The sequence below is a fragment of the Arthrobacter koreensis genome (assembly GCF_009193255.1).
Lineage (GTDB): Bacteria > Actinomycetota > Actinomycetes > Actinomycetales > Micrococcaceae > Arthrobacter_B > Arthrobacter_B koreensis.
The window spans coordinates 516052-573722 of sequence record NZ_WACG01000002.1 but is presented as its reverse complement, the minus strand read 5'-3'; the positions used below and the strand labels follow the sequence as shown (position 1 = coordinate 573722).

Sequence of the window (57671 nt, the reverse complement as noted above, 5' to 3'; positions counted from 1 at the left end):
TAACACGGTGAGCCTGTAAATGTCCCTTGTTTTTCCGGTTTTACGTTTTGTCAGCCGGGGATCCGCCGGCGCCAGAACCAACAGCGAGCCGTCCTGGGCTAGGCTGGGGCCGTCGCACCGCTGGGGTGCGGGAGGCCATGGGGGACCGCCGTGAGAAGAATACCGTCAATAGGCATGATTGTGGGAGCCTCGCTCGTGGGTGGCTTTGTTCTCGGGATCGGCACCATGCCCGCATCCGATCAATCCGTGGTCCACTCAGTCCGGCAGGCAACTGCTGCCGTGCCGGCGTCGGCGCCTTCAGCGGTGGCGGACGATCCCGCGACGGCGGTGTACGAACCGTTTGTCGCATGCTCCGCCGATTACGTTGATGGTCCGGGTGCTGACCTGGACCGGAGCAACTTGATCGGCCCGGAGAACAGTGCGATGGTTTCCCCCGAACAGCTGATAGCCATGGGTATCCCTGCAGCCGACGTCGGGCTGCAGGCCCGGGCGTGGGAAGAGCTCAGCCCAGACCAGCGCGACGAACAGCTGTGCCGCGGCGCCCAGGAGACCCCGGCCGCCGTGGAGTCCCGCTGATCCACAATTCCGGATCTGTGCAGGAAGCCCCCCGATATATCTCGTCTCCGATCCCTCACTTCCTACGTATTGACCGGCGGGACGGCTGTGTAAGACTTCGCGGATGAACGGGCCCCGGAGGAACAGCGCAACGAAGACCTGGATACGGCAGCATCCATACCTGGCCGTGGTGCTGGGTTACGCGATCTTTCTCATGGTGGTCACAACCGTAGTGAGCCTTACTAATGGATCCCTGGACGTTGCCGAAATACTGTTCCAGGCGCTTATGTATTCCCTGGTCTACTGGCTCCCCGCATTCTTCCAATCGCGGACCGTTCGCAGGACCAAGGAGCGGCTCGATGCACACGGACAGTCAAAAGCGTATCTTCGCTACCCGGATGCGCGGCCGGGATCGCTCAGCGGAACATGGAACCAGGGAATTGCGACTCCCGCTGAGGGGTCCCTGCGCTTCCAGCCCGCCGTTTATGACAATTTGGAGCCATCCGGGCGCGCAACCGACTTTGTGGTCCAGGAAGTACTTCCCGAACGCCGGAAGGTCCGGCGCAATGAACGGAAGTATCTCTGGGACGTCGGGTATGAAGTGGTAACCCTGCTCACTGACAAGGGGAGGGTGCAGGTCGCCGCGAGTCCGGAAACTCTGGACAGTCTCGTCGAGCTCCTGGCATCCGGTCCCGGAACCCCGTCCTGAGCGTCTGGGATGCGGTAGCCGACACACTGATGGTCAAACACACTTTACGTACAGGTCGCTTGACAGTACAGTGTCCTTGACAGCTGGTTGGACCGAGGAAAGGCGAACAGATGAGCGTTGAAGACACCCGGAGCAAATGGGGCCGTGCGCGGTTCGGCGGCAGGACTTCCCATTTGATGGCCGCTTCGCTGGCCATTGCCGTCCTCGTGTCCGCCGCGCTGGGCTGGCTGTTCATGGTGCTGCGGAACGGAGACCGGCCGCTGCTGGCGTTCGGCATCATGGCAGTCTTTACCCTGCCCATCGCGGCGGTGCTGGCGTGGGTAGTGCTCGTGGACCGCTCGACCATCCCCGGTGCACTCAAGAAACCCGAAGACTCCGTCGAGTCCGTGTGGTATGACAAAGCCGCCAGCGGCGCGTTCACCGACATCCTCCTGGTGGGCGGACTGGGATGCGCAGCACTCACGTTCCTTGGCACCGAAGGTACGGCAGGCCTGGTTCTGGGCGGTGTGGTTGCCTTCGCCATGCTGGACTTCGGCGTGCGCTACCTTTGGCAGAAGAAAACCGCGGCCTGATGGAGAACTCACTGACCCTCCGCCGATCGGAGCGTGGCTGGTCACAGCAGCACCTCGCCGACGAACTTGGCGTCTCGCGGCAGACCATCATCTCCATCGAGAAGGGCCGTTACGACCCCTCGCTGCCGCTTGCCTTCAGGCTCGCCGCCGTCTTCGACTGCCGGATCGAGGACCTGTTCACCCCCGAGCAGGTTTACTCCGGCTGAGCCCGCGCAGCTCCCGCAAGGCCCCAATGGCCGAAAGACTCCCGACGTCCCGAAAGGCCCATCGATGCCTGACCCAATCCTTCCCTCCCGCCTGCCGATCGCCGCAGCACCCATGGCCGGCGGACCAACAACGACGGCGCTGGCCTCAGCCGTTGCTGACGCCGGCGGGTTTGCGTTCCTGGCCGGCGGCTACAAGACGCCCGCTGCCCTCGCAGCGGAAATCAGCGAACTCCGGGCCGGTGGATACCCATTCGGCGTGAACCTCTTCGTTCCGTCGCCGGACCCCGTAGATGAAGCTGCCTTTCGCGCTTATGCCCGGCGGCTGCAGCCCGAAGCGGACCGCTACGGGCTGACTCTTGGCGAGCAGCCGGTGGCCGATGACGACTTCTGGGAGGAAAAGCTTGAGCTGCTGATCCAGGATCCAGTCGACGTCGTCTCGCTGACCTTTGGACTGCCGGCAGCGGCGGACATCGCCGCGCTGCAGGGGGCCGGAACCACCGTCCTCGCTTCCGTGACCACCCCCGCGGAGGCACGCCAGGCACAGGATGCCGGTGTGGACGGGCTGATAGTCCAGGGGCCGCAGGCCGGGGGCCACAGCGCCACCTTCGACGCGGACCGCCAGATCAACGAGGTATCCACCGCAGACCTGGTCAGGGAAGTGCGGGCAGCAACCGGCCTGCCGGTCATCGCCGCCGGCGGTGTCGACGGTCCTCAAGCTGTCCAGGCCCTCCTGGCTGCCGGTGCGGACACTGTGGCCGTGGGAACCCTGCTGCTGCTGGCGGACGAAGCCGGGACCTCACCCACCCACCGCTCCGCACTGGCCGGCAGCGAGTTCTCCGAGACCGTGCTTACCCGCGCATTCACGGGCAGGCCGGCGCGGGCGCTGCGCAACGGATTCGCCGAACGTCACGGCGGTTCCGCCCCGACTGCCTATCCAGCCGTACACCACCTCACGCGGGAACTGCGCCAGGCGGCCGGCAAAGCGGGCGACGCCGACACCCTGCACCTGTGGGCCGGAACCGGCTGGCGGAACGCGCCGCAGCTTCCCGCAGGGCAGGTCATCGCCTGGCTCATGGAACACGGTAGCCAAACTCACGCGCCGGCGGAGGAGAGCCGGAATAGTCCGGACCGCCCTGGCACCCTAGGCTGAAAGAAGGATGCGGCCCGCCGCGCCTGCCCGTTGAACTTCTGAGAGGACCGTCTTGAGCAAGCTGCCCTGCGCCGAACTCCACCTGCACATTGAGGGAACCCTGGAACCGGAGCTGATCTTTGACCTGGCCGCCCGCAACGGCATCGAGCTGCCCTACGCGGACCTGGACGAGCTCCGTGCCCGCTACGAGTTCACCGACCTGCAGTCCTTCCTTCACCTCTACTACGCCAACATGAACGTCCTCCGCACCGAAGCGGACTTCGCGGACATGACCCGTGCCTACCTGGCCCGCGCTGCAGCGGCCGGAGTGAGGCACGTTGAAATGATGGTGGACCCGCAGGCGCACCTGGCCCGCGGCGTCGCACTTGAAACCTGCATCCAGGGCGTGGCCGCCGTGCTGGAGACCTCCGAGGCGGAATTCGGGATGTCCACGGCGCTGATCGCAGCATTCCTGCGCGACCGCCCGCAGGAAGAAGCCTCCAGGGTCCTTGCAGACCTGCTGGCCATGAACGCGCCTATCATCGGCATCGGCCTGGACTCTGCGGAGCTCGGCAACCCGCCGGAGAACTTCGTGCCGCTCTATGAGCAGGCGCGTGCCGCCGGCCTCAAGCTCGTGGCGCACGCGGGGGAGGAGGGCCCTTCCCACTACATCGAGCAGGCCCTGGACCTGCTGCTGGTAGACCGGATCGACCACGGAATCCGCTGCATGGAGGACCCGGAACTGGTGGCACGGCTGGAGCGCGAGCAGGTTCCGCTGACCATCTGCCCGCTGTCCAACGTGCGGCTGCAGGCAGTTGATTCGCTGGAGAGCCACCCGCTGCCGCTGCTGCTTGAACAGGGCCTGAACGTGTCGGTGAACTCCGATGACCCGGCGTACTTCGGCGGCTACGTCGATGACAACTTCGCCGTGCTCCGCAGGACCTTCGATCTCAACCCGGCACAGTTGGCCAGGCTCGCCGAGAACTCCGTCACGGCGTCGTTCGCTTCTGCGCAGCGCAAGGCCGAGCTCTTCGCGGAAATCGAGGCCTGGCTTCTGGCAGAAGGTATCGCCTAGGGGGCCGGCCGGCCCCTCCCGCCGGCATCGCCCCGGCCGCGGCGGAAGGTCAGCCGCACTATGGCACCGGCAGCAATCGCCATCAGGCCCAGCGAAATATCCAGCAGCGGAAGCGAAAGCGCCAGCAGCAGGGCTCCGGCGATGCCGAGCACGTTGAGCACCCGCGGCGTGTACCAGTGCCGCTTCCGCAGCGTAAACGCGATGACCGCCGTGCCGCCGGCGTACAGCAGGCCGGTGAACGCGGCGACTCCCAGCAGCGTGGTCAGCGGGAACGCCAGGACCAGGGCAACAACGACGGCGGCACCTGCGGTTATGCCGACCCACGGCACTGCGGGGCGGCCGCGCAGCAGCGCCCGCCGGCGGCCGAAGACCGGGGCCAGCTCGCCCTCCGCCGCCATGGCCGCGCCGATCCGTGCGCAGCCGGCGTTCAGGGCAGACAGCGCGCCCAGCCCGGCGGCAGCCGCAGCGATCAGCACTGCCCCGGTGCCCACGCCGCCGCTGAGCTCCGCCGCCGGAACCAGGATCGGAGCAGGCTCCGCCGCGAGCGACGCGGGCCCGAAGAAATCCAGCAGCGACTGGCCCAGCACCAGGTAGAGACCCAGGACGACGGCGATAGCGGCCGGCAGTGCGAGCGGAATGTTCCGCGCGGGCGAGCGGACATGCGGTCCCAGCGAAGCCAGATACCCGTAACCGATGAAGGCGAAGTAGAGCAGCGCGGAGGACTCAAGGAGTCCGGCAAACCCCGGCTCCGGCAGGGTCGCCAGCTTCGGGGTGCCGCCGGGAAGATCCGAGTTGAACGCCACCACGGCCACAAAGGCCAGCACCGCAACGACGAAGGCCACGACGAAGCGGGACACCCAGTCGCTGCGCGATGCGCCAAGCAGGTTGAGGACCGCAGTCAGGACGACGGCGGCAACGGCTACCGCCACGGCGTGACCAGGTGCCAGATAGGTTCCCAGCATCAGCGCCGCCACCGCTGCCGCCGCCAGCCGAGAACACAGGAACACCCAGCCGGTCACGAACGCCGCCGTGGGACCGAGGATCACCCGCGCAGCCCGGGTGCCGCCGTCGTCGTAATTAGCCTGTCCCTCATTCAGCGCGGAACTGATCTGGTAAATCGCCACCCCGCAGGCATAGGCGACGACGGCGGCAATCACCAGGGGCAGGGCGAGCGACCCGCCGTCCGCGCTCACCGCGGCCGGGAAAACAATGAACACGCCCGCGCCGATGATCGAACCGATGCCTGCCGTGGTCGCGTCGAACCCGCCCAGCGGGCGTGCAGTGGCGGCATTGCCGGACAAACGGGCCTCCAATCGGTCAGCCCTTGGCCGGGAAGCGCGGGGAACACCGGTAAACTCGAAGAAGATCTCTACTCACAATGGGCGGAAACAGGTGGTTTCCGCAACCAATCGAAGTTGAAAGGACTGCTGTGCTGCGCACACATGCCCTTGGTTCCCTGAGGGCCGAGCATATTGGACAGACTGTCACCCTGGCCGGCTGGGTTGCCCGCCGCCGGGACCACGGAGGCGTAGCCTTCCTTGACCTGCGTGATGCCTCCGGCGTTGCCCAGGTTGTTGTCCGTGAAGAGGACGTCTTCCACGGCCTGCGCAATGAGTACGTCCTGCAGATCACCGGCAAGGTCGAGCGCCGTCCCGAAGGCAACGAGAACCCCGCCCTCGCCACCGGCGAGATAGAGGTCATTGCGGACGACGTCGTCATCCTCAACACTTCCGACCCGCTGCCGTTCCAGATCGACGAGCACGTGGAGGTGGGCGAGGAAGCACGCCTGAAGCACCGCTACCTGGACCTGCGCCGTCCGGCTCCCGCCGCCGCCATGCGGCTTCGCTCCGAGGCCAACCGCGTGGCCCGTGAACTGCTCCACGACGAGGGCTTCGTGGAGATCGAAACCCCCACGCTGACGCGCTCCACTCCCGAGGGTGCCCGCGACTTCGTGGTCCCGGCACGGCTGGCCCCCGGCTCCTGGTACGCGCTCCCGCAGTCCCCGCAGCTGTTCAAGCAGCTGCTGCAGGTGGGCGGGTTCGAGAAGTACTACCAGATTGCCCGCTGCTACCGCGACGAAGACTTCCGTGCCGACCGCCAGCCGGAGTTCACGCAGCTGGATATCGAGGCGAGCTTCGTCGAAGAGGATGACATCATTGCCCTCGGCGAGCAGATCGTGAAGTCGCTCTGGAAGCTGATCGGCGTCGAGATCCAGACCCCGATCGCCCGGATGACCTACGCGGATGCCATGGCCCGCTACGGCTCCGACAAGCCGGACCTGCGCTTCGGCCTGGAACTGACTGAGCTCACCGAGTTCTTCAAGGACACCACGTTCCGCGTCTTCCAGGCGCCCTACGTCGGTGCCGTGGTGATGCCCGGCGGTGCCTCTCAGGCCCGGCGCACCCTCGATGCCTGGCAGGAATGGGCCAAGCAGCGCGGCGCCAAGGGCCTGGCCTACGTGCTGGTCCAGGAAGACGGCACCCTCACCGGTCCGGTCGCCAAGAACCTCACCGACTTCGAGCGTGAGAACCTGGCCGAAAAGGTCGGCGCCAAGCCCGGCGACTGCATCTTCTTCGCTGCCGGCCAGACTTCCGAAGCCCGTGCCCTGCTTGGCGCTGCCCGCGTTGAAATCGGCCACCGCACCGGCTTGATCGACCCGAAGGACTGGGCATTCGTCTGGATCGTTGACGCCCCGATGTTCGAGCCCGCCGCCGCAGCAGTGGCAGCCGGGGACGTAGCCGCCGGTGAAGGCGAGTGGACCGCAGTGCACCACGCCTTCACCTCCCCGAAGCCCGAGTTCCTGGACACCTTCGACACCGATCCCGGCTCCGCCCTGGCCTACGCCTACGACATCGTCTGCAACGGCAACGAAATTGGCGGCGGTTCAATCCGTATCCACCGCCGCGACGTGCAGGAACGTGTCTTCAAGGTCATGGGCATCTCCGAGGAGACCGCCCAGGAACAGTTCGGCTTCCTGCTTGAAGGTTTCAAGTACGGCGCTCCGCCGCACGGCGGCATCGCCTTCGGCTGGGACCGTGTGGTGGCGCTGCTGGCCGGCGCCGACTCGATCCGCGACGTCATCGCCTTCCCGAAGTCCGGCGGCGGCTACGATCCGCTGACCTCCGCTCCGGCTCCGATCAGCGCCCAGCAGCGCAAGGAAGCCGGCGTGGACTTCAAGCCGGAGAAGAAGCAGGACAAGCCAGCCTCCTAGCCTTATCCAGACAAATACCCGGCCGCCGATTCGGTGGCCGGGTATTTGTGTTTTCCGGTCCATGCTAAATGGGAAGCGTACTTTGTGTATTGGGCTAATGTGCCACTCAACGGACGTTTTTCGGTCTTTACTATTCCCGCGGCCCATCGTTCATTCGTAGTGTCCTCAAGGCGATAATTTTCTGTCCGCACCCGGCTACCTGCCGCATCGTCGAATTACCGCGGGCCAGCTAGGAATACGAATGAAGTCTCAACCTGCGCGAGAACGACATCGCACCGCACCAAAAACACATTCCCTGGGCAGCCGCCTGACCACGGCGTCGCTGAGCGCCGCCTTGGTCCTGGGCATCACCGGATTCGCCACGGAGATACCGCAAACCCCCGGGAAGGACACTGCAGCCACCGGCTCCACGGAATCGCAGCTCCCGCTCGACATAGCCGGTTTCTACGACACGACGGCGTCCGGAGCCCCGCGCGAGCTACGGAACGACCTCGCCGGCGTCCTCCGGGGCCAGGTCCAATTCGCCCAAAGCCATACGATCAACCCTGCCGGCAACACTGCGGCAAGAATGCCGTCACTGGTGACGGACCGGGCTGCATTGGTCCTCTTCTCTCCGGAGTCCGGGGCAGCGCGGGCCAGCGTCACGGCCACCGTGAACGGAGCCTTGCAGGGAACTATGGAACTGGCACCGCCGGCACAGATTCCCCGCTCGGACATGGACATCACGCAGAACAGGCCGGACGTCGCCTATTCCTCAACAGCCTGGACCGCCGAGCTGCCCTGGAACTGGATGAAGCCCGGACTTGAACTGACCTTCGAAACGGACAAGGGCAGCGGGGTGCTGGAACGTGCGGGCATCGAATTCGCGGCACCGGCGGAAATGGTGATCAGCTCCATTCAGCTCGGCATGCTCACCGATTATCCGGAATCCAGCGGGCATTACATGTTCAATGAGCCCGAGAAGTCGGGGTCTGACTACTTCCAGACAATTCCGGTATCAAAACTGACCATGGCCATTTACGAACCGGTACGCCTGGATAAGGTCATTGTGGCGTCCGGAACGGTCTACGAGGAAAAGAGCGCCGTCAATGGCGATGTCTATTCCGGGGACCTGCGGGAGAACGTTGGCAAGGCCCAGGTGAGCACGGGCATAAACCTTGCTAACTTCGGCACCACCAGCGGACCCATGGACCAGAGGCAGCCCGGCACGTTCAACCAGCGGATCATCCACCACTCCGCCGGAAACTACGCCAACGGGGTACACCGGCACGGACTCAGCGGCGGCAACGGCATGGCAACCCTGTATGACTCGGTGGGCAACGAGCTCAGCCACGAACTCGGCCATTCCTACGGGCTGGGGCACTACCCGGGGGTCGACACGTCCAAGCAGGGCGACGAACGGGTCATCAATGCGAGCCACCACAGCGAAAGCGGCTGGGGCTACATTGCCTACCGGGACCGGATGCGGTCCAACCTGTCCTCGAACACCGCTTTCACGGCCGAGGGATTCGACCTAAGCGCCGGAAAGTTCAGCCAAAACTACCAGGGGATCTACAACTACCACCGTGACACCATGTCCGGCGGCAGCAATTCCAGCACCCTTTCCCGCTACACCCATGTCACCGGTTACAGCACCGACATCACCCAGCGCTCCCTGCGCACCGTGGTTCCGGACCTCGCCTATCCCAGCGGCTACCGGGACTGGGACGCCGCCGCCGGTCAGTATGTCGATGCGAAGGTGAAGACACCGGCATTTTCGGCTCCCCGGCCTACAGCGGTAGGGGTTCCGGTCTACACCCTGCTGGGCGGGTACAACCCTGCGAAGCCGGAGCAAACAGTCCTCTACCCCGCGTTCCGCAGCAACTACGGCAACGTTTTCCGCCTTCCGCAGGCGGATACCGCAACCACGGATTCAACCCGCCGCTGCTGGCTTGAGGTCACCTTCGCCGACGGCCGGGTGGATAGGACCGCGCTGCAGGCCAGCGACGGTGTCAAGCAGTTCAACGTCAACCTGGCGCATTCCGACCAGCCGTCCGGGGCATCGATCTACTGCCGCATCAACGGGACAACCACCAAGCTGGGCAACTCGATTTCAATTGCGCCGAACCAGGAACCGCTGCGTCCCGCCGTGGTGATTGGGCAGGACGCCGGGTACGAAGCCCTGCGGGCCGTTGAGCTGCCGGAGCTTGAGGCGAAGCTGCAGGCCGTAGCAGGCCGCGCGGCGCCGGTGCTGGATACCGAGGGAACCGTGCTCCTGGCGAGCTGGAAGGACGATCTGCGGGGACTCAGTCCGGCCGCCCGGGACATCGCCGATTCTGTCCTGGCGCAGACGGAGACCGCCGCCTCGGTGGACGCTTTCATCCGGCTCAACCAGGAGCCGCTCGAGTCGGGGAATGCGGCCGTGACCGCTGAACTGTTCTCGCTGCTGGACACAGCCGGTTTCACCGAGAGCACCACCCGGGTGCTCCCTGCGGGTGGAAGCCTGCTGGTAGACGGCGGCCACTGCCTGGTGCTGGGAGAAGACCTCGGCGTCACCGTGCCCAAGGACAAAACGCTGTGCGCCGACACGGCCGCCCAGCGCTGGTTCCAGGATGCGCGCGGAGCCATTCACAGCGAACTGCGTCCTGACCTGTGCCTGGTGGCCGGAACGCCGGTCAGCACGTCCCCGTGTGCCCGGACGTCGGGAGCCCAGGTGTGGATCCAGGAAGCTGACGGACACCTCAAGAGCGCTGTCTCGAGCTATCTGGACTTCTACCGCAACCAGGGAATTGCGGGAATGTACGGGAGGACAAACGGCTCCAACCAGGTCTGGACCGGGCTGGCTGCGGCCGGCAGCCCCGGGACGGCCGTGCTGAGCGCGGCCAGTCTCGCTACTATCGCCGGCCTGGATTTCGCCGTTGCGTCAACGGACGCGTTTATCCGGGTGAACGGAGCAGGCCTTGAAGCCGGGGACCCGGCTGCCGCAGCAGAGCTCAAATCCCTCCTGGCCGCGAATGGATTCATGGAAAGCTCCGAGAAGTACCTGCCGGAGGGCAGCCGGTTGCAGGTCAACAACGGCCACTGCCTGGTGTTGGGGGAGGACCTCGGCGTCACCGTGCCCATCAGCAAGAACGCCTGCGCGGATACGGATGAGCAGCGCTGGTTCATGGACACCCGCGGCGCCATCCACAGCCAGGCCCGCCCCGACCTGTGCCTGGTGCCGGCAACTCCGGTAAAGGCAGCGCCGTGCGCACCGGCTGACGGATCCCAGGTATGGCTTCCGGAGGCTGACGGGCACATCAAGAGCGCCGTCTCGAGCTACCTCGACTTCTACCGGGACCGGGGATTCGCCGGCATGTACGCGAAGAACTCGGGCGCAAACCAAATCTGGACCGGACTCCAGGCAGCTGCGAATCCGGGACTGGCCGCACTGAATTCCGACAGTCTGGCTGTGCTGTTCCGGGTGGGACTTGATGCCTAGCTGAGCCCCCGGTGGTGCGCGTCCGGAGGCAGCGACGCACACCACCGGGCCGGCGCATCAGATCCTGATGGTCCCGGAGATGAGGGTCCTGGACTCGCCGCCCACCCAAATGTCCCCGCTGTCGGCTTCCACCTGGACGCGGCCGGTTCGGCCCAGGACCGTCCCCTGCGCGGCGGTGTACGTCGACGGCGCCCTTCCACTGCCAATCAGCCACTGAGCTGCACCGGCGTTGAAACTCCCCGTCACGGGGTCCTCACAGGGAAGCTCATCGGAGATGAAGGTGCGTACTTCAAACTCGCTCGCGGCGCCGCCGGGGTGCGGGCCGATGACGCCGACGGCCAGGCCGGCCATGGCCGGGTAGTCGGGCCGGATGGCCAGTACCTGAGCTGCCGATTCGAGCAGCACACCGATCCACTCTGGCCCGTTGACCAGCCAGGCAGCGTCCTTCAGCGCATCACGGGGAAGCCCCAGGCCGGCCGCCACACGGTCCAGGACGTCCCGGGCAACAGGCCCGAACCGTGTCAGTTCCGGAGCCGCGAAGGCCAGCAGGCCGGCGTCGTCCGCCTTGATCCGCACCAGGCCGGCGGCGGATTCCTGGACGAGGATGCCTTCATGCCGGGGTTTGCCTCCGGCTTCCAGCCAGGCATGGGCAGAGCCGAGGGTGGGATGCCCGGCGAACGGCAGCTCCTCGGTGGGCGTGAAGATCCGGACACGGTAGTCGGCCTGCGGATCCGTTGGCGGGAGGAGGAACGTGGTCTCGGCCAGGTTGGTCCAGTTCGCAAACTGCTGCATCCGGGCGGTGCTGAGCCCGGAGGATTCAAGGACGACGGCGAGCGGATTGCCGCCGAAGGCCTCGGAACTGAACACATCAATCTGGGCGAACGGGCGGTCGGACGCGGGAGTTTCGGGAGTCACTATCTGAGCTTAGTGAAGTGGGTGCCGGCTCAGGCAAATGCCGGAACCGCGAGATTCCGGAAGGCAGAGCCGTGGAAGACCAGCGGCTCATGTGCGCCGTCGTGGGTTGAGTAGCCGTGGACGCGGAGCAGGACGACGGCGTGATCCCCGGCAGGTATCTCGTTCTCGACTGACGTTTCGAGCCAGAGGGCGGCCTCGTCCAGGAACAGGACGCCCGTTTCGGCTTTGTGCAGGCTCAGCCCGGCAAAGCGGTCGCCGTCGCGGGAAGCGATCTGGCGGCAGACGCCGTCGTGCCCCGTGCCCAGGACAGACACGCCAATCCGTCCGGCAGTCCGCAGAACCGGCCAGGTGCGGGAAGTGTTCTGCACCGCGAACATGACCAGGGGCGGATCCATGGAGACGCCGACGGTGAAGGAGGAAGCCACGATTCCCTGCGGTGCGCCGTCGATTTCCGCGCAGAGGGCTGCAATGCCGGATGGGAAGCGTCCAAAGGCCTGGCGCAGTGCGTTGGGATGGAGATCGGTTTCAAGTGCCATCGAGATTCCTCTGCCTGACGCGCAGCCTCCTGCGTGAACCGCGGAAGGCCAGCGCTGTACTTGCCGGACCGGGAGATCCACCGGAACGGCCGAATCGTCACCTGGAGCACCCCGCTACGGCGAGAGGGTTGCCGTCCAGCCGGCCAGGGCCTGTGGCTGGAACTCTTGATTCTGGCTACCAATCTAGGAGCCAGAATGTCCCGGGGCAAACATCCGTCACATTACGGGCATGCCGGGCAACACTTCGTAACGGCACGTCTTCCCGCACTCCCGCAGACAGCCATTACAGTGTCCGCATGAGACAACGCTGGTTCAAACAGGTAGACGTCTTCGGCAGCAAGCCGTATCAGGGCAACCCGCTGGCCGTGGTCCTGGATGGAGAAGACCTCGACGACGAGGCGATGCTGCAGTTCGCCCGCTGGACGAACCTCTCCGAAACCACTTTTGTCCTTCCGGCTACGCAGGACGAGGCGGATTACCGGGTGCGGATCTTCACGCCCGGCGGGGAGATTCCGTTCGCCGGACATCCGACGCTGGGAACCTGCCACGCGTGGACCGAGGCCGGCAACACACCGATCAAGCCCGGGCTGGTGGTGCAGGAATGCGGAATCGGGCTGGTGCCCCTGCGCGTCAACGCGGGCCTGGCGGCGTTTGCGGCTCCCCGGCTGATCCGCACCGGGCCGGTGGAGGAAGGGACACTGGCGCGCGTGACGGCTGCACTGGGGCTTACTCCGGACCAGGTCCGCGGACACCAGTGGGTGGACAATGGTCCCGGCTGGCTGGGCCTGCTGCTCCCGGATGCGGAGACCGTACTTTCGCTGCGTCCGGACCACGCCGCCATCGGCGACCTTCGGGTGGGTGTGATTGGCCCGCAGCCGGAATCAGCCGAGACGGACTTCGAGGTCCGCGCGTTCGCGCCCGGCCTGGGCGTGTCCGAGGATCCGGTTACCGGAAGCCTCAACGCCGGACTGGCCCAGTGGCTGATCGGCGACGGAATCGCCGAGGAACGCTACACCGTCACCCAGGGCACCGCTGTCCACCGCTCCGGGCTGGTCAGGGTCTTCACCCGCGAGGGGCGCATCTGGATCGGCGGGGAGTCTGTCACCTGCATCGACGGCTCCGTTTCCCTCTAGTCCCATCCAGATGACAGAAACTGCACGTATGGAGCCCCATACGTGCAGTTTCTGTCATTTCGATTGCGGGACGGGCGGAAACGCGGGGGGAGAGGGCACGGGTAGCCTTGAAGCGTGAATGACTTGTTCAACAGCGGCGAGGACCAGGACCAGCAGGACTACGACGACGACGCCGCGGAGACAGACTCCCGGCAGCGCCCGCGCAGCCCGCTTGCGGTACGCATGCGCCCGCGCAGCCTCGATGAGGTTGTTGGCCAGCAGCACCTGCTGGCCCCCGGGTCACCGCTGCGCACCCTGGCCGAAGCCCCGCAGGGCGGCCCGGCAGGCCCGTCCTCGGTCATGCTCTGGGGGCCGCCCGGAACCGGCAAGACCACCCTTGCGCACGTCGTGGCGCGGGGACAGGGCCGGAAGTTCGTTGAACTCTCGGCAATCACGTCCGGCGTCAAGGACGTCCGCCGGGTCATGGACGACGCGCTCACCGCCCGGGACCTGCACGGCATCACCACCGTCCTGTTCCTGGACGAGATTCACCGCTTCAACAAGGCACAGCAGGATGCGCTGCTGCCGGGAGTGGAGAACAGATGGGTTGTCCTGATTGCGGCAACCACGGAGAATCCGTCCTTCTCCGTGGTGTCCCCGCTGCTTTCCCGTTCCCTGCTGCTGACTCTCAAGCCCCTGACCGAAGCGGACATTTCCGGGCTGCTGCAGCGCGCCGTCGAAGATGAGCGGGGGCTGGCCGGCCGGGTCAGTCTCAGTGATGAAGCCCTTGAGCACCTGGTGCGCCTGGCGGCGGGGGACGCCCGCCGCGGGCTGACCGCGCTGGAGGCCGCTGCCGGCGTCGCGTACTCTGAACGCGACCCGGACGTGACCGTGCCCACCGTGGAGCTGGCACACGCAGAACAGGCCCTGGACGTTGCAGCCCTGCGCTATGACCGGGCCGGGGACCAGCACTATGACGTCACCAGCGCCTTCATCAAGTCCCTGCGCGGTTCCGACGTCGATGCCGCCCTGCACTACCTGGCCAAAATGCTGGAGGCGGGGGAGGACCCGCGCTTCATCTCCCGCCGGCTCATGATCTCCGCGGCGGAAGACGTTGGCATGGCTGATCCGACGGCGCTGCAGACAGCGGTAGCGGCGGCCCAGGCCGTGCAGATGATTGGCATGCCCGAGGGCAGGCTGATCCTGGCCGAGGCCGTGGTGCACATTGCCACCGCTCCAAAGTCCAACGCGTCCTACAAGGCGATTGGCGCCGCTACTGCGGACGTGCGGGCCGGATACGGGATTGGCGTGCCGGCGCATTTGCGCGACGCTCACTATCCGGGCGCGAAGCAGCTGGGCCACGGCAAGGGCTACATCTATTCCCATGACGCGCCGCATGGCATCGCCAAGCAGCAGTACGCGCCGGACGACCTGGTGGGCAAGGACTACTACAAGCCCACCGCCAACGGAGCGGAACGGGATATCTCGGCCCGGCTGGAACGGCTCCGCGGAATCATCCGCGGACAATAGGCGGAAACGTCCGCCGGGGCGGCGCCGGCACCCCCGCTCGGAGGGCCCGGTGCGTGCTAGCATTGTTGGTTGACTGGCAAGCGCACTGCCGGACCATCCCACTAACCAGCCGGATTTACTTCCGGATGCGGTGGAACTGTGTCCCGTAACTGCGTTGCAGCAGAAGGCAGCGGTTGGCCGGAGCTCTCCCTAATGGAGGCCAGTGACTACGTATTAGCCGTGCACGGCGGGTTCTCCCGGCGCGTACGGCAAAACCGCCAAAACAGTGAAAGGTGAACGTGGCTAATTCAACACGTGCACGCCGTCAGGCTCGCGCTTCGCGCGCCCTCGGCATTGCTTTGACCCCCAAGGCAGCAAAGTACTTCGAGCGCCGGCCTTACCCCCCGGGTGAGCACGGCCGCGCACGCCGCAAGCAGGACAGCGACTACGCAGTCCGCCTGCGCGAAAAGCAGCGCCTGCGCGCACAGTACGGCATCCGCGAAGCACAGATGACCCGTGTCTTCGAAGAAGCCCGCCGCACCGCCGGTCTGACCGGTGAAAACCTGATCGAGCTTCTCGAGATGCGTCTTGACGCCCTCGTGCTGCGTGCCGGCTTCGCCCGGACGATCGCCCAGGCCCGCCAGCTGGTTGTGCACCGCCACATCATGGTTGACGGCGCCCGCGTGGACCGCCCGTCGTTCCGCGTGTCCGAAGGCCAGCTCATCCATGTGCACCAGCGCAGCGAGACCATGACGCCGTTCCAGGTTGCCGCTGCCGGCGCCCACCGCGACGTCCTGCCCGCTGTTCCGGGTTACCTGGATGTCTCCCTGGAGAAGCTGCAGGCCCGCCTGGTTCGCCGCCCGAAGCGCTCGGAAATCCCCGTGACCTGCGAAGAGCAGCTCGTGGTGGAATACTACGCACGCTAATTCGACTGCGCTCCCGCCTGCGGGAGCCAAGGCGAAACTGAAGCAGCCCGTGGCCTTTGCGCCGCGGGCTGTTTCGTTTCCCGGCCGTGTCCGCGCACGGACCGCCCGGGAACGCGCCGCCGCCAAGTAAGTGTCCGGTCCCGTCAATGGGTAAGGTACATAGCGGAAACTCTTAGAAAACAACCCAAGGAGAACCATGTCAGGTGGAGATATTGCCGGTCTGATCGCAGCCGGGGTTTTTGCCGTGCTGGTTGCGCTGCTGGCCGTCCCCATCCTCAAGCTTGGGAAAGTGTTCGACGAGCTTCGCGGATCGATCAAGACCCTCAGCGATGAGACCACGCCGCTGATCGACGAGGTTACCAACACGGTGTCAACCACCAACCTGCAGCTGCAGAAGGTGGACGGCATTTCCTCGAACGTCTCCGACGCTTCCGCCAACGTCTCCGCACTCACGTCCCTGGTGGCCGCGACCGTCGGCTCCCCGCTGATCAAGGTTTCGGCCTTCACCTACGGCGTCCGCACCGCACTGACTTCCCGCCGCCCCGCCGGGCGCGGCCGGCGCAGCCGCTAGGACCTCCCGCCATGCAGTCCACCACAGGAGCAGCACATGATTAAGCGTGTCTTTTGGATGTCGATCGGCATCACTATCGGCGTGATTGCGGTCCGGCGCATTTCCGATGCCAAAGAGAGCCTCGGGCCGGCCGGCCTCAACCGCGCAGTCGGCACCGCCGCCGACGCCCTGCACGATTTCACTGACGCCTTCCGTGACGCCATGACCCAGCGCGAAGGCGAACTGCGCTCCGCACTCGGCATGGACACCACCGACACGGTTGCCCAGACCATGTCCTCAGCCCGCCGCTGACTTTCCCCACCCCCGCTGCCCACCGGCGCGGAATTGATTTACCAGAAGGGTAAGAAACACCATGAAGTCCCACGAGATCGCACGCCGCTGGCTGGATTTCTTCAGCAGGAAGGGCCACACGGTCGTTCCCTCCGCGTCGCTCGTCAGCAACGACCCCTCGCTGCTGTTCACCGTTGCGGGCATGGTGCCCTTCATTCCGTACCTCACTGCGCGTGAGACCCCGCCGTACAGCCGGGCCACCAGCGTGCAGAAGTGCATCCGCACCGCTGACATCGAAGAGGTCGGCAAGACCGCACGCCACGGCACCTTCTTCCAGATGGCGGGCAACTTTTCCTTCGGCGACTACTTCAAGGAAGACGCCATCACCTTCGCCTGGGAGCTGCTCACCAGCCCGGTAGAAGACGGCGGCTACGGCCTTGATCCCGAGCGCCTCTGGGTCACCGTTTACGAGGACGGCGACGAGCGCGACGACGAGGCCCGTGCCATCTGGCGGGACAAGGTGGGCGTGCCCAACGAGCGCATCATCGGCACCGGCAAGGCAGACAACTACTGGAACACCGGCCAGGCCGGCCCCGGCGGCCCCTGCTCCGAGATCTACTATGACCGCGGCCCGGCGTACGGACTCGAAGGCGGCCCCGCCGTGGACGAGACCCGCTACATCGAGATCTGGAACCTGGTCTTCATGCAGTACCAGCTCTCCGAAGTGCGTTCCAAGACGGACTTCGACGTCGCCGGCGAGCTGCCGCAGAAGAACATCGACACAGGCCTCGGCCTCGAGCGCCTTGCCATGATCCTGCAGGGCGTGGAGAACATGTATGAGACGGACCAGGTCCGTCCCGTCCTGGACAAGGCAGCCGAACTCTCCGGCAAGTCCTACACCTCCGCCGAAGATCCGTCGGATCCGCACCACGCCGACGACGTGAAGATGCGCGTCGTGGCAGACCACATCCGTTCGGCCCTCATGCTGATCTCCGACGGCGTCACCCCCTCCAATGAAGGCCGCGGCTACGTGCTGCGCCGCCTGATCCGCCGTGCCGTGCGGGCCATGCGCCTGCTCGGCGTCGAAACCGCGGTGCTGCCCGAGCTGCTGCCCGTTTCCCGGGACGCCATGAAGGGCACCTACCCGGAGGTCGAGACGGACTTCGCCCGGATCTCCCGGATCGCCTACGCCGAGGAAAAGGCGTTCCTGCGCACTATCGCCTCCGGCACCGAGCGTCTCGAAGTTGCCGTGCAGGAATCCAAGGCTGCCGGCCGTCCGCTCTCCGGTGCCGACGCCTTCGCCCTGCATGACACCTACGGGTTCCCGATTGACCTCACCCTGGAAATGGCCGAGGAAGCCGGACTGAAGGTGGATGAAGCCGGGTTCCGCTCCCTGATGCAGGAGCAGCGCAAGCGCGCCCAGGCCGACGCCCGCGGCAAGAAGCACGGCCACTCGGACATGTCCGTGTTCAACGAACTGCTCAAGGCCGGCAACACCGTGTTCACCGGCTATGACGAACTGCTGACCGAATCGTCGGTACGCGGCATCGTGTCCAACGGCCAGTCCGTGTCCTACGCAGGCCAGGGAACCGAGATTGAACTCGTGCTGGACGAAACCCCGTTCTACGCGGAAGCGGGCGGCCAGGCCGCCGACGTCGGCCTCATCACCGGCGACGGCTTCGTCGTCGAGGTCACCGACGTGCAGCGCCCGGTCAAGGGACTGACCGTCCACAAGGCCGTAGTCCGCGAAGGCGAGATCTCTGCCGGTGCCCTTGCCCAGGCCGCAGTCGACGCCGAGCAGCGCCACGCAGCCGAACAGGCGCACTCCGGCACGCACATTGTGCACGCCGCCCTGCACCAGATCCTCGGCCCGGAAGCGCTCCAGCGCGGCTCCTTCAACAAGGCCGGCTACCTGCGGTTCGACTTCTCCTGGGGCGAAGGCCTCTCCGCTGCGGCCAAGTCCGAGATCGAAGAGGTCTCCAACCTTGCCATCCGCAGCAACCACAAGGTCGAAACCAAGATTATGTCCCTCGCAGACGCCAAGGCACTCGGTGCCACGGCGCTGTTCGGCGAAGCCTACGGGGACCAGGTGCGCGTAGTGGAGATCGACGGCGAATGGTCCCGCGAACTCTGCGGCGGCACGCACGTGGACTCCACGTCCCGCATTGGGTCCCTGACCCTGCTGGGCGAACAGTCGGTCGGTTCAGGCAACCGCCGCGTCGAAGCCTTCGTGGGCATGGATGCCTTCCGCCACCTGGCCGCCGAGCGCGCCCTCGTGAACGAGCTGTCCGAACTGCTCAAGGTTCCCTCCGTCCAGGTGCCGGAGCGCGTCGCAGCAACCCTCGCCAAACTGAAGCAGGTTGAGAAGGAACTCGAGCGCCTGCGCCGCGAACAGCTCGCAGCATCCGCGGCAGCACTGCTCGGCTCCGCCGTGGACATCGACGGTGTCCGCCTGCTGGCCCACGACGCCGGTACCGTCTCCGGCGCCGATGACCTGCGGACCCTGGCGCTGGACCTGCGGTCCCGGCTGGGAAGCGAAGCGGCAGTCGTTGCCGTAGCTGGTGCAGCCAACGGCCGCCCGGTAGTCATCGTCGCCACCAACGAGGCAGCCCGCGAGGCCAAGGTCAAGGCCGGTGCGCTGGTCAAGACCGCCGCCGGTGTCCTCGGCGGCGGAGGCGGAGGCAAGGACGACGTCGCCCAGGGCGGCGGCACCGATGCAGCCAAGATTTCCGAGGCGCTGGATGCCATCCGCGCAGCGGTGGCGAACCGGGGCTAGCGCCACAGTGTCCGGCTATCCGCGCGGAACCAAAATCGGCGTCGACGTTGGACTCGCACGCGTCGGGGTCGCTTCCTGCGACCCCGACGGCCTGCTGGCCACTCCCGTCCGCACGCTGAAACGCGATGCCAAAAAGAACAGCGACATCCAGGTCCTGGTCCGCGAAGCCGGCGAGCGGGAGGCGGTCGAGTTCTTCGTCGGCCTGCCGCAGAGCATGAAGGGCACTGAAACCGCGTCCACGGCGATGGCCAGGGACTACGCGCAGGCCTTGGTGCAGGCGCTGGACAAAGCAGGACTCGACGTACCGGTCCGGCTGATCGACGAGCGGCTGAGCACAGTCAGTGCCCACCGCTCCCTGCGTGAAGCTGGCTTGGAGACACGAAATCACCGTAGAGTGGTAGACCAAGTGGCCGCTGTGGGTATATTGCAGCAGGCCATTGACATGCAGCGTTCCCTGGGACGCGATGTGGGGGTGCAGGTCACACTACGCCGGAGCACGCATTCCGCTGCTGCGGCCCCGAACGAGGAGCCAACTATTTTCGAGGAACGCCGCCCCGAAAGCGACAAGTCGTCGTGAGCCACAGGTACCCCGACCCCTACGGAACGGGAGAGCGCCCGGACCATGAACCGGCCGCTGACGGCTATGCCGGTGGGGAACATGCGGACACCCGGTATCCGGAGCCGCATTTCGACGACGCCCGGTACGAAGATGACAGCTACGTGGACGCCCGGCACGCCGATGCCCACACAGGTGCCCGCACCGGGGGAGAGCACCAGGAAGCCGCTCCCGCCGTCCAGCACTTCTTTGGCGAAGAGGAGCCCGCTCCGAGCAGGCGCAGCCGCCGGCCTTCCCGGGAAAAGCAGCGCCGCCGTCGCCGCCGCACCATTGTCATGGTGGTGGTCCTGGCGGTCTTTGCCGGTGCCGTCTTTGGCCTGACAGTGTTCCTGCGGGACCTGCTTGGCATGAACGAGGTTGAGGACTATCCCGGTCCGGGTGAGGGAACCGTCTCCTTTGTGGTGCAGCCGGGCGACGGCCCGCTGGTGATCGGCAACAACCTCGCCAGCGAGGATATTGTTGCCAGCTCCAAGAAGTTTGTGGAAGTCTTCCAGCAGGAATCCCAGGGCCGTGAAATCCAGCCCGGAACCTTTGAAATGCGCCTGCAGATGAGCGCATCAGGTGCGCTGGGCGCACTGCTGGGCGACGGCGGAACTGCCGTCCACTATGCGGCGATTCCCCGTGACCAGCGCCAAAACGAGACGTTCGATGAGCTGGTGGCGTCAACCGGCATCCCGCTGGAGGAGTTCACCGCCCTGGCCCAGGATCCCCAGGCGTTTGGGCTGCCGGAACAGGCCGTGAGCCTGGAAGGCTACCTGTTCCCCGGTGAGTACCGCTTCCCGGTGGACATGACGGCGGAGGAGATCATCACCGAGATGGTCCAGAATGCCTTCAACGCACTGGAAGAAGCCGGCGTCACCGACCCGGCCGAGCAGTACCGCGTCCTCACCAAGGCAAGCATCATCCAGGCCGAGGCCGGCGAAGCCGACTACGCCACCGTTGCCGGTGCCATCGAGAACCGGCTGCGCGCTGACAACACGGAAACCAACGGCCTGATCCAGTCGGATGCGACCGTCACGTACGGCCTCGGGCGGAAGAGCTACAACCTCACCCCGGAAGAGAAAGCGGACACTTCCAACCGCTGGAACACGTACGCCAACCCGGGACTGCCCGTGGGGCCGATCGGCTCACCGAGCGTGGAGGCGATCGACGCCGCTGCGAACCCTGCAGACGTTCCCTACTTCTACTGGGTCACGGTCAACCTGGATTCGGGGGAGACGAAGTTCTCCTCCACCCTGGCTGAGCATGGGCGTTACGTGGCCGAATACCAGCAGTGGTGCAGCACCCAGGAAGCCGGAAGGTGCGACTAGTTGTCCGGCCGCAAACGGGCGGCGGTATTGGGACACCCGATCGGGCACTCCCGTTCGCCCCAGCTTCACCGCGCCGCCTATGACTACCTGGGTTTCGACTGCAGCTACGACGCAATTGACGTAACGGAGGAGGCAGCGGCGGGTTTCGCCGATGCCCTCCGGGCCCAGCCGGAGTGGAACGGCCTGTCCGTCACCATGCCCCTCAAGGCCGTACTGGCAGCAGCCGTTGACCGGCTGGATCCCCTCGCCGAAGCCCTCGGAGTGCTCAATACCGTGACCTTTGAGCACAGGTCCGGGGGAGCCGTGCTCACGGGCTGGAACACTGACGTGACCGGCCTGGTCAACGCGCTGCGGCATGCCGGCGCAGGAGAAGCCCCTCGCGGTGTCATCCTCGGCGCCGGGGGAACGGCCTGTGCGGCCGTCGCAGCCCTTGCCCGCATGGGCTGCACCAGCGTGGACGTCCATGCCCGCAGTTTCCGCGGCTCGGGTGGAACGGGCGGCCAGGCGGACGTCGCGCACGTCGGTGAACGGCTGGGCGTGCAGGTAAACCTGCGGCCCTGGGACGAAGCCGCCGCAGCCTGCGCAGCAGCCGACGTCGTTCTTTGCACCCTGCCGCCCCGCGGCGCTGACGCACTGGCGCGCGAATTCAGTGCCCTCCGTGCCCACCGCGCAGGCGCGGTGCTCCTGGATGCCGCCTACGATCCCTGGCCGAGCGCCATTGCCGCAGCGTGGGAACAGGCTGGCGGCACCATCGTGCCAGGCCTCGAAATGCTCCTCTACCAGGCAGTGGAACAGGTGCGTCTGTTTACCGGCAGCGCGTTCCGCGACGAGCCCGCCGTCATAAACGTGATGTGTGACGCAGTGGGACTGCCCCGGCGCTGAAGGCCCCTTCCGAACGTGGCAGTATTGAAGCCATGTTGCGTTGGTTGACCGCCGGTGAGTCCCATGGGCCTGCACTCGTCGGAATTATTGAGGGCGTCCCTGCGGGCGTCGAAGTAAGCACCCCGTCCATCCAGGAAGCGCTGGCACGCCGGCGCCTCGGCTATGGCCGCGGTGCCCGCATGAAGTTCGAACAGGACGAGGTGCGCATCCTGGGCGGAGTCCGGCACGGACTGACCCAGGGCGGCCCCGTGGCCATCGAGGTGGGCAACACCGAGTGGCCCAAGTGGGAACAGATCATGGCCTCCGATCCCGTCCCGGCGGAAATCCTCGAAGGCCAGGCGCGCAACGCCCCCCTGACCCGGCCGCGTCCGGGCCACGCTGATTTCACCGGCATGCAGAAATACGGCTTCAGCGAGGCCCGTCCGGTGCTCGAGCGCGCCAGCGCACGCGAGACGGCAGCCCGGGTGGCGCTTGGCGCAGTGGCCTCGGCGTTCCTGAAGCAGCTTGGCGTTGAGCTCGTCAGCCACACGGTTGGCATTGCCGGCGTCGCATCGCCCGAGGGAGCGGCACTGCCGCTGCCCTCCGACGTCGCTGCGCTCGATGAAAACCCGATGCGCTGCTTTGACCCGGCCGTCACCGACGCCATGGTTGCCGAGGTAGACGCCGCCCACAAGGAAGGCGAGACCCTCGGCGGGGTCGTGGAAGTGCTCGCCTACGGCCTGCCGCCGGGACTGGGCAGCTACGTTCACTGGGACCGCCGCCTCGACGCACGCCTGGCCGGAGCCCTGATGGGCATCCAGGCCATCAAGGGCGTCGAAGTGGGGGACGGATTCCTCACCGCTTCCCGCCGCGGTTCCGCCGCGCACGACGAAATCCTGCAGGACGGGTCCGGGCGGGTTATCCGTTCCGGCAACCGCGCCGGCGGCATCGAAGGCGGCATGAGCATTGGCGAAGTGCTGCGTGTGCGCGCTGCCATGAAGCCCATCGCCACCGTGCCGCGTGCCCTTAAGACGGTGGACGTTTCCACCGGCGAACCTGCACGCGCCCACCACCAGCGCTCGGACGTCTGTGCCGTGCCTGCCGCCGGCGTCGTCGCCGAAGCCATGGTGGCACTGGTCCTCGCCGAGGCAATGACCGAGAAGTTCGGCGGCGATTCGGTGGCGGAAACGGCACGGAACCTGCGCACGTACCTGGAGAGCATCCCGGACTCGCTGTCCTCGACCGGTACCGGCACAGGTGTCTAGCCGGCACCTGGTCCTGATCGGCCTGATGGCGGCCGGCAAGTCCGTTGTCGGCCGGCAGCTGGCCGCAAGGCACAACCTGCCCTACGTGGACACGGACCAGCTGGTGGTGGAGGAACACGGGCCCATTCCGGAGATCTTCGCCCGGCACAGCGAACGGTTTTTCCGCGAAGCCGAGGCGCGGGCAGTGGCCGGGGCGCTGGACTCACCGGTGCGCTCGGTGATCTCCCTCGGCGGTGGGGCGGTCCTGGACACCGGAACCCAGCAGCTGCTCAAGCACGCTACGGTGGTATTTCTGGATACGGACCTCGCCACTGTGCTGCCGCGCATATCCCGCACCGCCAACCGCCCACTGCTGGCCGGGGACCCGGCGCTGCGCTGGAGCGCTCTGGCAGAGGCCCGCAGGCCAATTTACGAATCGCTGGCAGACATAGTCATAGATACCAGGGGACTGGCAATCGCCGAGGTGGTGGAACGCATCACCGCCGCCCTGGACGAAGGAGAGAACTAAATGCCCGCTGAAGCCACCGTCATCGAAGTGACCGGTGAGAAGCCCGCAGAGAACTACGACGTCGTCATCGGCAACGGCCTGCTCGGCCGCCTTCCGGCGATGCTGGGGGAGCGGGTGCGCCGCGTCCTGGTGATCCACCCCCGCGCCCTGCGCACCACGGGTGACACCGTCCGCGACGAGCTCGCCGAAGCCGGCCTCACTGCGCTCACCGCGGAAATTCCCGACGCCGAGGAGGGCAAGCACATCCAGGTTGCCTCCTTCTGCTGGCAGGTCCTGGGACAGAACGACTTCACGCGCTCGGACGCCATTGTGGCCGTGGGTGGCGGAGCGGTCACCGACGTCGCCGGTTTCGTGGCAGCCACCTGGCTGCGCGGCATCAAGGTGGTGCACATCCCCACCAGCCTGCTGGGCATGGTGGACGCGGCAGTGGGCGGCAAAACCGGCATCAACACCGCCGAGGGCAAGAACCTGGTAGGTGCCTTCCACCCGCCTGCAGGAGTCCTGGCGGACCTGGATGCCCTCGGTTCACTTCCGACGAACGAACTGCTCAGCGGCATGGCGGAGGTCGTCAAGTGCGGCTTCATCGCGGATCCGGCCATACTTGACCTGATCGAAGCGAATCCGGAGGCTGTTGCCGACGGCGGCTCCGACGTCGTCCGTGAACTGGTGGAACGCGCGGTCCGGGTCAAGGCGGAGGTTGTGTCCGCAGACCTGCGGGAAGCCGGCCGCCGGGAGTTCCTGAACTACGGCCACACCCTGGGCCACTCCATTGAACTGGCCGAGCGTTACCAGTGGCGCCACGGCGCGGCGGTTTCCGTGGGCATGGTCTTCGCCGCGGAACTTGGCCGCATGGTGGGCCGGCTGGACGACGCCACCGCTGACCGGCACAAGGAGATCCTGACCTCCCTTGGCCTTCCGGTGACCTACCGCCGTGACCGCTGGAGCGCGCTGCTGGACGGCATGCGCCGGGACAAGAAGTCCCGCGGCGACCTGCTGCGGTTCGTGCTCCTGGACGGGCTGGCCAGGCCGTCCATCCTGGAGGTCCCGGATACGTCCCTGCTCTTCGCTGCCTACCAGGAGATCGCGTCCGAACCGGAGACCGGGATTCGCCTCAGCCTGTAGGTATTCACCGAACAGGTAGAATGGTCGACGGACAAGACTCGAAGCAGAAGCGAAACGACGAAAGAGAAACTGTGGCAACGACCAACGACATCAAGAACGGCACCGTGCTGAAGCTTGAAGGCAACCTCTGGAGCATCATTGAGTTCCAGCACGTAAAGCCGGGCAAGGGTGGTGCGTTCGTCCGTACCAAGATGCGCAATGTCCGCTCCGGCAAGGTTGTCGACAAGACGTTCAACGCGGGCATCAAGATCGAAACCGCCACGGTTGACCGCCGCGATTACCAGTACCTGTACAAGGACGGCGAAGACTACGTCTTCATGGATACCTCGGACTATGACCAGCTCACGGTCCCGGGCTCGATCGTCGGCGACTACGCCAACTTCATGCTTGAGTCCATGATGGTCACCATCGCCATGCACGAAGGTGCCCCGCTGTACATCGAACTGCCGGCTTCCGTGGTCCTGGAGATCACCTACACCGAGCCGGGCCTGCAGGGCGACCGTTCCACCGGCGGCACCAAGCCGGCCACCGTTGAAACCGGTTACGAAATCCAGGTCCCGCTGTTCCTGGAAACCGGCACCAAGGTGAAGGTCGATACCCGCACCGGAGACTACCTGGGACGCGTTAACGAGTGAGTGCACGCAGTAAAGCAAGAACACGGGCACTTGAGGTGCTCTTCGAAGCGGAGCAGCGATCCATGTCTCCGCTCGAATCCCTGCGTTCCCGCCGGGAAAAGACGGACCAGGTTATCAATCCCTACACCATGGACCTGGTGGAAGGCGTGATCGCCAAGCAGGAGCAGATCGACGAGTTCCTGGGCACGTATTCCCAGGGCTGGCCGCTGGAGCGGATGCCTGCGGTTGACCGCATCATCCTGCGCCTTGGCAGCTGGGAACTGCTGTATAACGACGACGTGCCGGACAAGGTTGCCATCAGCGAAGCCGTTGAGCTGGCCAAGTCGCTCTCCACGGATGAATCACCTGCGTTCATCAACGGACTGCTGAGCCGCCTGCATGAGCTCAAGGATTCACTGCTGGCCTAGCCCGGCAGAACCCTGCGCGTAAGGCCCGGCGGGATTACCCGCCGGGCCTTCGCATGTCCGGGCTGCCCCTGCGGGAGGGGGAAATCCCTACCAGCGCCGTCCGGCTGCCGCGACACCCAGAAGCTGGGTGCGGGTGCGTGTCAGCTCCGTCAGCAGCCGGTGTTCCCGTGCCGTGTTCTTGTCCGGATCCCGGCCGTTCACCAGCTGCTGCCGGGTCAGGGCAAGGTTCGTAGCCTCGCGGATGAACGAGCGCATATAGGTCTTGGCACCGAAGGCTCCTGCCCAGTTCAGGGCCTGCCGGCGGCCTCCCGGAGTGGAGAGCAGGTCCACCTCCGCGGGGGTGAACCAGCCGCCGGCCGCGTATTCTCCGAGCCGCTGCCCGGTGAGCCGCCGCTCCTGCCGCCGAAGCCACGTCACCCCGCCCACCGCGAGGGCGAAGAGCGGTACCTGCAGCAGGAAGTAGAAGACGAAGAAGTCATCCGCCACCAGCGCCATCCCGCCGTTCCAGAACATGTGGCCGGCCACCGCCGCGGCGAGCCCGGCGGCGAATCCTCCCACGATGCGCCCGGCACCGGGCCGAGCGACGGCGATGCCGAGGCCCAGCCCAATGGCGGCCGTGAAGAGCACGTGCGCGAAGGGCGACAGGAGCCCGCGCAGCACAAAGACGAAACCCAGCTGCAGCCCCACTCCGCCGGCTTCGAACAGCGCAGCACTGAAGTACAGGATGTTCTCCGTGAACGCGAAGCCGGCGCCGACGACGCCGGCATAGACAATCCCGTCCAGGGGACCGTCAAAGTGGCTGCGGCGCACGAACACCAGCATCAGGACTCCGAGCCCTTTGGCGGTTTCTTCCACCAGCGGGGCCTGGATCACCGTGGTCAGCACGTCTGCGGGCGTCAGCGGCAGCAGCATGACGAGGACCTCGTTGACCGTGCTGCCCAGCAGGAGGGTAATGGCCACAGAAACGCCGGCGCCCCACAGGAAAGCAAAGATGAGGGCTCCGCGGGGCTCGGGCTCCCACCGGTCAATCCAGTGCAGGCCCAGCAGGCAGATGCCCAGGGGGATCAGCGCCAGGATCCCGCACAGGATGAACGCCTCGCTTCCCAGGGCCGCGAAGAGGAACAGTCCCACCAGGACCAGCACTATCCCGGCTGCCGCGATCAGCAGGATGTTCAGCACTCCGGAACCGCCGCGCCCCGCGGCGGGAACGCTGAGTCCGGGCAGCGGTTCGGAGGGCTGCCCGGGCGGAGTGGCAGGACCGTTGCCGGGCATCAGGGTCATGGGCGGGTGCCTGTCATGGACCCAAGAATATACGCGTGAGCTGCTGTGATAGTTTTGAGAAGCATTCAACCTTTAAGTCCGTCCTGTGAGGCGGGGAAGGAGGAAGCAGAATATGGATCTTCGTGATTCCCGGCAGGCGCAGCTGCCTGCCCGCACCGTTCTGACTTCAGCTGATATTGACCGTGTACTGACACGCATCGCCTACGAGATCCTTGAGGCAAACAAGGGCGGCACCGACCTGGTGCTGATGGGCATTCCCCGCCGCGGTTATCCACTGGCCCGCCGGCTCGCCGCCAAGATTGCGGCCGCGGATCCCACCGTCCACGCAGAGGCCATCACCGGACAGCTTGACGTCACTATGTTCCGTGACGACCTGGCACACCAGCCCACCCGGCCCCCGTATCCCACGCAGCTTCCGCCCAGCGGGATTGACGGCAAAGTGGTGGTCCTGGTGGACGACGTCCTCTACTCCGGCCGTACCATCCGTGCAGCACTCGACGCTCTGATCGACCTCGGCCGTCCCCGCGCCGTCCGCCTGGCCGTCCTCGTGGACCGCGGACACCGCGAGCTGCCCATCCGCGCGGACCACGTTGGCAAGAACCTGCCCACCGCCGCCGTGGAAAAGGTCCGGGTGAGGCTGGCAGAGACCGACTCGCCGGCACTGGACGAAGTCGTGATCGAAGGCACTGCATGAAACACCTGCTCTCCACCCTGGACCTCTCCTACCAGGACGCCATCTCCATCCTGGACACTGCGGAGGCCATGGCGGCTGTGGGGGAGCGGGAAGTCAAGAAGCTTCCCGCCCTTCGCGGCCGCACAGTGGTCAACCTCTTCTTCGAGGACTCAACCCGCACCCGCATCTCCTTCGAAGCCGCCGCCAAACGGCTCTCCGCGGACGTCATCAACTTCTCCGCCAAGGGATCATCGGTCTCCAAGGGCGAGTCACTGAAGGACACCGCCCAGACGCTGGCGGCCATCGGTGCCGATGCCGTGGTGATCCGCCACGGAGCCTCGGGCGCCCCGGCGCGCCTGGCCAACTCGGGCTGGATCGACGCGGCTGTCCTCAACGCCGGCGACGGCACCCATGAGCATCCCACCCAGGCGCTGCTGGACGCGTTCACCATGCGGCGGCACTGGGCTCAGCTGCACGGGGTTCCTTCCGCCGGTACGGACCTCAAGGGCATGCACGTGGCGATCGTGGGAGACATCCTGCACTCCCGTGTGGCCCGCTCCGACCTCTGGCTGCTGAAGACCCTCGGCGCGGAAGTAACGCTGGTGGCACCGCCCACGCTGCTGCCCTTCGGCGTCGAATCCTGGCCCTGCAAGGTCAGCTATTCCCTGGATGAAACGCTGGAAACCAAGCCGGACGCCGTCATGATGCTCCGTGTCCAGGCAGAACGCATGCATTCCGCGTTCTTTCCCACGGTGCGGGAATACTCACGCCGCTACGGGTTCGACGACGTCCGGCTGGACCGCCTGGACACCCTTGGCATGGACAACACGATCCTGCTGCACCCCGGCCCGATGAACCGCGGCCTCGAAATCTCCTCTCGGGCCGCCGACTCGCCGCGCGCCACCGTCCTGGCCCAGGTCAGCAACGGTGTCTCCGTCCGCATGGCCGCCCTCTACCTGCTGCTCTCCGGTGAAAGCAGCTCCCAGCGCACACCACAGGAAGTATCTGCCCAGTGACTACAGCAATCCCCGCCAAGCCCGCCCCCGCGGATTCCCCGAAGCTTTCTTCCACCGGAACGTACCTGCTCCGCGGCGCCTCGCTGCTGGGCAAGGAACAGGCCGACCTGCTGATCCGGGACGGCGTCATCGCCGCCGTGGGCCAGGGACTCGACGCGCCCGAAGGCGCACTGACCATCGACGCCCACGGCCTGGTGGCGCTGCCCGGCATGGTGGACCTGCACACCCACCTCCGCGAACCCGGACGGGAGGACGCCGAGACGGTAGAGACCGGAACCCGGGCAGCGGCCCTGGGGGGTTTCACCGCCGTCCACGCCATGGCCAACTCCAATCCGGTGGCGGACACCGCCGGCGTCGTGGAACAGGTCTACAGCCTGGGCCTGAAGTCCGGCTGGGTGGACGTGCGCCCGGTGGGCGCCGTCACCGTGGGCCTGCAGGGCGAGCGGCTGGCCGAGCTTGGTGCCATGGCCGACTCGCGTGCCCGTGTCCGGGTGTTCTCCGACGACGGCATGTGCGTCCATGACCCGGTGCTGATGCGCCGCGCGCTCGAATACGTCAAGGCGTTCGACGGCGTCGTGGCCCAGCACGCACAGGAACCCCGTATGACCGACGGGGCGCAGATGCACGAGGGTGAAGTCAGCGCAGTCCTGGGCCTGCCCGGATGGCCCGCCGTGGCCGAGGAATCAATCATTGCCCGCGACGTGCTCTTGGCCCAGCACACCGGCTCACGGCTGCATGTGTGCCACGTGTCTACCGCCGGGTCCGTGGAGATTATCCGATGGGCCAAGGAGCGCGGCATCAACGTGACCGCCGAGGTCACCCCGCACCACCTGCTGCTCACCGACGAGGCCGTCCGCAGCTACGACCCCGTGTACAAGGTGAACCCGCCGCTGCGCACGGAATCCGACGTCGAGGCCCTGCGCCGCGGGCTTGCCGACGGCACCATCGACATCGTCGGCACCGACCACGCACCGCACCCCAGCGAGCACAAGGAATGCGAGTGGGCGCAGGCTGCGATGGGCATGACCGGACTTGAAACGGCGCTGTCCGTGGTGCAGGCAACCATGATCGAAACCGGACTGATGGACTGGGAAGGCTTCGCACGGGTGACTTCTGCCACTCCGGCCAGGATCGGACGCGTAGCAACACAGGGAAGGCCGCTGGAAACCGGTGAACCGGCAAACGTCATATTGGTAGACCCGGCTGCGCGGCGCACCGTGGACCCCCATAAGATGGCAACCATGGGCAAGAACAGTCCTTATGCAGGGCTGGAACTGCCCGGAATGGTCCGTGCCGCTTTCTTCGCCGGCCACCCCACCGTCCTGGACGGAGCACTAAACGGCCCCCGTGCCGCAGCAGCAGAGGAGACTCCATGGATTGGCTGATCTTCCTCGTCGCGGTCCTGGCCGCCGCCGCCATTGTGCTCACCCTGTTCGCCGTCGGCTGGCGGGGACGCCGCCAGCGCCAGGCGGACATTCCCCGGCCCCGGCCGCTTCCCGAAGACCTGGAGCTGCCCCGGTTCGAGGCTGACGGACAATACGTCGCCACCACTACCGCCGGCGACTGGCTGGACCGCCTTGCGGTCTACGGCATGGGCGTCAAGTCAGTGGCGACCGCCGCGGTCTTCGACGAAGGCCTGCTGTTCGCACGCAAGGGCGCACCGGATGTCTGGATCCCGCGGGAAGACCTGCGCGATGTGCGCCTGGAACGCGGGATGGCAGGAAAATTCGTGGAGAAGGAGGGCCTGGTCATGGTGACCTGGCAGCTCGGACCCAAGCGGGTCGACACCGGGTTCCGCACCCGGGCGGCCGACCACAAGAACCCCCTGGTTTCGGCGATCAAGGCGCTGGGCCCGGAATCAGCAACATCTAGCGAGGAACAACTGTGACAGTGAACCAAACCCCCGCCCCGAGAACAGCTGTCCTCATGCTGGAGGACGGCCGCAGTTTCCGCGGCCGCAGCTACGGAGCCACCGGCACCGCACTGGGAGAGGCTGTCTTCGCCACCGGCATGACCGGCTACCAGGAGACCATTACTGACCCCTCCTACGCCCGGCAGCTGGTTGTCCAGACGGCACCGCACATCGGCAACACCGGCGTGAATACCGACGACGCCGAGTCCCGGCGCATCTGGGTTGCCGGCTACATTGTCCGCGACGCCGCCCGGAAGCCCTCGAACTGGCGCTCCGAGCGGACCCTGGACGAGGACCTCGCAGCCCAGGGCGTGGTTGGCATCTCCGGAGTCGACACCCGTGCCATCACCCGCCACCTGCGCGAGCGAGGTGCCATGAAGGCCGGCATCTTCTCCGGTGAGGCTGCCCTGCGCAGCGACGCCGAGCTGCTCGCTGAAGTCCGCGCGCAGGAGTCAATGGCCGGTTCCCGCCTTGCCGAGGAAGTGAGCATCGAGGCAAGCTACGTCGTCGAGCCCTCCGCGCACGGCTGGGACGGCGAGCCGCTCTTCACCGTGGCCGCCCTGGACCTTGGGATTAAGTCCATGACCCCGGTGCGCTTCGCCGAACGCGGGGTCCGCGTGCACGTGCTGCCCGCCTCGGCCACGCTGGAAGACGTGCGGGCCCTGAACCCTGACGGCGTCTTCATGTCCAACGGCCCCGGCGACCCCGCCACCGCCGACAACCAGGTGAAGCTGCTGCGTGACGTGCTGGACACCGGCACCCCGTTCTTCGGTATCTGCTTCGGCAACCAGATCCTGGGCCGCGCCCTCGGGTTCGGCACCTACAAGCTGCCCTACGGCCACCGCGGCATCAACCAGCCGGTCCTGGACCGCCGCACCGGCAAGGTTGAAATCACCTCCCAGAACCATGGCTTCGCCGTCGACGCACCGCTGGACGGTCCCGTCACCGCTCCCGAAGCGCGCTTCGGCACGGTGGAAGTGAGCCACATCAGCCTCAACGACAACGTGGTGGAAGGCCTCGCCTGCCTGGACATCCCCGCATTCTCGGTCCAGTACCACCCCGAAGCCGCTGCCGGCCCCCACGACTCCGCCTACCTCTTCGACCGCTTCGTCGACCTGATGGCCTCCAGCAAGAACAAGGAATCCCGCTAATGCCCCGCAGAACCGATCTCAAGTCCGTCCTGGTGATCGGCTCCGGCCCGATCGTCATCGGCCAGGCCGCCGAATTCGACTACTCCGGCACGCAGGCACTGCGCGTGCTGAAGGAGGAAGGCCTCCGGGTCATCCTGGTCAACTCCAACCCGGCAACGATCATGACCGACCCGGAGTTCGCCGACGCCACATACGTCGAGCCGATCACTCCGGAGGTGGTCGAGAAGATCATCGCCAAGGAACGCCCCGACGCCGTGCTGCCGACCCTGGGCGGCCAGACCGCGCTGAACACGGCGATCGCCCTGGACAAGAACGGCGTACTGGAGAAGTACAACGTCGAGCTGATCGGCGCCAACATCGAAGCCATCGAGCTCGGCGAAGACCGCGAGAAGTTCAAGGGCGTCGTCGAACGCTGCGGCGCCGAGTCCGCGAAGTCCATCATCGTGCACAGCATGGACGAGGCCTTCGCCGCTGCCGAGGAGCTCGGCTACCCGATGGTGGTCCGCCCGTCCTTCACCATGGGCGGGCTCGGTTCCGGCCTGGCCTACAACGCCGAGGACCTGCGCCGCATCGCTGGCGCGGGCATCCAGTACAGCCCCACCTCCGAGGTACTGCTCGAAGAGAGCATCCTGGGGTGGAAGGAATACGAACTTGAAATGATGCGGGACAAGAACGACAACGTGGTTGTTGTCTGTTCCATCGAGAACTTCGATCCCGTAGGCGTCCACACCGGCGACTCGATCACCGTGGCCCCGGCGATGACCCTGACGGACCGTGAGTACCAGAAGCTGCGGGACATCGCCATCGCCGTCATCCGCGAGGTTGGCGTTGACACCGGCGGCTGCAACATCCAGTTCGCCATTGAACCGGACACCGGCCGCGTCGTCGTCATTGAAATGAACCCGCGCGTCTCCCGCTCTTCGGCGCTGGCCTCCAAGGCAACCGGATTCGCGATCGCCAAGATCGCCACCAAGCTCTCCCTGGGCTACACGCTGGATGAGATCCCGAACGACATCACCAAGAAGACCCCGGCGTCCTTCGAGCCGACCCTGGACTACGTGGTGGTGAAGGTTCCCCGCTTCGCCTTCGAGAAGTTCCCGGCAGCGGATCCCACCCTGACCACCACCATGAAGTCCGTCGGCGAGGCCATGGCCATTGGCCGCAACTTCACCGAGGCGCTGCAGAAGGCCCTGCGCTCCCTGGAACAGAAGGGCTCGCAGCTCAGCTTCGACCCGGTGGATCCCGCGGATGTTCCGGCTCTCATCGAAGCCGCCAAACGGCCCACCACGGACCGCCTGGCCCAGGTGCAGCAGGCACTGCTGGGCGGCGCTACCGCCGAGCAGCTCTTCGAGGCCACCGGAATCGACCCCTGGTACCTGGACCAGCTCGAACTGATCAACGAGGTTGCCGAGGAAATCCGCGGCGCCGCCCAGATCAATGAGGACGTCCTGCGCCTGGCCAAGCGCCACGGCTTCTCCGACGCGCAGATCGGCCGGCTCACCAACCAGCCGGAGTCAGTGGTCCGCGGCGTGCGCCACGTCCTGGGTATCCGCCCGGTCTACAAGACGGTGGACACCTGCGCCGCGGAGTTCGCTGCGTACACCCCCTACCACTACTCCTCCTACGACGAGGAAGACGAGGTGGCGCAGCACGCCAAGCCGTCCGTGATCATCCTCGGCTCCGGGCCGAACCGCATCGGCCAGGGCATCGAGTTCGACTACTCCTGCGTGCACGCCACCATGGCGCTGCGCGAAGCCGGGCACGAGACCGTGATGATCAACTGCAACCCGGAGACCGTGTCCACTGACTACGACATCTCCGACCGCCTCTACTTCGAGCCGCTCACGCTCGAGGACGTGCTGGAAGTCATCCACGCCGAACAGCGCACCGGCGGTGTCCTGGGTGTCTTCGTCCAGCTCGGCGGCCAGACCCCGCTGAAGCTGGCACAGGAACTGGCCGACGCCGGCATTCCGATCCTGGGCACCTCGCCCGAGGCGATCGACCTGGCCGAGCACCGCGGCGCCTTCCAGCGCGTGCTGGACGAGGGCGGGCTGGTGGCCCCCAAGAACGGCACCGCCGTGTCCTTCGAGGACGCCAAGAAGATCGCCGACGAGATCGGCTACCCGGTCCTGGTCCGCCCCTCCTACGTGCTGGGCGGCCGCGGCATGGAAATCGTCTACGACGAGGCGAACCTGTCCCGCTACATCGCCAACGCCACGGAAATTACCCCGGACCACCCCGTCCTGGTTGACCGGTTCCTGGAAGACGCCATTGAAATCGACGTCGACGCGCTCTTCGACGGCACCGACCTGTACGTGGGCGGCATCATGGAGCACATCGAGGAGGCCGGCATCCACTCCGGCGACTCCGCCTGCGTGTTGCCTCCCATCACGCTGGGCACGGACGTCATTGGCCGCGTGGTCGAAGCGACCCGTGCCATCGCCTCCGGCGTGGGCGTGCGCGGCCTGATCAACATCCAGTTCGCCCTCGCCTCGGACGTGCTCTACGTGATCGAAGCCAACCCGCGTGCCTCCCGCACCGTACCGTTCGTTTCCAAGGCAACCGGCGTCCAGCTGGCCAAGGCCGCGGCGCTGATCGGCACCGGCACCACCATTGCCGAACTGCGTGCGGCCGGAAAGCTCAAGGCAGCCGGAGACGGCTCCTCGCTTCCGCTGGATGCGCCGGTGGCCGTGAAGGAAGCCGTGCTGCCGTTCAGCCGCTTCCGCACGCCCGAGGGCACCGTGGTGGATTCGCTCCTCGGCCCGGAAATGCGTTCCACCGGCGAAGTCATGGGCATCGACAAGTACTTCGACACCGCCTTTGCCAAGTCGCAGGCTGCCGCCAACTCGGCGCTGCCCACGGCCGGCAAGATCTTCGTCTCCGTCGCCAACCGGGACAAGCGCTCGATCATCATGCCGGTGAAGCTCATGAGCGACCTCGGCTTCGAGATCCTCTCCACCGGCGGCACGGCAGATGTCCTGCGCCGCAACGGCATCCAGGCCACCACCGTCCGCAAGGTCGCCGAAGGCACCGGACCCGACGGCGAAGGCACCGTGGTGGACCTGATCACCGCCGGTGACATCAACATGGTCATCAACACGCCCTCCGGTGGACAGGCCCGGGGCGACGGCTACGAAATCCGTGCTGCTGCCACCTCGATCGGCTGCCCGGTCATCACCACGGTGTCCGAGTTCACCGCCGCGGTACAGGCCATCGAAGCGATGCGCTCCTACGAATGGGACGTGTGCTCCCTCCAGGAGTACGCCGCGAAGCTCCAGGCTTCCAGCCTTGCCTGAGCACGGCACCGACGCTGCCCGCAGGCACGCACCCTTTGGTGCGCGCCTGCGGGCAGCGATGGACACGCGCGGCCCGCTGTGCGCCGGCATCGACCCCCATCCCGGCCTGCTGGCCGCCTGGGGACTGAACGACGACGCCGCCGGGCTCGAACGCTTCTCGCTGACCGTCCTGGAGGCGGTGGGGGAGCAGGCTGCTGCCGTCAAGCCGCAGGTGGCGCTCTTTGAACGCCACGGCTCCGCCGGCATGGCCGTGCTTGAACGGCTGCTGGCCGCCTGCACCGAGGCGGGCGTCCTCTCCATCGCTGATGCCAAGCGGGGAGACATCGGCTCCACCATGGCCGCCTATGCCGACGCCTGGCTGCGGGACGGATCGCCGCTGGCAGCGGACTCAGTCACCCTGAGCCCCTACCTGGGATATGAATCGCTGCGGCCCGCCCTGGACCTCGCTGCCGCGACCGGAAGGGGAGTCTTCGTCCTGGGACTGACCTCCAACCCGGAAGGCGCGTCGGTGCAGCACGTCGGCTCGGACCGCTCGGTGGCAGCCCGGATTGTCGATGCCGCTGCCGCCGAAAATGCAGGGGCGCGGACGCTGGGCTCCACCGGACTGGTAATCGGAGCAACTGTCGGTTCCGCCCTGGCTGACCTGCGCATCGACCTGGCCGCAGCCAACGCGCCCATCCTTGCCCCGGGCCTCGGGGCGCAGGGCGCAACGGGCGAAGACCTGCGGATCACCTTCGGTGCGGCCTACGCGAACGTACTGGCCACCTCCAGCCGGGACATCCTCAAGGCGGGCCCGGACCGCAGCGCACTGCGCGAAGCCGCCGCCCGCACGCTGGACGGCCTTCCGCAGCCATAGTGGAAACCGGTACGTCTTACGTACCGGTTTCCATTGCATTGCCCGCACAGTGCGGATAGGTTCGGACCCTAGCCCAAGAAACCGCAAAGCCGCCGGTCACAACCAGTTTGACGGGCGGTCAGTCTTCGCCCGGGAGAGCCAATTGAACCTCAAACCACTGACTGAAGCCGAGCGCACCAGGGCGCGGGAAAAGGCCACCGCCGCCCGCACGGTGCGGGCGGAGATCAAGTCCAAGATCAAATCCGGTGAACTCTCGGTCGAGGAGGTCATCGTCTCCCGCGCTTCCGAGGAAGCAGTGGGCCGGCTGAAGGTCGTAGACCTGCTGCGCGCACTGCCTGGTGTGGGGGAACGTCGCGCAGCTGGAATAATGGCTACCGTGGGCATTGCCCCCACCCGCCGGGTGAGGGGCCTTGGTGTCCACCAGCGCAAGGCGCTGATCGAATTACTGGAGTCCGACTAAGCCGGCCGCCCCAAGCGGCTGCGGCGGCGTCGGACCTGTTCCCTAAACAAGTGAGGTCTACGTGTCGCAACCGCGGCTGACAGTTCTGGCAGGTCCCACCGCCGTTGGTAAAGGCACGGTGTCCACCTACATCCGGGATAACTATCCCGAGGTCTGGCTCTCGGTGTCCGCCACCACCCGCGCCCCGCGCCCGGGCGAGGAAAACGGCGTGCACTACTTCTTCGTGACGGCCGAGGAGTTCGACGACCTGGTCTCCGAAGGCCAAATGCTCGAGTGGGCCGTGGTGCACGGACACAACCGGTACGGGACGCTGCGCCGCACAGTTGAGGCCGCCATGGCGGAAGGCCGGTCGGTCCTGCTGGAGATTGACCTGCAGGGCGCGCGGCAGGTCAAGGAATCAATGCCGGAAGCGAATTTCGTCTTCCTGGCACCGCCGTCCTGGGACGAAATGGTCCGCCGCCTGGTGGGCCGGGGCACGGAAACACCAGAAGAGCAGCAGCGGCGCCTGGAAACCGCTAAACTGGAACTTGCTGCCGAGCCCGAGTTCGATCACACTGTCATCAATGATGACGTTCAGCGGGCTGCAGCAGAGCTCGTTTCACTCATGGGGATCAGCCCTCGCCAACGCTGAGCTGCTGTTCTTGATCCGCACGAAAACTTTGGAGATCTTTTGTCTACCCAGCCTGAAGGCATCATCAACCCGCCGATCGACGACCTGCTGACGGCCGCTGATTCCAAGTACGCCCTGGTCATCTACGGCGCCAAGCGCGCCCGCCAGATCAACGCCTACTACTCCCAGCTGCACGAAGGCCTGTTCGAGTACGTTGGCCCGCTGGTGGAAACCAAGCTCAACGAAAAGCCGCTGTCCATCGCTCTGCGCGAGATCAACGACGGCATGCTGGTAGTCCGCGCCAACGAAACCGCCGAGTAAGGCACTGATCCACGGCTAGGAGGTAGGACAGGCGTGCGCATTGTCCTGGGGGTGGGCGGCGGTATTGCTGCCTACAAGGCAGCCTTGCTGCTGCGCCTGTTCACCGAAGCCGGCCACAGCGTCCAGGTGGTGCCCACCGAGGCTTCCACCCGGTTCGTGGGCATCGCCACCTGGGAAGCACTTTCCGGGCATCCCGTCAGCACCACGGTGTTCGACGCCGTGGATACCGTCAACCACGTCCGGCTCGGCCATGAAGCCGACCTGATCGTGGTGGCACCGGCCACCGCGGACCTGCTGGCCAGGGCCGCGGCCGGCCTGGCCTCCGACCTGCTCACCAACACGCTGCTGATGGCACGCGGACCGGTGTTCTTCGCCCCGGCCATGCATACCGAGATGTGGAACCATGCGGCCACGCAGGCCAACGTCGCCACCCTTCGCTCCCGCGGCGCCGTTGTCATGGACCCCGCTTCCGGCCGCCTGACCGGCAAGGACTCGGGCCCGGGACGGCTTCCGGAGCCGGAAGATATTTTTGCCGCCGCGCTGGCAGCGGCGGGACAAGCTCCCACCGGATCCGCGCCGGCAGCGGGCCTGCTCGCGGGCCGCCGGGTCACCGTCACCGCGGGAGGCACCCGGGAACCCCTGGATCCCGTTCGTTTCCTGGGCAACAGGTCATCCGGAAAGCAGGGTGCAGCCATCGCCGCCGCCGCCCTTGCCGAAGGGGCCCAGGTGCGGTTCATCGCGGCCCACCTTGAGGTTCCCCCGCCCCAGGGCGTTGACCTGGTGCAGGTTGAAACCGCCCTGGAACTTCGCGACGCCGTCCACGAGGCGGCGAAGTCCACGGATGTCCTGGTCATGTCCGCCGCCGTGGCGGATTTCCGGCCGGGAGAGAACGCAGACACCAAAATCAAGAAGCGCGACGACGGCGCGGATCCGGTAATCACGCTGGTGCGCAACCCGGACATCCTGGCTGAGACCGTGCAGAACCGCTCCGCTTCCGGATCCGGGCCCTCCCTGATTGTCGGTTTCGCCGCCGAAACAGGCGATGACAGCGGATCCGTCCTCGAATACGGCCGCCGCAAACTCGAGCGGAAGGGCTCCGACCTGCTGGTCCTCAACCAGGTGGGCCGTGCGCTGGTGTTTGGGCAGGACAGCACCGAGGTGAGGATTCTCTCACCGAAGGATGACCCGGCCGCCGAACCGCCTGCCCTCACCGGGAGCAAGGCAGAGATCGCCCGGCATCTCGTCCAGCGGATCGCCGCTGAACTGGCCGGCTCCCCGGCCCTGCACGCCACGTCCTGACCCAGGCGGGGACTGTCCCCGGAACGAAGTAGAGTAAACCCGTGACTTCCAGCAATACGACTGCCCCTGCCGAACCAAGTGCCCTGCGGCTGTTCACCTCCGAGTCGGTGACCGAAGGCCATCCGGACAAGATCTGTGACCAGATCAGTGACGCGATCCTCGACGGCCTGCTCAAGGCGGACCCCGAATCCCGCGTTGCCGTGGAGACGCTTGTGACCACCGGCCTGGTCCACGTTGCCGGCGAGGTTACCACCGAAGGCTATGTGGAAATCCCGCAGCTGGTCCGGGACACCATCCTGGACATCGGCTACGACTCCTCGGCCAACGGCTTCGACGGCGCACGCTGCGGTGTCTCCGTCTCGATCGGCCAGCAGTCACCGGAGATCGCTTCCCGCGTCTTCAACTCGGTGGAGAACCGTTCCGGCGATGCCGTGGACCCCTTGGACGCCCAGGGCGCCGGCGACCAGGGCATCATGTTCGGTTTCGCCAGCGATGAGACCAGTGTCCTGATGCCCACGCCCATCTGGCTGGCGCACCGGCTCTCTGAACGCCTGACCCAGGTGCGCAAGGACGGCACGCTGCCGTACCTGCGTCCGGACGGCAAGACCCAGGTCACCATTGGCTACGACGGCGACCGGCCGGTCTCCGTGGACTCCGTCGTCGTCTCCACCCAGCACGCTGCGGACCTGGACCAGGGCCAGCTGCACCGCGACATGGTTGAGTTCGTGGTCAATCCCGTGCTCGCCGGAGCCGAACTGGACACCTCCGGGGTGCGCCACATCATCAACCCGGGCGGTCCGTTTGTCATTGGCGGTCCCGTGGGCGATGCCGGCCTCACCGGCCGCAAGATCATTGTGGACACCTACGGCGGGTTCTCCCGCCACGGCGGGGGCGCCTTCTCCGGCAAGGACCCGAGCAAGGTGGACCGGTCCGCTGCCTACGCCATGCGCTGGGTTGCGAAGAACGTGGTGGCTGCCGGACTCGCACGCCGGGCCGAAATCCAGATTGCCTACGCCATTGGCATGGCCCGCCCGGTTGGCATCTACGTCGAGACGTTCGGCACGGAGACCGTAGACCCGATGCGCATCTCCCAGGCCATCAACGAGGTCTTCGACCTGCGTCCGCTGGGCATTATCAACGCACTGGACCTCAAGCGGCCCATCTACCAGAAGACTGCCGCCCACGGGCACTTCGGCCGCGAGGACGAAGGCTTTACCTGGGAACGCCTCGATAAGGTCGAGGAACTGCGCCGCTGGTTTAACGCCTAGCGCCATGGGGGAGCATCCGCCGCAGCGTGCGCCCCGGGAAGGGCACGCTCCAGCGGAGGAAGCCGTGCAGCTCTCCCTGCTGCACGGCTTTAGTCCGCCCGCAGCGCCGGTCGGGAAGTCCCAGCCGGCACCGGAGCTGCCCATCGCCCGGGTGCTGCTCGACTCCCCGCTGCCGCACCTGGACCGTCCCTTTGATTACCTGGTGCCAGCGGAGCTCAGCGATGCAGCGTCTCCGGGCGTGCGCGTCAAGGTCCGCTTCGGCGGGCAGGAACTCGCCGGTTTCCTGATTGAGCGGCTTGCATCGACGGATACGACCGCCCGGCTGGTGAACCTGGGCAAGGTGGTTTCACCGGTCCCCGTGCTTAGCCCCGAAGTCCTCGGCTTGGCCCAGTCAGTTGCGGCACGCTATGCCGGATCCGTCCACGACGTGCTGAGGGTGGCCGTTCCGCCGCGGGTAGCGCGCGTTGAAAAAGAGTTCGCAGGCCGGGTTCCCGGCGCCGGAGCCGGAACGGGATCCGCAGAAAAACCGGCAGACCGCTCCGGGACGTCCGAGGCTGTTCCCGAACCCACGCAATCGGAGCAAAACCCGTTCCGGCGGTACGCGCACGGCCCGCGTTTCCTGAGCCACCTCGCAGCCGGCCACAGTCCGCGGGCCGTGCTGAGTTCCCTCCGCGGCTACGGTCCCGACGCCTGGCCGCGTGAAATAGCTGCCGCAGTGGAGGCCACCGTGCTCTCCGGCCGTGGCGCCGTCGTAGTTGTACCGGACCAGAAGGACCTGGCGCGTGTGATGGACGCGTTGCAGGAGAGGGTGCCCGCGGACACCGCGGTGCGCCTGACCGGGGAGGACGGTCCCACCCCCAGGTACCGCAGTTTCCTGCAGCTGCTTTACGGCGACGCGTCCGTGGCGGTGGGCACCCGTTCCGCCGCCTACGCGCCGGTGGCAAACCTGGGCCTTGTCTGCATCTGGGATGACGCCGACGACCTGCATGCCGAGCAGCGCGCGCCGTACCAGCATGCCCGCGACGTCCTGCTGCTCCGGGCCGAGGCCGCGGGCGCGGGAATGCTCGTTGCTTCCCATACCCGAAGCACCGAAGCGCAGCGGCTGATCGAGTCCGGCTGGGCGGCTGCCCTGGATGCTGAGCGGGCCCTGGTGCGTGCCTCAACGGCACGGGTGATGAGTACGGGGGACACCTTCAACCTGGAGCGGGACCCGCTGGCCGCCCGGGCCAGGATTCCGCATGCGGCCTGGAAGGCCGCCCAGGACGGACTCAAGCGCGGCCCGGTGCTGGTGCAGGTGGCCCGGACGGGTTTCTCCCCGGCCCTGTCCTGCCAGGACTGCAGGGAGCCGGCCCGCTGCCGGCAGTGCCAGGGGCCGCTGGCGCAGTCCGGACGCAACTCGCCGCCCGCCTGCCGGTGGTGTGCCCGGCCGGAGCCGAGGTGGCACTGTCCGCACTGCGGAAGTTTCCGGCTGCGGGCGTCCACCGCAGGAGCGGGACGGACCGCCGAGGAGCTCGGCCGCGCCTTCCCGTCCGTGACAGTGGTGTCCTCGGCGGGAGACCATATCCGCGCAGAGGTGCCCGATGCACCCGCACTGGTAGTCGCCACTCCGGGCGCGGAACCCGTGGCGCCGTCGGGCTATGCCGCCGCGCTGCTGCTGGATGGGACCGCCATGCTCTCGCGGCAGTCACTGCGGGCACAGGAAGAAACCCTGCGCCGCTGGCTTACTGCAGCGGCCCTGGTCCGCCCGGCATCGGACGGGGGAGTGGTTGTGGTGACCGCTGACGACACCGCCACCGTGGGCCACCTGCTGCGCTGGGACCCGGCGGGAGCAGCCGAACGCGAACTCGCCCTCCGCCGGGAACTGGGGCTGCCGCCCGCCGTGCGCTACGCGGAGCTGACCGGTTCCCGCGACGGGCTGGACAGTTTCGTGTCCCGGCTCGGCCTGCCCGAAAGCGCCCGGATCGTGGGCCCTGCCCCGGTGGAAGAACCACCAGCTCACGGCGGAGAAACCACCCCGCGCTGGCGTACCCTCTGCTTCTTCCCCTACGGGGATGCGAACGTGATCACGCCGGCGATGCGGTCCGCCAAGGCGGCGCTTTCCGCACGGCGGACGGGTGATCCGGTGTACATTCGGGTTGACGCGCCGGACGGGCTGTAGTTCCGGTTAGGCCGCTTTTCCGGTGCCGGGGGAGTGTTCCACGGGTACCGTGCGCCGGCCGCTGCCGGGCCTGAGCGGCAGGTGCAGGCTCAGGACTCCGTTGGCGTAGTGCGGCGAGACTCCTGACGGATCAACGCTCCCACCCACCGCAATGCGGCGGAAAATAAGTCCGTCTTCCCTCTCACGCACGCTCCAGAGCGTTCCGCTGTCCATCCCGCGCAGGCTGCGGTGGGCCCGGATGAGAAGGAAGTCGCCGTCGAGCTCCACGGAGAGCGATCCGGGGTCTATCCCCGGGAGGTCTGCATTGAGGACAAGGAAACCGCCGTTCCGGTAGAGGTCTGCGGCGGTGCCGCCGCGCGCCTGGCTGCGGGCTTCCAATGCTGCTCTTTGCCGTTCGTGGTCCTGGGGCGGAACCCCCATGGGCATGATGATCATCTCCTGGCAGAAACACATTCCCGTGCTGCAATTCTAGAAGTGGTGCGCCCGGCATTCCGAATCCTCTACAGTGTGGCAATGGCCATAACCCCTGACACCAAGAACTGGACCTGGGTCCTGGACCGGACGTGCCCCGAGTGCGGTTTCACCGCCTCGGAAACCGAGTACGCGGACATTCCGCAGATGCTGCTGGAAAACGCGGAGGCCTGGCAGGACGTCCTGGACCGTTCGGACGCAGCGGTGCGGCCGGATGAGAGCACCTGGTCGCCGCTTGAATACGCGGCTCACGTCCGGGACTTGTGCAACGTGTACCGAATGCGCCTGCTCCTGATGGTGGATACCGACGGCGCGGAGTTCCCGGACTGGGACCAGGACGCCACTGCCGTCGCTGAACGTTACGGCGAGCAGGACCCGTCCCGGGTTGCCGCAGACCTCCTTGATGAAGCCCAGGCGACGGCGGACGCCTTTGCCGCCGTCGAGGACCAGGACCGCACACGCCGCGGTCTCCGCTCGGACGGCAGTACCTTCACCGTTGAGTCGCTGGCCCGGTACTTCATGCACGACGCCGCCCACCACCTGTGGGACGTCCGGCCCAGATAAGGCCCGGCCCGGATTAGGCGCCGCACTGCGTTCAGGCAGGCATGATAGACAGGTTGCTGATGTTTTGTCTGCGCCCTGCCACCGCGGGGCGCCCGAAAGGAGATCCATGTCGTATCCAGCAGCAAGCCGTGAAATCCAGCTGGCAAGCCGTCCCGAGGGGTGGCCTGCGGAAGAGAACTTCCGGCTCGCAGAAGCCGGTGTTCCCGCACTGGAGGATGGACAGGTCCTGGTGCGCAACACCCTCATGTCGGTGGATCCCTACATGCGCGGGCGAATGAATGACGCGAAGTCCTACGTTCCCCCGTTCCAGGTGGACGCCCCGCTCGAAGGCGGTGCGGTGGGTGAGGTCGTTGAGTCCCGCGCGGGCACCCACAAGCCCGGAGATACCGTCCTCCACAACCTCGGCTGGCGGGACTACGCTGTCCTGGACGCCAAACGGGCCCGAGTTATAGACACCACAATCGCACCGGCCAGCGCCTACCTGGGCGCCATGGGCCTGACGGGCCTCACGGCATGGGCCGGCCTCACCAAGGTGGCGGATTTCCGTGAAGGCGACGCGGTGTTCGTTTCAGGTGCTGCGGGGGCGGTCGGCTCCATGGCGGGGCAGATCGCCAAGGCACTCGGAGCGCAGCGGGTTATCGGCAGCGCGGGGTCGGACGAGAAAGTCCGCCGCCTGCGCGAGCTCGGCTTTGACGCCGCCTTCAACTACCACGACGGCCCGGTGAAGGAGCAGCTCAAGGAAGCCGCCGGCGCGGACGGAATCGACGTTTACTTCGACAACGTCGGCGGGGACCACCTGGAAGCCGCAATCTCCGTGTTGAACAAGTACGGGCGGGTAGCCATGTGCGGTGCCATCTCCGCCTACAACTCCACCGAGCCGCAGAGCGCTCCCCGAAACCTCTTCCAGGCCATCGGCAAGGAACTCACCCTCAAGGGCTTCATTGCCGGCAGCTACAACCAGTACGCCGGTGAATTCGCTTCCCTGATGGCGGGCTGGCTGCAGGACGGCAGTGTCCGCTACGACGAGACGTTCGTCGACGGGCTGGAGAACGCCCCGCAGGCCTTCATCGACCTGATGAAGGGCGCGAACACCGGAAAAATGATCGTCCGGCTGGCCTAGCGCTTCCTTCCGGTCCGGTCCGCGAATGCCTGGGAGGCCTCCGCCGCAGCGCCAAGAAGCTGCTGGGCGGAGGTCTCCCAGTCATATGCTGCGGCCCGGGCCAGTCCGGCCTCTGATGCTTCGCGCCAGCGCTCCGAATCCGAGAGGCTGCGCACCGCGTCGGCAAACCCCTCGGGGCTCTCAGGGTCCACCAGCACGGCAGCACCGCCGGAGACCTCACGGAAGATCGGTGTGTCTGCCGCGATCACCGGGGTGCCTGCCGCCATCGATTCGATGATCGGCAGGCCATAGCCCTCTGCCTTTGAGAGGGAGACCAGCGCGGTGGCACGCCTGAGCAGAGAGTCGTACTCGGCGTCGGAGACCCCATTGTGGAAGACCACCCGCGACGGGTCCGCGCACAGCGCCTCCAGTTCGCTGCGGCGGGCCGGGGAAATCCTGCTGAGCAGGTGCAGCGTGTAGCCGGGCAGGCCGTCCATGCCCCGGACGATCGTTTCCACGTTCTTGTACGGCATGAAGGAACCCATGTAGAGCAGGAACTTCTCCGGCGGCAGCGCTGCATCCCGGGGAACGGTGCCGGGCTGCGGGGCGTTTGACACCATCCGAACCGGGCGCCGCGTCAGCCGGTGCCTGGACATCAGCTCGCGCGTGGTGTCGGAGATGGTGGCAACGACGTCGGCACGGTTCAGCAGCAGGCGCTGGGGCCAGTAGGCCAGATGGTACAGCCGCCACAGCAGGCGCACCGGCAGCGGCAGGAAGCCCGGCGGAGTGGGGTTCTGGTAGTAGATCAGGTCATGCAGGGTCAGGACCAGCGGATACCGGCGTCCCCAGCTGCCCATGGTCTGCATGGGGCAGACGACGGCGTCGGCTCCCAGTTTGTTCACATGCCGCGCCACGAAGAGTTCGGCCGGGGAGAGCGGGGAGTTGATTTTGGTCCACGGGACCTGCGGCAGCAGTGCCAGCTGGCGTTCATCGCTGATCAGCATGCGGACATCCGCGTGGCGGGACACCGCCTCGATGAGGCTGGCTCCGTACCGGCTGATGCCGTCATGCTGGTCAGTGCGGGTGAAGCGGGCGTCAAAGACAATCCTCATGCGCTGCGATGCCTCCGGCCCAGGAAATCGGTGATGAGCGCCGCGGCTGTATCCGGCGCTTCGTAGTGCACCAGATGGCCCACCCCTTCAAGGATTTCAAGTTCCGAATCCGGCACCAGGGCCGCGAGCCGGCGCTGGGCCGGCACCGAGCCAATGTCATCCCGGTCAGCGGCGATCAGCAGCACCGGCATGCGCAGGTGGGGCGCAAAGTCCCGGACAGTCTCGGAAATGGACGACCGGAACGCGTCCAGCACCACCGTCCGTGAGGCGAAGGCGCTGAAATACGCATCATGCTGGCCATGGATCCAGCGCCGCAGGCCCGGGTTCCGGGTCTTGGCCATGAGCATGCTCATCCCGCGGACGATTCCCGGGTTGGCCAGCAGCGCCCGTCCGGGTTTCTCAGGCAGCCTGGCTGCGGCGAGGTAGTACAGTTCCGCAAGTTTGCTGGTGAAGCCCTTGGGGCCCTCAAGGGCCGGCTCGCTGATCGGGTTGATAAGGATGAGTTCGCTCAGAAGCTCCGGATGCGCTGCAGCCGTGCGCGCGGCAATGATGGAGCCGAACGAGTGGCCCAGCAGGACCGTGTCCGGTCCCAGGCCCATGACATCGAAGCCGGCGCGGACGAAATCCGCGTAGGCCGCGGCGTCGTGCGTTCCTGGAAGGGCGGCGCCCTGTCCGAACCCGGGCAGGTCCGGAAGGATCACCCGGTGGCCGGGCAGCGCCTCCACCAGCCGCAGCAGCCCATGATGGTCCCCGCGGAAGCCATGGACCATAAAGATGTCCGGGCCTGCGGTTTCCGGGTCCGCTGCGGGGAAGTCCCAAAAACGCTGGGGAGTTCCCTGCACGGCGACGGTTCGGACCGTAGCCCGGCGCTGGAACGGCGCCGGGGCACCGGATGCCGCGGCAGGGCGGCGCCGCAGCAGCATCAGTTCACCTCGCTGGGGTTTGACCCCGTACGGCGTCCGCTGTCCATACCGTCCAGCGCGGCCATCTGACCTGCGTCGAGTTCGAAGGAAAAGATGTCGAGGTTCTCCGCTATCCGCTCCTCGCTGCTGGCCTTGGGTATCACGGTGTGCCCGGACTGCACATGCCAGCGCAGCACTACCTGGGCAGGCGAGCGCCCTGTATCTGACGCGATCCGGCGCACCAGTGGATCTTCGAGAAGGGCTCCGCGCCCCAGCGGGCTCCAGGCGACGGTGCGGATGCCGTTGGCCTTCTGGAAGGCCCGCAGTTCACGCTGGGCCAGCCAGGGATGGAGTTCCACCTGGTTGACGGCAGGCACCACGGAGGTGCCGTCCAGCAATTCTTCGAGGTGTTCACGGTTGAAGTTGGAGACACCGATCGCCCGGATCCGGCCTTCGGCGTACAGCTTCTCGAGTGCCTTGTACGTCTCCACAAAGAGCCCCCGCTCCGGGCACGGCCAGTGGATCAGGTACAGGTCCAGGTAGTCGAACCCGAGTTTCTGCAGTGAAACGTCAAAGGCGCGCAGGGTGGACTCGTAGCCGTGGTCCGTGTTCCACACCTTGGACGTGACGAAGAGGTCCTCGCGGACCACGTGTCCCGCCTCCGTGAAGTTCCGGACAGCACGGCCGACTCCCTCTTCGTTTCCGTACAGTGCCGCGGTGTCGATGTGGCGGTAGCCGAGGGACAGGGCGGCACTGACCAGGGGCGCCGCGTCCTGCGCCGGAACCTTGTAGGTCCCATAGCCCGCCTGGTCCATGAGTACGCCGTTGTTCAAAGTCAGTTTTGGTGCCGGATCCATGGTGCAACTCTACCGAGGCGCACCCGACGTGCGCTCCTGCCGTGCCGCGTGTACCGTGAGGAGCCCGTAAAGGCCTGCTGACAAGCAGTTTCCCCCAAGCCATGGCGTTTCTGGAAAAAGCTTGATTGCATAGGGCCTTACAGTGCGCCGACAGGCTGCGGCAGGTGAAAATGCCCCGCTCCACGCCGGTGCCCGTGGCGGGACCTGCATCCCTGTTTACCCCCAACAAAATGGCACTACTAAAGGATCGGAGTAGTCGATGGTGACACTTGGAGAGGTTTTCGTCAGCGAAATGCTGGGTACAGCAGCGCTGATAGTCCTGGGCTGTGGTGTAGTTGCCAACGTTGCCCTGGGCAAGACCAAAGGCAATGGCGGCGGCTTCCTGATGGTCAACTGGGGATGGGGCCTCGGCGTATTCGCCGGTGTCTACCTCTCCGTGATGTCCGGCGCGCACATCAACCCCGCCGTGACGGTTGGCGTCATCACCGGCGGGGCGGAAGAATTCGTACCCGGTGTGGCAGTGACCATCGGATCCACCCTCACGTACTTCGGCGGGCAGATGCTTGGGGCCATCATTGGCGCCTTTGTCGCCTGGCTCGCCTACAAGAAGCAGTTCGACGATGAGCAGGATCCGGCCAACATCCTGGGTGTGTTCTCCACCGGTCCGGCCATCCGTTCCTACGGCTGGAACGTTGTCACCGAGGTAGTGGGCACCTTCATGCTCGTGTTCGTGATTGTCGCCTTCGCCGGAACTCCTTCCGGGCTTGGGCCGCTGGCCGTCGCCCTGCTGGTTGTCGGCATTGGCGCCTCCCTCGGCGGACCCACCGGGTACGCCATCAACCCGGCCCGTGACCTCGGCCCCCGCATTGTCCACGCCCTGCTGCCCATCCGGAACAAGGGCAACAGCGACTGGGCGTACTCCTGGGTTCCGGTTGTTGGCCCTCTGCTCGGCGGGGCGCTGGGCGGCTGGGCCGGCGGTATCATCCCGCTCCCGGAAATCATCTAGCAGTTCCACGTCCGCAAGCCCCAAGACCTCAAAGGAGAGACCCACGTGACCGACAGCAAGCAGCAGTACGTGATCGCAATCGACCAGGGCACCACCAGCAGCCGGGCCATAGTCTTCGACCACGACGGCAAGATCGTTTCAACCGGGCAGAAGGAACACGAGCAGATTTTCCCGCGGGCCGGCTGGGTGGAGCACGATCCGATGGAGATCTGGACCAACGTCCGCGAGGTTGTTGGCACCGCACTGTCCAAGGCAAACCTGACGCGGCATGACATCGCCGCCGTCGGCATCACCAATCAGCGCGAGACCGCAGTGGTGTGGGACCGGAACACCGGCAAACCGATCTACAACGCCATTGTCTGGCAGGACACCCGCACCCAGCCGATCGTGGACGAGCTGGCCAAGGACGGCGGCCTGGAGCGGTTCAAGGACAAGGTGGGACTGCCGCTGGCCACCTACTTCTCCGGAACCAAGATCAAGTGGATCCTGGACAACGTGGAAGGCGCGCGCGAAAAGGCGGAAAACGGCGACCTCAAGTTCGGCAACACGGACTCATGGGTGACCTGGAACCTGACCGGCGGTACGGACGGCGGCGCGCACATCACCGACGTCTCCAACGCTTCCCGGACCATGTTCATGGACCTGGACACCCTCACCTGGGACCAGTCGATCCTGGATGTCTTTGGTGTCCCCGCGTCGATGCTGCCGGAGATCCGTTCCTCCTCCGAGGTCTACGGGACGGTCCACGGCTCGCAGCTGCTGCGCGAGACTCCCGTGGCCGGCATCCTGGGTGACCAGCAGGCCGCCACCTTCGGGCAGGCTGCGTTCGGAGTCGGCGACGCCAAGAACACCTACGGAACCGGCAACTTCCTTATCTTCAACACCGGTGAGGAAAAGGTCATGTCCGAGAACGGGCTGCTCACCACTGTAGCCTACAAGATTGGCGATGCCGCTCCCGTGTACGCCCTGGAAGGCTCCATCGCCGTCACCGGTTCGCTGGTGCAGTGGCTGCGGGACAACCTCGGCATCATCAACAGCGCCCCGGAAATCGAGGAGCTGGCCAGTGCCGTGGAAGACAACGGCGGCGTGTACATCGTCCCGGCGTTCTCCGGCCTATTCGCACCGCACTGGCGCTCCGATGCCCGCGGCGTGATCGTGGGCCTCACGCGGTTCGTGAACAAAAACCACATTGCCCGCGCCGCGCTCGAATCAACTGCCTTCCAGACCCGTGAAGTCCTGGACGCGGTGAACGCGGATTCCGGCGTTCCGCTCACGGAGCTGCGGGTTGACGGCGGCATGGTTGCCAATGATGCCCTCATGCAGTTCCAGGCGGACATCCTCGGCGTGGACGTGGTCCGTCCGGAGGTCGTGGAGACCACGGCCCTGGGTGCTGCCTACGCGGCGGGGCTCGCCGTCGGCTTCTGGAACTCCACGGACGAAGTGGCAGCCAACTGGAACGAGGGAAAGCGCTGGACCCCGAACATGGACCAGGCCGAGCGTGAGCGGCAGATGCGCCTCTGGAGCAAGGCCGTGACGCGCACCTTCGACTGGGTGGACGAGGACGTTCTGTAACCACGGCACCAAGCGTCCAAACCGGCAAAGCCGCTCCCGGGTCCGGGAGCGGCTTTTTCGGTGCCTGACCCCTGCGTGTTGTGTTTGACCTGCACGAATACTGGCCGGTAACGTGCTGGCAGCATCAATGGTGATGCCCATCACACAGAAGCGGGTCCTCGTGGCAGCAACAGCAGATACAAGCACGGCCGGCGCTGGCAGGGACGCGCTGCCGGTAGCGGTGATCGGTGCCGGTCCAAGCGGGCTGGCGGCCATGCGGGCCGTCTCCAAACGCGGACTAGACGTCGTGGGTTTCGAAGCGCACAAGGACGTCGGCGGGTTGTGGAATATCGCCAACCCGGACAGCACTGTTTACGAGTCCGCGCACCTCATCTCGTCGCGTACCACCACGGAGTTTGCCGAGTTTCCCATGCCCGGGGGCACACCGGACTATCCGGGACACCGGCACCTGCTCCGGTACTTCCGGAACTATGCCGCACACTTTGGGCTGACCGGGCGGATTCGGTTTGGCACGCGGGTAACCGCCGCGGTCCCAACGGACGACGGCGGATGGCAGCTCAGCTGGCAGGGACCCGACGGTGCGGGCAGTGGACAGTTTGGCGCCGTCGTGGTGGCATCGGGAACCCTGCACACCCCGTACCTTCCCTCATTTGCGGGGGAGTTTACCGGAGAGATCAGGCACTCGGCCCGGTACAAGGACGCAGCGGAACTGGCGGGGAAACGGGTACTCATCGTAGGTGCCGGAAACAGCGGCTGCGACATAGCGGTTGACGCCGTGCACCACGCGGCGGCCGTGGACATCAGCGTGCGCCGCGGATACTACTTCGTGCCGAAGTATGTTTTCGGCCGGCCCACGGACACCCTGAACCAGGGCAAACCCCTGCCCCGGCCGCTGAAGCAGTTCCTGGACAAGCGGCTGCTGCGCATGTTTACCGGGGACCCGGCACGTTTCGGCTTCCCGAAACCCGACTACCGGATCTACGAGTCCCATCCGGTGGTTAACTCGCTCATCCTGCACCACCTCGGCCACGGCGACCTGTCCGTGAAACCGGACATTGAGCGGCTGGAAGGTTCCACCGTCCATTTTCGGGACGGGACGCAGGGGCAGTATGACCTCCTGCTGTGCGCCACCGGCTATGTGCTCAGCTATCCGTTCCTTTCCCGGGACCTGCTCGGCTGGGCGGGAGCTTCGCCGCAGCTTTACCTGAACATCTTCAGCCGGCAGGCGAGGAACCTGATGGTGGTGGGGATGGTGGAAGCATCCGGGCTGGGCTGGGAAGGCAGATACCGCCAGGCTGAGCTGGTGGCCGCCTACCTCGCCGCACAGCAGGACAATCCAACCGCGGCTGCCGCCTTCGACGCCGCCGTGCGGGGACCGTCTCCGGATGTCACCGGCGGTTACCGGTACCTGGGGTTGGACCGGATGAGCTACTACGTGAACAAGGACGCCTACCGGGCTGAGCTGGAGGCCCACCTCTCCCGGTTTGCGGGCACTTCCGCCCACGCTGACCGGGGGCCGGTGGAGGTGCAGCAGTGATGTCCATTGACGACGTCGTTCTCAATTTCTCGCCCGGCTCACTGGTGATCCTCAATATTGTCCTCGCCGTCATCATCCTGGGCATCGCCCTGGAAGTGCGGCCGGCGGATTTCCGCACCGTGGCACGGAGCCCCGCAGCGATTCTGCTGGGGATTGGCGCGCAGTACGTGCTTCTGCCCGCGGTGACCGTGGGTATTGCACTGGCACTGCAGGTCCCCGCCTCAATCGCCCTGGGCATGATCCTGGTGGCCTGCTGTCCGCCGGGCGGAATCTCGAACGTGCTGACCCATCGGGCGCACGGCGATGTTGCGCTCTCCGCCTCCATGACTGCCGTGTCCAACCTCGTAGCGATCATCGTCATGCCGCTCAACGTGGCGTTCTGGGCTGCGCTGAGCCCGTCCACGAACTCGCTCATGCGCGACTTTTCGCTGGACCGCGGCGGCATGCTGGTTCAGGTGCTGTTGATTATCGGCCTGCCGTTCGCGCTGGGCATGCCGCTGGCCCGGCGTTACCCCGCGCTCACGGACAGGCTGCGGCCGTGGGTGCAGCGGATCGGGCTGATAGCCCTGCTGGCGTTCATCGTGGCCGGCACCGCCAGCAACCTGGAGCCGCTGAAGGAGCATCTGGGAACCATCTTCCTGGTGGTTGCGCTGCACGACGCCGTGGCCCTGGCAGTGGGGTACTGGGCGGCCGCCGCCGTTCGGCTGGACGAAGCCAGCCGGCGCGCCGTCACCTTTGAAGTGGGAGCCCGGAACACCGGGCTGGGCCTGGGGCTGACCCTGACGTTCTTCTCGGGGCTGGGCGGGATGGCCATGGTTGCCGCCTGGTGGGGGATCTGGGACATCCTGGCCGGACTGGCACTGGCTGCGTGGTGGCGCCGGCGGGATGCCCGGAAGGCCGCAGCGTCACAGGAGGCCGCGCTGTGACCCGGGTCTGCGTGACCGGGGGCAACGGGTTCCTCGGCAGCGCCGTCGTATCCCGCCTGGCCGCGGACCCCGGCGTCAGCTACGTCCTGAGCCTGGACCTGCGGGAGCCTGACCCCGAGCGGGAGATTGACGGCGTCGAATACGCACTGGGGGACATCAACGCACCGTACCTGGACACTCTCCTGGCGGATCACCGCATTGACACGGTGGTGCATCTGGCGGCGATCGTGAATCCCGGCCGGGACACCACCAGGGAACAGGAGTACCAGGTGGATGTCATCGGTTCGAGGAACGTGCTCTCCGCATGCGTTCGGTCCGGGGTGAAGCACGTGGTTATCTCATCGTCCGGTGCCGCCTACGGCTACCACCCGGATAACGCGCCCTGGCTCAAAGAGACCGACCCCCTGCGCGGCAACGACGAGTTTGCCTATTCCCGGCACAAGCGGCTGGTCGAAGAGGAACTGGCCAGGCTGCGCACCGAGCATCCGGAACTGCGGCAGACCATTTTCCGCATCGGCACCATCCTGGGGGCACGGGTGCGGAACCAGATCACTGCCCTCTTCGACGCCGGGCGGCTGCTGCGGGTGGCCGGCAGCGAGTCACCGTTTGTCTTTATCTGGGACCAGGACGTGGCTGATGCCATGGCCCAGGCCGTGGTGACCGGGCGCACCGGAGTCTTCAACGTAGCCGGTGACGGAGCCCTGACGGTCCGCGAGATCGCGGCGCTGACGGGCAAACGGACAATCACGGTACCTGCTCCGCTCCTCGCGGCGGCACTGTGGGCGGGACAGAAGCTCGGGCTGACGGTGCATGGACCGGAGCAGCTGCGGTTCCTGCGCTACCGGCCGGTGCTGGACAACACGGCACTCAAGGGAGAATTCGGGTTTACGCCCAGCCGTACCAGCCGGGAAGCGTTCCTCGAGTTCCGGAAGGCAAGGGACGCTGAACGCGTCCGGCAGGGATGACGACGCCGCTGCCGGCCGGGCGCTCCGGGTGCCTGCGGCCGGCAGCGGCACGTGACAACCCCGCGGCGGGCACCGCCGTCGGGCGCTGCCTGTTGTAAAGTGGAGAAATGACCGCTTTGCTCAACCTTAGATAGCCGCGTTTGCAGACAAACGCGGCAGCCCCTTGCATCTGACGAGGGGCTTTTGTGTGTCTGGGGAAGAGTTCTAAGCGCACGCGGAGCCGGCGGCATGCCGGAGGCCGCGCATCACCAGGATTTCTTGAGGACAGAGGCGAAGCATAGTGAGCACGCAGTCACAGACTGACCAGTCGGAAGAGGCCGTATACAGTTTCGCGGCCATGGAGAAGAAGTGGCCGGCTGTCTGGGACGACCTTGGCGTTTTCACCCCGGCCGACGACGGCTCGAAGGAACGCCGCTACGTCCTGGACATGTTCCCCTACCCGTCCGGTGACCTGCACATGGGCCACGCTGAAGCGTTCGCGATGGGCGACGTCGTTGCCCGGTACTGGCGCCAGCTCGGCTTTGACGTGCTGCACCCGATCGGCTGGGACTCCTTCGGCCTGCCCGCCGAAAACGCCGCGATCAAGCACAACGCCCACCCCAGCGAGTGGACCTACCGCAACATCGACACCCAGGCCGGTTCCTTCAAGCGGTATGCCATCAGCGTTGACTGGTCCCGTCGCCTGCACACCTCCGACCCTGAGTACTACCGCTGGACCCAGTGGCTGTTCACCCGTTTCTACGACCGCGGGCTTGCCTACCGCAAGAACTCCCCGGTCAACTGGTGCCCGAAGGACCAGACCGTGCTGGCCAACGAGCAGGTTGTCAACGGCGCCTGCGAACGCTGCGGCACCCAGGTCACCAAGAAGGCCCTGAACCAGTGGTACTTCAAGATCACCGACTACGCTGACCGGCTGCTGGATGACATGGACCAGCTCAAGGGCCACTGGCCGGAGCGCGTGCTGGCCATGCAGAAGAATTGGATCGGCCGCTCCGAGGGTGCCCACGTCCGGTTCGCCATCGAGGCAGCCGGCAACAAGCTCGAAGAACAGGTCACCGTCTTCACCACCCGCCCGGACACCCTGTACGGAGCAACGTTCTTCGTCGTGGCCGCAGATGCACCGCTGGCACTGGACCTGGTGGACGACGAGCACCGCGACGCACTCCTGCAGTACCGCGAGGACGTCAAGGCGCTCTCAGACATCGAACGCCAGGCAACTGACCGCACCAAGACAGGTGTCTTCACCGGCCGCTACGCGGTCAACCCGCTCAACGGCGAGAAGCTGCCGGTCTGGGCAGCCGACTACGTGCTGGCCGACTACGGGACCGGCGCCATCATGGCCGTGCCCGCGCACGACCAGCGGGACCTGGACTTTGCCCGCACCTTCGACCTGCCCGTCCGCGCGGTACTGGACACCGGCGAAGAGGACCCGTCAGTTTCCGGCACCGCCACCACCGGTGAAGGAACCCTGGTGAACTCCGGTGAGCTCAGCGGCCTGCCGAAGTCCGAGGCCATTCCCGCAGCTGTCCGCATCCTGGAGGAAAAGGGCACGGGCGAGAAGTTCGTGAACTTCCGCCTGCGGGACTGGCTGCTCTCCCGCCAGCGTTTCTGGGGCACCCCGATCCCCATCATCCACTGCGAAGAGTGCGGCGAAGTTCCGGTTCCCGATGACCAGCTGCCGGTCACCCTGCCCACCGGGCTGAAGGGTGAGGCCCTGGCCCCGAAGGGCACGTCCCCGCTGGCCTCGGTGGAAGAGTGGGTCAACGTTCCCTGCCCGTCCTGCGACGGCCCGGCCAAGCGTGACACGGACACCATGGACACCTTCGTGGACTCCTCCTGGTACTTCATGCGCTTCGTTTCGCCGCACTTCACCGAGGGTCCGTTCGACCCGGAGGCAGTCCGGAACTGGATGCCCGTTGGCCAGTACGTTGGCGGCGTCGAGCACGCGATCCTGCACCTGCTCTACTCCCGGTTCTTCACCAAGGTGGTCAAGGACATGGGCCTGATCGAGGCCGATGAGCCGTTCAGCGCCCTGCTGAACCAGGGCCAGGTCCTCAACGGCGGCAAGGCAATGTCCAAGTCGCTGGGCAACGGCGTGGACCTGGGGGAGCAGCTGGACAAGTACGGCGTCGACGCCGTGCGCCTCACCATGGTCTTCGCCTCCCCGCCGGAAGACGACGTGGACTGGGCGGATGTCTCGCCGTCGGGCTCCGCCAAGTTCCTGGCCCGCGCCTGGCGCCTCGGCCAGGACGTAGCCTCCGAACCGGGCGCCGACGCCGCCGCGGGGGACAAGAAGCTGCGTTCAGTAACGCACCGCACCATTGCCGACGCCGCTGAACTGCTGGATGCCGGCAAGTTCAACGTGGTGATCGCCAAGCTGATGGAACTGGTCAACGCCACCCGCAAAACCATTGACTCCGGCGCCGGTGCAGCGGACCCGGCAGTCCGCGAAGCAGCCGAAACCGTGGCCGTGATCCTCAGCCTCTTCGCCCCGTACACGGCCGAAGATCTCTGGAATGCGCTGGGCCACCCGGCCTCGGTTGCCAACGCAGGCTGGCCGGCGGTTGATCCGTCGCTCCTGGTCCAGGACACCGTTACCGCGATTGTCCAGGTCAAGGGCAAGGTCCGCGACCGCCTGGAAGTTCCGGCAGACATCACTGAAGACGCACTGCGCGAACTGGCACTGGCTTCGGAGCAGGTGCAGAAGACGCTCGACGGCGCCGGCATCCGCACCATCATTGTGAAGGCGCCCAAGCTCGTGAACATCGTGCCTGCCTAACCGTGATGGACTGGGCGGCGCTGCGCGGACGGTGGTTCCGTTCCCGGGAAACCGGGGGCGCTGAACCTGCATCCCGTCCGCGCGTCGCCGTCGTCACGGACTCATCCTGCTCCCTGCCCGAACAGTGGACGGAAACGCCTGCGCTGGCGTCGCTGGTGCGGGTTGTTTCCATGCCGGTGATGATCGGGGACCAGATCTACGGCGAGGGCACCGACAAGATGATCGGCGCCCTCGCACTGGCCCTTGCGCAGGGCCAGGAAGTCCGCACCTCCCGGCCGGCTCCCGGAGCGTTCGAGGCTGTCTACGCCGAGCTGGCGGCCGCCGGGTTCGAGGCGGTGGTATCGGTTCATCTGTCCTCCCGGCTCTCCGGAACCGTTGACTCCGCCCGCCTGGCAGCCCGCTCGGCAGCCATACCCGTCCAGGTGGTGGATACGGCGTCCGTAGCCATGGGGCTCGGTTATGCGGTGCAGGCGGCCGCCCGCGAGTCCCTGGACGGAGCGGGAGCGGACGACGTCGCTGCTGCCGCCCGCGCCAGTGCCGCGGCCGCCCACATCCTCTTCTACGTCCCCAGCCTCGATCAGCTGCGCCGCGGGGGACGGATCGGTGCTGCCGCCGGCTGGTTCGGAACGCTCTTTGCGGTCAAGCCCATCCTCGCCATCCAAGACGGACTGGTTGTTCCCCTGGAACGCGTCCGAACCGCGCCGAAGGCCCTCGCCCGGCTCCAGGAGCTCTCCCGCGAAGAACTGGCCCGGCGGTCCGGGCCGGTGCGCGTTGCGGTGCACCACTTCGGCAACGAAGCTGAAGCCGAACGTTTGGCTGCCGCCGTGATCCATGAAGTGCCCGACGCTGAAGTGATGCTCTGTCCGCTGCCTGCCGTGCTCGCCGCGCACGCCGGTCTGGGCGTGCTGGCCGTTGCCATTGCACCGAGCAAGCCAGCCGGACCGGCGCTGGGCGCCGGGACCGGCACGGGTCCTGCTACCGTCCGGGCACCGGGTATCCCTGGCAAGATTCGGGGTACCGGACCGGCCGGAGGCTCGGGCCCTGCCGGCGGTGCCGGCCCGGGCGGAGATGCTGGCGCAGGTGAAGAGGCTGCTCCCGGTGGACGCGTGGGGGGACCCGGCACCGACGGCCAGCCGACAAACTCCCTCGCGGACCCTGACCGGGACATCGACTAACCCGGGCCAAGTCTTCCTGCACAACACGGCAGCTCAGCCCGGCGCTTCACATCGTTCGCGAACGGGAATCCGCGCTTCCGGCCCGGCCGTAGGCTCCCCATCATGGCCAATCACCGCTGGGATACAGAACCACCCGCCGCGCTGCCGTC

At 66.4% G+C, this 57671-nt stretch carries 53 protein-coding genes and 1 riboswitch (1 of these 54 running past the window's edge); of the genes, 45 read left to right on the top strand and 8 right to left on the bottom strand.

Annotation, left to right across the window (positions count from 1 at the left end):
• Positions 1-174 precede the first annotated feature (174 nt).
• From GD628_RS09570 to GD628_RS09545, 6 genes are all read left to right on the top strand, one after another.
• Positions 175-576 carry a hypothetical protein gene (locus GD628_RS09570; RefSeq protein ID WP_152274541.1) on the top strand — a complete coding sequence of 134 codons (402 nt, stop codon included), beginning with the start codon at positions 175-177 and terminating at the stop codon, positions 574-576.
• A 103-nt stretch (positions 577-679) separates the two neighbouring features.
• Entirely contained in the window at positions 680-1264 is a 585-nt protein-coding gene (locus GD628_RS09565; RefSeq protein WP_152274540.1) for a hypothetical protein, read from the top strand.
• Between the two features lie 110 nt (positions 1265-1374).
• Positions 1375-1836: a hypothetical protein gene (locus GD628_RS09560; RefSeq protein ID WP_091604535.1), complete on the top strand. Its 462-nt coding sequence runs from the start codon at positions 1375-1377 to the stop codon at positions 1834-1836.
• On the top strand, positions 1836-2042 hold the full coding sequence (locus GD628_RS09555) for a helix-turn-helix transcriptional regulator (RefSeq protein WP_152274539.1): 207 nt from the start codon (positions 1836-1838) through the stop codon (positions 2040-2042). The genes GD628_RS09560 and GD628_RS09555 overlap by 1 nt, the downstream gene beginning before the upstream one ends.
• Before the next feature lie 64 nt (positions 2043-2106).
• A complete protein-coding gene (locus GD628_RS09550) occupies positions 2107-3192 on the top strand; it encodes an NAD(P)H-dependent flavin oxidoreductase (protein ID WP_152274538.1) in 1086 nt (361 codons plus the stop codon).
• 52 nt (positions 3193-3244) lie between these two features.
• Positions 3245-4246, top strand: coding sequence for an adenosine deaminase (locus GD628_RS09545; RefSeq protein ID WP_152274537.1), 1002 nt, complete (start codon positions 3245-3247; stop codon positions 4244-4246).
• On the opposite strand, the gene GD628_RS09540 is transcribed toward GD628_RS09545, so the two are convergent.
• On the bottom strand, positions 4243-5547 hold the full coding sequence (locus GD628_RS09540) for an APC family permease (protein ID WP_193313237.1): 1305 nt from the start codon (positions 5545-5547) through the stop codon (positions 4243-4245). The two genes, GD628_RS09545 and GD628_RS09540, sit on opposite strands and share 4 nt — an antisense overlap.
• Before the next feature lie 128 nt (positions 5548-5675).
• On the opposite strand from GD628_RS09540, the gene aspS reads away from it, so the two are divergent.
• Entirely contained in the window at positions 5676-7457 is a 1782-nt protein-coding gene (aspS, locus tag GD628_RS09535) for an aspartate--tRNA ligase (protein WP_193313236.1), read from the top strand.
• Between the two features lie 241 nt (positions 7458-7698).
• Positions 7699-10917, top strand: coding sequence for a M66 family metalloprotease (locus tag GD628_RS09530; RefSeq protein WP_152274534.1), 3219 nt, complete (start codon positions 7699-7701; stop codon positions 10915-10917).
• A gap of 57 nt (positions 10918-10974) precedes the next feature.
• Here GD628_RS09530 and GD628_RS09525 read toward each other — a convergent pair whose 3' ends face one another.
• Together GD628_RS09525 and GD628_RS09520 are read right to left on the bottom strand one after the other, a co-directional pair.
• The gene (locus tag GD628_RS09525; RefSeq protein WP_193313235.1) at positions 10975-11832 is read right to left on the bottom strand and encodes a PhzF family phenazine biosynthesis protein; all 858 of its coding nucleotides are present in this window, start codon (positions 11830-11832) and stop codon (positions 10975-10977) included.
• Positions 11833-11861: 29 nt separating this feature from the next.
• Entirely contained in the window at positions 11862-12368 is a 507-nt protein-coding gene (locus GD628_RS09520; protein ID WP_152274533.1) for a flavin reductase family protein, read from the bottom strand.
• A 51-nt stretch (positions 12369-12419) separates the two neighbouring features.
• Positions 12420-12539: riboswitch (SAM riboswitch) on the bottom strand.
• 125 nt (positions 12540-12664) lie between these two features.
• On the opposite strand from GD628_RS09520, the gene GD628_RS09515 reads away from it, so the two are divergent.
• From GD628_RS09515 to nusB, 14 genes are all read left to right on the top strand, one after another.
• Complete coding sequence (locus GD628_RS09515; protein ID WP_152274532.1) at positions 12665-13501, top strand: PhzF family phenazine biosynthesis protein; 837 nt, start codon at positions 12665-12667, stop codon at positions 13499-13501.
• 114 nt (positions 13502-13615) lie between these two features.
• Complete coding sequence (locus GD628_RS09510) at positions 13616-15010, top strand: replication-associated recombination protein A (protein WP_226802458.1); 1395 nt, start codon at positions 13616-13618, stop codon at positions 15008-15010.
• A gap of 278 nt (positions 15011-15288) precedes the next feature.
• Positions 15289-15915 (top strand): 30S ribosomal protein S4, encoded by a 627-nt coding sequence (gene rpsD, locus GD628_RS09505; RefSeq protein WP_091605876.1) that lies wholly within the window; start codon positions 15289-15291, stop codon positions 15913-15915.
• Positions 15916-16111: 196 nt separating this feature from the next.
• Complete coding sequence (locus GD628_RS09500) at positions 16112-16486, top strand: DUF948 domain-containing protein (protein ID WP_091604559.1); 375 nt, start codon at positions 16112-16114, stop codon at positions 16484-16486.
• A 36-nt stretch (positions 16487-16522) separates the two neighbouring features.
• Positions 16523-16777: a hypothetical protein gene (locus tag GD628_RS09495; protein WP_377955456.1), complete on the top strand. Its 255-nt coding sequence runs from the start codon at positions 16523-16525 to the stop codon at positions 16775-16777.
• A 61-nt stretch (positions 16778-16838) separates the two neighbouring features.
• On the top strand, positions 16839-19532 hold the full coding sequence (gene alaS, locus GD628_RS09490; RefSeq protein ID WP_152274531.1) for an alanine--tRNA ligase: 2694 nt from the start codon (positions 16839-16841) through the stop codon (positions 19530-19532).
• Positions 19498-20109 (top strand): Holliday junction resolvase RuvX, encoded by a 612-nt coding sequence (gene ruvX, locus GD628_RS09485; protein WP_152274530.1) that lies wholly within the window; start codon positions 19498-19500, stop codon positions 20107-20109. The genes alaS and ruvX overlap by 35 nt, the downstream gene beginning before the upstream one ends.
• Positions 20106-21458: an endolytic transglycosylase MltG gene (mltG, locus tag GD628_RS09480; protein ID WP_226802457.1), complete on the top strand. Its 1353-nt coding sequence runs from the start codon at positions 20106-20108 to the stop codon at positions 21456-21458. The genes ruvX and mltG overlap by 4 nt, the downstream gene beginning before the upstream one ends.
• Positions 21459-22340: a shikimate dehydrogenase gene (locus GD628_RS09475; protein WP_152274529.1), complete on the top strand. Its 882-nt coding sequence runs from the start codon at positions 21459-21461 to the stop codon at positions 22338-22340.
• Between the two features lie 32 nt (positions 22341-22372).
• A complete protein-coding gene (aroC, locus tag GD628_RS09470) occupies positions 22373-23584 on the top strand; it encodes a chorismate synthase (protein WP_091604571.1) in 1212 nt (403 codons plus the stop codon).
• Complete coding sequence (locus GD628_RS09465; protein ID WP_226802456.1) at positions 23577-24092, top strand: shikimate kinase; 516 nt, start codon at positions 23577-23579, stop codon at positions 24090-24092. The genes aroC and GD628_RS09465 overlap by 8 nt, the downstream gene beginning before the upstream one ends.
• Positions 24093-25214 (top strand): 3-dehydroquinate synthase, encoded by a 1122-nt coding sequence (gene aroB / locus GD628_RS09460; RefSeq protein ID WP_152274528.1) that lies wholly within the window; start codon positions 24093-24095, stop codon positions 25212-25214.
• A 71-nt stretch (positions 25215-25285) separates the two neighbouring features.
• Positions 25286-25849: an elongation factor P gene (gene efp / locus GD628_RS09455; RefSeq protein ID WP_055240995.1), complete on the top strand. Its 564-nt coding sequence runs from the start codon at positions 25286-25288 to the stop codon at positions 25847-25849.
• A complete protein-coding gene (nusB, locus tag GD628_RS09450) occupies positions 25846-26256 on the top strand; it encodes a transcription antitermination factor NusB (protein WP_091604577.1) in 411 nt (136 codons plus the stop codon). The genes efp and nusB overlap by 4 nt, the downstream gene beginning before the upstream one ends.
• A gap of 87 nt (positions 26257-26343) precedes the next feature.
• Here nusB and GD628_RS09445 read toward each other — a convergent pair whose 3' ends face one another.
• Positions 26344-27537: a PrsW family intramembrane metalloprotease gene (locus GD628_RS09445; RefSeq protein WP_152274527.1), complete on the bottom strand. Its 1194-nt coding sequence runs from the start codon at positions 27535-27537 to the stop codon at positions 26344-26346.
• Positions 27538-27649: 112 nt separating this feature from the next.
• Between GD628_RS09445 and pyrR the strand changes: the two genes are divergently transcribed.
• The 13 genes from pyrR to GD628_RS09380 all read left to right on the top strand — a co-directional run bounded on the left by pyrR (position 27650) and on the right by GD628_RS09380 (position 42557).
• Positions 27650-28231: a bifunctional pyr operon transcriptional regulator/uracil phosphoribosyltransferase PyrR gene (pyrR, locus tag GD628_RS09440; RefSeq protein ID WP_091604583.1), complete on the top strand. Its 582-nt coding sequence runs from the start codon at positions 27650-27652 to the stop codon at positions 28229-28231.
• Positions 28228-29226, top strand: coding sequence for an aspartate carbamoyltransferase catalytic subunit (locus GD628_RS09435; protein WP_152274526.1), 999 nt, complete (start codon positions 28228-28230; stop codon positions 29224-29226). The genes pyrR and GD628_RS09435 overlap by 4 nt, the downstream gene beginning before the upstream one ends.
• Positions 29227-29234: 8 nt before the next feature.
• Positions 29235-30611, top strand: coding sequence for a dihydroorotase (locus tag GD628_RS09430; RefSeq protein ID WP_091605888.1), 1377 nt, complete (start codon positions 29235-29237; stop codon positions 30609-30611).
• Positions 30599-31114, top strand: a complete 516-nt coding sequence (locus GD628_RS09425) for a PH-like domain-containing protein (protein ID WP_091604589.1) — start codon at positions 30599-30601, stop codon at positions 31112-31114. The genes GD628_RS09430 and GD628_RS09425 overlap by 13 nt, the downstream gene beginning before the upstream one ends.
• Positions 31115-31152: 38 nt before the next feature.
• A complete protein-coding gene (gene carA / locus GD628_RS09420) occupies positions 31153-32289 on the top strand; it encodes a glutamine-hydrolyzing carbamoyl-phosphate synthase small subunit (RefSeq protein ID WP_152274613.1) in 1137 nt (378 codons plus the stop codon).
• Positions 32289-35585 (top strand): carbamoyl-phosphate synthase large subunit, encoded by a 3297-nt coding sequence (gene carB, locus GD628_RS09415; RefSeq protein WP_091604595.1) that lies wholly within the window; start codon positions 32289-32291, stop codon positions 35583-35585. The genes carA and carB overlap by 1 nt, the downstream gene beginning before the upstream one ends.
• The gene (gene pyrF / locus GD628_RS09410) at positions 35578-36441 is read left to right on the top strand and encodes an orotidine-5'-phosphate decarboxylase (protein WP_152274525.1); all 864 of its coding nucleotides are present in this window, start codon (positions 35578-35580) and stop codon (positions 36439-36441) included. The genes carB and pyrF overlap by 8 nt, the downstream gene beginning before the upstream one ends.
• Positions 36442-36583: 142 nt before the next feature.
• Positions 36584-36901, top strand: coding sequence for an integration host factor, actinobacterial type (gene mihF / locus GD628_RS09405; RefSeq protein ID WP_091604601.1), 318 nt, complete (start codon positions 36584-36586; stop codon positions 36899-36901).
• 61 nt (positions 36902-36962) lie between these two features.
• A complete protein-coding gene (gmk, locus tag GD628_RS09400) occupies positions 36963-37532 on the top strand; it encodes a guanylate kinase (protein WP_152274524.1) in 570 nt (189 codons plus the stop codon).
• Between the two features lie 39 nt (positions 37533-37571).
• On the top strand, positions 37572-37832 hold the full coding sequence (gene rpoZ / locus GD628_RS09395; protein ID WP_055241005.1) for a DNA-directed RNA polymerase subunit omega: 261 nt from the start codon (positions 37572-37574) through the stop codon (positions 37830-37832).
• A 33-nt stretch (positions 37833-37865) separates the two neighbouring features.
• A complete protein-coding gene (coaBC, locus tag GD628_RS09390) occupies positions 37866-39131 on the top strand; it encodes a bifunctional phosphopantothenoylcysteine decarboxylase/phosphopantothenate--cysteine ligase CoaBC (RefSeq protein ID WP_152274523.1) in 1266 nt (421 codons plus the stop codon).
• Positions 39132-39172: 41 nt separating this feature from the next.
• A complete protein-coding gene (gene metK / locus GD628_RS09385; RefSeq protein ID WP_152274522.1) occupies positions 39173-40399 on the top strand; it encodes a methionine adenosyltransferase in 1227 nt (408 codons plus the stop codon).
• Between the two features lie 4 nt (positions 40400-40403).
• Positions 40404-42557 carry a primosomal protein N' gene (locus tag GD628_RS09380; RefSeq protein WP_152274521.1) on the top strand — a complete coding sequence of 718 codons (2154 nt, stop codon included), beginning with the start codon at positions 40404-40406 and terminating at the stop codon, positions 42555-42557.
• Between the two features lie 6 nt (positions 42558-42563).
• Here the strand turns inward: GD628_RS09380 and GD628_RS09375 are convergent, their stop codons facing one another.
• Positions 42564-43010 carry an Hsp20/alpha crystallin family protein gene (locus GD628_RS09375; RefSeq protein ID WP_152274520.1) on the bottom strand — a complete coding sequence of 149 codons (447 nt, stop codon included), beginning with the start codon at positions 43008-43010 and terminating at the stop codon, positions 42564-42566.
• A 60-nt stretch (positions 43011-43070) separates the two neighbouring features.
• On the opposite strand from GD628_RS09375, the gene GD628_RS09370 reads away from it, so the two are divergent.
• Both GD628_RS09370 and GD628_RS09365 read left to right on the top strand, forming a co-directional pair.
• Complete coding sequence (locus tag GD628_RS09370) at positions 43071-43592, top strand: DinB family protein (protein WP_152274519.1); 522 nt, start codon at positions 43071-43073, stop codon at positions 43590-43592.
• 106 nt (positions 43593-43698) lie between these two features.
• Positions 43699-44712: an NADP-dependent oxidoreductase gene (locus GD628_RS09365; RefSeq protein ID WP_152274518.1), complete on the top strand. Its 1014-nt coding sequence runs from the start codon at positions 43699-43701 to the stop codon at positions 44710-44712.
• Here GD628_RS09365 and GD628_RS09360 read toward each other — a convergent pair.
• From GD628_RS09360 to GD628_RS09350, 3 genes are read right to left on the bottom strand one after another with little or no spacing between them, the layout of a single operon-like run.
• Positions 44709-45803 (bottom strand): glycosyltransferase family 4 protein, encoded by a 1095-nt coding sequence (locus GD628_RS09360; protein WP_091604624.1) that lies wholly within the window; start codon positions 45801-45803, stop codon positions 44709-44711. The two genes, GD628_RS09365 and GD628_RS09360, sit on opposite strands and share 4 nt — an antisense overlap.
• Positions 45800-46726: an alpha/beta fold hydrolase gene (locus GD628_RS09355; protein WP_152274517.1), complete on the bottom strand. Its 927-nt coding sequence runs from the start codon at positions 46724-46726 to the stop codon at positions 45800-45802. Before GD628_RS09355 ends, GD628_RS09360 begins: the two co-directional genes overlap by 4 nt.
• Positions 46726-47562, bottom strand: coding sequence for an aldo/keto reductase (locus GD628_RS09350; RefSeq protein ID WP_091604629.1), 837 nt, complete (start codon positions 47560-47562; stop codon positions 46726-46728). The genes GD628_RS09355 and GD628_RS09350 overlap by 1 nt, the downstream gene beginning before the upstream one ends.
• A 262-nt stretch (positions 47563-47824) precedes the next feature.
• Here GD628_RS09350 and GD628_RS09345 point away from each other — a divergent pair, with 262 nt between their 5' ends.
• From GD628_RS09345 to GD628_RS09310, 8 genes are all read left to right on the top strand, one after another.
• Positions 47825-48568: an MIP/aquaporin family protein gene (locus GD628_RS09345; protein ID WP_091605893.1), complete on the top strand. Its 744-nt coding sequence runs from the start codon at positions 47825-47827 to the stop codon at positions 48566-48568.
• A gap of 45 nt (positions 48569-48613) precedes the next feature.
• Entirely contained in the window at positions 48614-50140 is a 1527-nt protein-coding gene (gene glpK, locus GD628_RS09340; RefSeq protein WP_152274516.1) for a glycerol kinase GlpK, read from the top strand.
• Positions 50141-50273: 133 nt separating this feature from the next.
• Positions 50274-51677: a flavin-containing monooxygenase gene (locus GD628_RS09335; RefSeq protein WP_152274515.1), complete on the top strand. Its 1404-nt coding sequence runs from the start codon at positions 50274-50276 to the stop codon at positions 51675-51677.
• The gene (locus GD628_RS09330; RefSeq protein ID WP_152274514.1) at positions 51677-52603 is read left to right on the top strand and encodes a bile acid:sodium symporter family protein; all 927 of its coding nucleotides are present in this window, start codon (positions 51677-51679) and stop codon (positions 52601-52603) included. Before GD628_RS09335 ends, GD628_RS09330 begins: the two co-directional genes overlap by 1 nt.
• On the top strand, positions 52600-53568 hold the full coding sequence (locus tag GD628_RS09325) for an SDR family oxidoreductase (RefSeq protein WP_152274513.1): 969 nt from the start codon (positions 52600-52602) through the stop codon (positions 53566-53568). The genes GD628_RS09330 and GD628_RS09325 overlap by 4 nt, the downstream gene beginning before the upstream one ends.
• A gap of 277 nt (positions 53569-53845) precedes the next feature.
• Entirely contained in the window at positions 53846-56347 is a 2502-nt protein-coding gene (leuS, locus tag GD628_RS09320) for a leucine--tRNA ligase (RefSeq protein WP_420837570.1), read from the top strand.
• A gap of 5 nt (positions 56348-56352) precedes the next feature.
• Entirely contained in the window at positions 56353-57522 is a 1170-nt protein-coding gene (locus tag GD628_RS09315; protein WP_226802455.1) for a DegV family protein, read from the top strand.
• A gap of 102 nt (positions 57523-57624) precedes the next feature.
• Positions 57625-57671: the start of a ComEA family DNA-binding protein gene (locus tag GD628_RS09310; RefSeq protein WP_152274512.1), read on the top strand. 988 nt of this gene lie beyond the right edge of the window; only the first 47 of its 1035 coding nucleotides appear in the window; it begins with the start codon at positions 57625-57627; its stop codon lies beyond the right edge, outside the window.

Bases quoted from the DNA above. Each gene is read 5' to 3' on its own strand.
- GD628_RS09530 (WP_152274534.1), top strand. From the start codon at position 7,699: ATGAAGTCTCAACCTGCGCGAGAACGACATCGCACCGCACCAAAAACA.
- GD628_RS09550 (WP_152274538.1), top strand. From the start codon at position 2,107: ATGCCTGACCCAATCCTTCCCTCCCGCCTGCCGATCGCCGCAGCACCC.
- GD628_RS09515 (WP_152274532.1), top strand. From the start codon at position 12,665: ATGAGACAACGCTGGTTCAAACAGGTAGACGTCTTCGGCAGCAAGCCG.
- GD628_RS09565 (WP_152274540.1), top strand. From the start codon at position 680: ATGAACGGGCCCCGGAGGAACAGCGCAACGAAGACCTGGATACGGCAG.
- GD628_RS09425 (WP_091604589.1), top strand. From the start codon at position 30,599: ATGGATTGGCTGATCTTCCTCGTCGCGGTCCTGGCCGCCGCCGCCATT.
- carA (WP_152274613.1), top strand. From the start codon at position 31,153: ATGCTGGAGGACGGCCGCAGTTTCCGCGGCCGCAGCTACGGAGCCACC.
- GD628_RS09495 (WP_377955456.1), top strand. From the start codon at position 16,523: ATGATTAAGCGTGTCTTTTGGATGTCGATCGGCATCACTATCGGCGTG.
- aroC (WP_091604571.1), top strand. From the start codon at position 22,373: ATGTTGCGTTGGTTGACCGCCGGTGAGTCCCATGGGCCTGCACTCGTC.
- GD628_RS09500 (WP_091604559.1), top strand. From the start codon at position 16,112: ATGTCAGGTGGAGATATTGCCGGTCTGATCGCAGCCGGGGTTTTTGCC.
- GD628_RS09365 (WP_152274518.1), top strand. From the start codon at position 43,699: ATGTCGTATCCAGCAGCAAGCCGTGAAATCCAGCTGGCAAGCCGTCCC.
- GD628_RS09560 (WP_091604535.1), top strand. From the start codon at position 1,375: ATGAGCGTTGAAGACACCCGGAGCAAATGGGGCCGTGCGCGGTTCGGC.
- GD628_RS09555 (WP_152274539.1), top strand. From the start codon at position 1,836: ATGGAGAACTCACTGACCCTCCGCCGATCGGAGCGTGGCTGGTCACAG.
- GD628_RS09375 (WP_152274520.1), bottom strand. From the start codon at position 43,010: ATGTGTTTCTGCCAGGAGATGATCATCATGCCCATGGGGGTTCCGCCC.
- GD628_RS09360 (WP_091604624.1), bottom strand. From the start codon at position 45,803: ATGAGGATTGTCTTTGACGCCCGCTTCACCCGCACTGACCAGCATGAC.
- alaS (WP_152274531.1), top strand. From the start codon at position 16,839: ATGAAGTCCCACGAGATCGCACGCCGCTGGCTGGATTTCTTCAGCAGG.
- GD628_RS09335 (WP_152274515.1), top strand. From the start codon at position 50,274: ATGCCCATCACACAGAAGCGGGTCCTCGTGGCAGCAACAGCAGATACA.
- ruvX (WP_152274530.1), top strand. From the start codon at position 19,498: ATGCCATCCGCGCAGCGGTGGCGAACCGGGGCTAGCGCCACAGTGTCC.
- GD628_RS09520 (WP_152274533.1), bottom strand. From the start codon at position 12,368: ATGGCACTTGAAACCGATCTCCATCCCAACGCACTGCGCCAGGCCTTT.
- GD628_RS09315 (WP_226802455.1), top strand. From the start codon at position 56,353: ATGGACTGGGCGGCGCTGCGCGGACGGTGGTTCCGTTCCCGGGAAACC.
- pyrR (WP_091604583.1), top strand. From the start codon at position 27,650: ATGGATCTTCGTGATTCCCGGCAGGCGCAGCTGCCTGCCCGCACCGTT.
- GD628_RS09350 (WP_091604629.1), bottom strand. From the start codon at position 47,562: ATGGATCCGGCACCAAAACTGACTTTGAACAACGGCGTACTCATGGAC.
- GD628_RS09445 (WP_152274527.1), bottom strand. From the start codon at position 27,537: ATGACCCTGATGCCCGGCAACGGTCCTGCCACTCCGCCCGGGCAGCCC.
- GD628_RS09435 (WP_152274526.1), top strand. From the start codon at position 28,228: ATGAAACACCTGCTCTCCACCCTGGACCTCTCCTACCAGGACGCCATC.
- GD628_RS09330 (WP_152274514.1), top strand. From the start codon at position 51,677: ATGTCCATTGACGACGTCGTTCTCAATTTCTCGCCCGGCTCACTGGTG.
- aroB (WP_152274528.1), top strand. From the start codon at position 24,093: ATGCCCGCTGAAGCCACCGTCATCGAAGTGACCGGTGAGAAGCCCGCA.
- carB (WP_091604595.1), top strand. From the start codon at position 32,289: ATGCCCCGCAGAACCGATCTCAAGTCCGTCCTGGTGATCGGCTCCGGC.
- GD628_RS09355 (WP_152274517.1), bottom strand. From the start codon at position 46,726: ATGCTGCTGCGGCGCCGCCCTGCCGCGGCATCCGGTGCCCCGGCGCCG.
- GD628_RS09380 (WP_152274521.1), top strand. From the start codon at position 40,404: ATGGGGGAGCATCCGCCGCAGCGTGCGCCCCGGGAAGGGCACGCTCCA.
- GD628_RS09570 (WP_152274541.1), top strand. From the start codon at position 175: ATGATTGTGGGAGCCTCGCTCGTGGGTGGCTTTGTTCTCGGGATCGGC.
- GD628_RS09370 (WP_152274519.1), top strand. From the start codon at position 43,071: ATGGCCATAACCCCTGACACCAAGAACTGGACCTGGGTCCTGGACCGG.